Raw genomic sequence first — 57,103 nt, 5'->3', positions numbered from 1 at the left:
CGCGCATCGACCGGGTCCTCAAGAACAACGAGGTCCAGTCGATGATCACCGCCTTCGGCACCGGCATCCACGACGAGTTCGACCTGTCGAAGCTCCGCTACCACAAGATCGTGCTCATGGCCGACGCCGACGTCGACGGCCAGCACATCCGCACGCTGCTGCTGACCCTGCTGTTCCGCTTCATGCGGCCGCTGGTCGAGGCCGGGCACGTCTACCTGGCCCAGCCGCCGCTGTACAAGATCAAGTGGGGCGGCAAGACGGGGGACGAGTACGTCTACACCGACCGCGAGAAGGAAGCCGTCCTCAAGGCCGGCGCCGAGGCGGGCCGGAAGATCAAGGACGACGCGATCCAGCGCTTCAAGGGCCTCGGGGAGATGAACGCGACCGAGCTCTGGGAGACCACGATGAACCCCGAGACCCGGATCCTGCTCCAGGTCACCCTCGAGGACGCCGCCACCGCCGACGAGCTGTTCAGCGTCCTCATGGGCGAGGACGTCGAGGCCCGCCGGAGCTTCATCACCCGCAACGCCAAGGACGTCCGCTTCCTCGACGTGTGAGAGAGGACCCCTCGCCCCCCGTTGCTCGCAGGCTCGCAGCGGGCCCCTGCGAGGGGCCAGACGTGGCACGTGCCCGCACCTGTACCGACCTGGAGACCTGAACCGTGACCGAAACCCCGAGCCGCGACCGCGTCGAGCCGGTCGACCTCCAGCAGGAGATGCAGCGCAGCTACATCGACTACGCGATGAGCGTCATCGTCGGTCGCGCGCTGCCCGAGGTCCGCGACGGCCTCAAGCCGGTGCACCGCCGGGTGCTCTTCGCGATGTTCGACCAGGGCTTCCGTCCCGACCGCTCGTACGTCAAGTGCGCGCGCGTCGTCGGTGAGGTGATGGGCAACTACCACCCGCACGGCGACACGTCGATCTACGACGCCCTCGTGCGGTTGGCCCAGCCCTGGGCCATGCGGTACCCGCTGGTCGACGGGCAGGGCAACTTCGGGTCCCCGGGCAACGACCCCGCCGCGGCCATGCGGTACACCGAGGCCCGCCTCACCCCGCTGGCCATGGAGATGCTGGCCAACATCGACGAGGAGACCGTCGACTTCCAGCCCAACTACGACGGCAAGAACCAGGAACCGCTGGTCCTGCCGGGGCGCATCCCCAACCTGCTGATCAACGGCTCGGCCGGCATCGCCGTCGGCATGGCCACCAACATGCCGCCGCACAACCTGCGCGAGGTGGCCGCGGCCGTCTTCTGGGTCCTCGAGCACCCGGACGCCGAGCCGGAGGAAGCCCTCACCGCCTGCATGGAGCGGATCAAGGGCCCCGACTTCCCGACCCACGGGCTGATCGTCGGCCGGGAGGGCATCGAGGACGCCTACCGGACCGGTCGCGGCTCGGTGCGCATGCGCGCCGTCGTCACCGTCGAGGAGGACGCCCGCGGCCGGGTGCAGCTGGTCTGCACGGAGCTGCCCTATCAGGTCAACCCGGACAACCTGGCCGAGGCGATCGCCGACGCGGTCAAGGAAGGCCGCCTGCAGGGGATCAGCGAGATCGCCGACGAGTCCAGCGACCGGGTCGGCCGCCGGCTGGTCATCACGCTGCGCCGGGACGCCGTCGCCAAGGTCGTGCTGAACAACCTCTACAAGCACACCCAGCTGCAGACGACGTTCGGCTGCAACATGCTCTCGATCGTCGACGGCGTCCCGCGGACGCTCCGGCTCGACGAGCTGGTCAAGCTCTACGTGAACCACCAGATCGAGGTCATCCAGCGGCGCACCCGGTACCGGCTGCGCAAGGCCGAGGAGCGCGCGCACATCCTGCGCGGCTACGCGAAGGCGCTGGACCAGCTCGACGCCGTGATCACCCTCATCCGCAACAGCGAGTCGGCCGACGCCGCCCGCGGCGGGCTGATGGAGCTCCTGGACATCGACGAGATCCAGGCGACCGCGATCCTGGACATGCAGCTGCGCCGGCTCGCCGCCCTGGAGCGGCAGCGGATCCTCGACCAGCTGGCCGAGATCGAGCTGGAGATCGCCGAGCTCGAGGCGATCCTCGCCTCCCCGGAGCGGCAGCGGCAGATCATCCACGACGAGCTGGCCGAGGTCGTCGAGAAGTACGGCGACGACCGCCGCACGCAGTTCGTCGCCAACGACGGCGACGTCTCGATGGAGGACCTCATCGCGGAGGAGGAGGTCGTCGTCACCATCACCCGCACCGGGTACGCGAAGCGGACGAAGAGCGACCTCTACCGCTCGCAGCGCCGTGGCGGCAAGGGCGTGATGGGCGCGGCCCTCAAGCAGGACGACATCGTCGACCACTTCTTCGTGGGCTCCACCCACGACTGGATCCTGTTCTTCACGAACAAGGGCCGGGTCTACCGGGCGAAGGCCTACGAGCTGCCGGAGGCCAACCGCACGGCCCGGGGCCAGCACGTCGCGAACATCCTGGCCTTCCAGCCGGACGAGAAGATCGCCCAGGTCATGCAGATCAAGGACTACTCGGTCGCGCCCTACCTGGCGCTGGCCACCGCCCGGGGTCAGGTCAAGAAGACCCGCCTCACCGACTTCGACTCCCCGCGTCAGGGTGGCGTCATCGCCGTCAACCTGCGCGATGGCGACGAGCTGGTCGGGGCCGTCCTGATCGAGCAGGACCAGGACCTGCTGCTGGTGACCCGCAAGGCCATGTCGATCCGGTTCACCGCCGACGACGCCGCGCTGCGGCCGATGGGCCGGGCCACCGAGGGCGTCCGGGGCATCTCGCTGTCCGACGACGACCGGCTGCTGTCGATGATGGTCGTCGAGGACGGTGTCGACGTCCTCGTGGCCACGGAGCGCGGTTTCGCCAAGCGGACCGGCATCGAGAACTACCCGAACCAGGGCCGGGGCGGCAAGGGCGTGCTCACCGCCGACCCCAAGGCCCGGAAGGGATCGCTGGTCGGCGCGCTGTCGGTCCGGCTGGGCGACGAGCTGTACGCGATCACCTCCGGTGGCGGGGTGATCCGGACGCCGGTGAACGGCGTGCGGCACAACAAGGACCGGGCCACCATGGGTGTCAAGCTCATGAACTTGCCGGAAGACGTGTCGATCGTCGCCATCGCGCGGACGACGGACAACGACGAGCCCGCCGCCTAGTCTGATGCGGATGGCGAGGAGGCGCAGCGGACGTGCTCAACGGCACGGGCGTCGCGCCTCCTCCTGTGCAGCCACCACGGATCTGATCGGCGCCCGGGCGCTTCCGGCCGCGTGCAGGGACACTGGGGCGTGAGTCAGCGGCGAGGGCCGCTGGGGAGCGGGAGACTGGCATGAGCGACCGGACGCAGGGTTCGGTGCGCACCGGGTCCCGGCCCGGGGGTACCTCCCCGGCCCAGGACACGGCGTCCGGGAGCCAGGTCCCGAGCGGCGGGGCACCGCCCGTGTCGGCGACCCAGTCCATCCCCGGCACCGGGAGCCAGCGCGCGCAGGTCGCCGACGGCACCGCTCCGGTCGCCGACAGCCCCGTGTCGATGGCCAAGGGCTCGACCGCGAGTGCTGCCACCGCTGTCCCGGCGGCCGCCCCGGCCGCCGAGCCGGCCGGCCCGATCGCCACGGTCGCCCCGGCACCCACCGGCCCGGTGCGCGGCGCGCCCGCGCCCGCCGCCGGCTCGGCCAAGGAGTCCCCGGCGGGCAGGCAGAAGGGCGCCCGCGGTCCCCGGCGTGCCCGTCTGCAGCTGCGGCACATCGACACCTGGTCGGCGCTGAAGATCTCGCTGGTCCTGTCGATCGCGCTGTTCTTCATCTGGATGGTCGCCGTCGGCGTCCTCTACGGCGTGCTCTCCGGCCTGGGCGTCTTCGAGACCCTCAACGACCTGTTCGGCCAGCTCGGCACCGCCTCCGGGAGCGACGGGGCCACCGAGGTCATCACCCCGGGCATCGTGTTCGGTGGGGCGGCGGTCATCGGGGCGATCAACATCGTCCTCATGACCGCGCTGTGCACCGTGGCCGCGTTCATCTACAACATGTGCTCGGACCTGGTCGGCGGCCTCGAGGTCACCCTCTCCGAGCGCGACTGAGGAAGGACCCGTCGCCCCCACCACTCGCACGCTCGCGGCGGGCCCCTGCGACGGGGCCACCAGCCCTCGCGCGCCCGCGGCGTGACTGCGACCGAGCCACCCCGCTGCTGGCGCTCCTGCCGCGCCAGGTAAGCTTTCCGAGGTTCACGGGCCTGTAGCTCAGACGGTTAGAGCGCATCCCTGATAAGGATGAGGCCGGAGGTTCAAGTCCTCCCAGGCCCACCCGTGTCCCGGCGCCACCGGTCCGCTCCTCGGGGCGCGACCCGTTCCTCCCGCTCGGGAGGGGCAACTCGCCCGAGGAGGTATCCCGCGTGCTGAGGAAGCTCGCCCTGGCGGCCGCTGCAGCCAGTGCCGTCGCCCTCGTCCGGAAGCGGTCGGCCGGCAAGGCCGAGGCCGATCTCTGGCACGAGGCCACCCGCGGCCCACAGTCGGTCAGCCGGCCCACGACCCGCTGACCCGCCGGGGCCCCGCGCCCCGACCCGGGACAGCACCCGGGGACGTAGCTCAATTGGCAGAGCACCGCCTTTGCAAGGCGGGGGTTAGGGGTTCGATTCCCCTCGTCTCCACTCCTCCTCGCCAGGCGTCCGCGCGGCGGGGGTCAGGGGTTCGACCTTCCTCGTCCCCACTCCTCCGGTCCGGCGTCAGCCGCCGACCGGCCGGCCGAACCGCACCGCGTCGACCACCTGCGGCGGGAGTCCCTCGGCCAGCTGCCGGTCCGGGGCGGCACCCAGCGCGTCGTTCACCGAGGAGAAGGCCAGCCGGAGCGCCACGAAGGCGGTGAGCGCGACGATCCGGCCGTCGTCGAAGCCGGCGGCGCGCAGGTCGGCGACGTCCGCCGCCGTGGTGCCGTTCGGGTCGCCGACCACGCACCGCGCCCACCGGGCCAGCGCCCGCTCGGCGTCGTCCAGGCCGTCGTCCTCGCCGCGCAGCACGCCGGCCGCGACGTCCGCGCCGGCCGCCTGGGCCAGCCGCCCGCCCCACGCCAGCGCGCAGTAGGCGTCCCCGCGGGCCGCGGCGCAGGCGGCCACCAGCACGCCCCGCTGACGGGAGGTCAGTCCCGCGGCCGCGACGGTCTGCTGCAGCAGCGCGAACAGCCCGTCGTGCAGCGCCGGCTGGTGCGCCCACACCCGGGACGACTCCATGACGTAGCCGAGGTCGGTGACGTCCTCGGCGTAGAGGCGGTCGGCGCCCGGGGACGGTGCGGCCGGGGCGAGGAAGCCGGCGTCGGTCATGGCACCTCCTGGAGCGGCCGCGGGCGACGGTAGCGCCGCCGGACACCGGCGTCCACGCCCGGGGACCTCCGGCACTGGACAACGGTGCACGCCGGGACGACGGTCGGCCGCGCCACTGGCCCACCGGCCGGGTGGGCCGGGGCTCTGGTCACAGGAGGAGCCATGGCGCGCACCACCATGGACTGCCGGGCGATGCCCAGCGAGAAGAACTGCACCGTCCAGATCTCGGGCGAGGAGGACGAGGTCCTCGAGCTGGCCGCCCAGCACGCGGTCAGCGCGCACGGCCACACCGACGGGCCCGCGCTGCGGGACGGGCTGCGGGCGGCACTGCGCGAGGAGGGGGAGATGCCGGTCGAGCCCGGCGCCTTCCTGCAGCTGATCGAGTTCCACGCCCGGGACCTCGACGGCTTCCGCGCCCTCGCCGGGGAGTGGCGGGACCGGATGGGCCGGGAGACGACGGCCCGCTGGGGGATCGTCGCCGCCGACCGCGACCGCGCCGACACCTACGTCGAGATCGTGGCGTTCCCCGACCACGCCGCCGCGATGCGCAACTCCGAGCACCCGGTCACCGCGGACTTCGCCAAGCGCATGCACGAGGTCACCCAGGGCGAGGCGTCCTTCCGCAACCTCGACGTCGCCGAGATCCTGCGCATGTAGGAGGACCCCCGTGCCCCGCCGGTCGCAGGCGCGCGGCGGGACCCTGCACGGGGGCCGTGGTCCGCTCCCCGTTGCCTACGGGGAGCGGACCAGTGGGAGAGTGGGCGTCGTGACCGAATCGACGCCCGCACGCCGCGCCGTGCTGCACACCAACCACGGCGACATCACCGTGGACCTGTTCCCCGACCACGCGCCCAAGACGGTCGCGAACTTCGCCGACCTGGCCGAGGGCCGCCGCGAGTGGACCCACCCCGAGACCCGCGAGAAGACCACCGACCGCCTCTACGACGGCACCGTCTTCCACCGCATCATCGACGGCTTCATGATCCAGGGCGGCGACCCGCTCGGTCAGGGCATCGGCGGGCCCGGCTACCAGTTCGGCGACGAGATCCACCCCGAGCTCGCCTTCACCAAGCCCTACCTGCTGGCCATGGCCAACGCCGGCCCCGGCACCAACGGCTCCCAGTTCTTCATCACCGTCGCCGCCACCTCCTGGCTGACCGGCAAGCACACCATCTTCGGCGAGGTGGCCGACCAGGCCGGCCGTGACGTCGTCGACCGCATCGCCAAGGTGCCCACCGCCCGCGGTGACCGGCCGAAGGAGGACGTCGTCCTGCAGTCGGTCGAGGTGCAGCGCAGCTGACCACCAGCCCCGACGACGGGGGCGCCGGGCCGGGTCAGTCCCAGCCGGCGCCCCCGGCGACCTGCTACCGGCACGCCGACCAGCCCACCCGCATCTCCTGCGTGCGATGCGGGCGGTCGATCTGCCCGGAGTGCATGACACCCGCCTCGGTGGGCTTCCAGTGCCCGGAGTGCATCCGGGAGGGCCGGGCCACCGTCCGCCGGCCCCGCCAGGTGCCCCTGCTGCGCCGGGCCGGGCGCCGCTTCGGGGCGGTGACGGTCAGCCTGATCGTGCTCAACGTGGCCATGTTCGTCGCCACCGCCGTCTCGGCCGGCCTCGACGGGGTCAACCCGCTGCAGAACCAGGCGTCCGAGTTGTTCGCCCGGCTCGCGCAGGTCCCGGTCCTCGTGGAGCTCGGGCAGGACTGGCGGCTGCTGACCGCCGCCTTCCTGCACATCGGGCTCACGCACCTGGTGCTCAACATGCTCGCGCTGCTGGTCTTCGGCTCCGAGCTGGAGCGCCAGCTGGGCCGGTGGCGCTACCTGGCGGTCTACGTGGTGTCCCTGCTCGGCGGCGCGGTGGCGCTCCAGCTGTTCGGCGAGCCGGGCCGTCCGGTGGCCGGGGCCTCGGCGGCCATCTACGGGCTGCTCGGCGGCCTGGCGGTCGTGATGATCTCCCGCCGGGAGGACCTCCGCGGCCTGCTCACCCTGCTGGCGATCAACGTCGTCATCAGCTTCCTGCCCGGGGTCTCCCTGCTCGGCCACCTCGGCGGGCTGGTGGCCGGCTTCGCCGCCACCGGCGTGATCGTGCTCGCCCGGCGGCGCACGGAGCTCCAGGTGCTCGGCCTGATGCTGCTGACCGCGGCCCTGGTCCTCGTCGCGCTGACGATGGCCACGGTGGTGGTCCTGGGCTGACCGGCTGGGCGGGGGCGCCGGGCCGGTCACCCGGGCCGCAGGTCGCGCAGCACCCGTGCGACCTCCCCGGGGTCGGCTCCGAGATCGCGGCGGCCGAGCAGCACCAGGACGCCGGCGTCGTCCGGCCCCAGCGCGGTGTCGAGCTCCAGCAGCCGGGAGCGCAGCCCCCACCGCCGCGTCTCCCGTACGTGCACCCGCAGCCGGCTCCAGGGCGCGGTGACGCTGCCGGTCACGGTGCGGACGACGATCCCCGCCGGTCCGGCCGTCAGCCGTGGGCGCAGCAGCCGGTCGCGGGCGGCCAGGACCAGCAGCAGGACCGCGGCACCGCCGACGAGGATCCGGCCCAGCGGGTCCAGCAGGACGGCGGCCGCGCCGAGGAGCGCGCCGGCCGCCGCGAGGACCGCGGTGTCCGACGGGCGTGCCGACCACTCCACGCGCCCCACCCTGCCAGGAGCAGGACGCCGTCCCCCTCAGGGCCGCCCGCTCGGCGCGAGCTCCTGGAGGGCGCCCAGGAGGGATGCGTGGACGTCCTACCATGCGGCCAGGGCCGGTGGACCGTGCCGGCGACACACGAGGAGTGGTCATGCGAGATGCCGTCATCTGCGCCGCGGTGCGGACCCCCGTGGGCAAGCGGGGTGGAGGGCTGTCCGGCGTGCACGCCGTCGACCTGTCGGCGCACGTGCTGGAGTCCCTCGTCCAGCGGGCCGGTCTCGACCCGGCCCTCGTCGACGACGTCTTCTGGGGCTGTGTGAGCCAGGTCGGCGAGCAGACCTACAACGTCGGCCGGACCGCCGCGCTGGCCGCCGGCTGGCCCGAGAGCGTGCCCGGGACGACGATCGACCGGCAGTGCGGCTCCTCTCAGCAGGCCGTCGCCTTCGCCGCCGCCACCGTCATCAGCGGTCAGGCCGACGTCGTGGTGGCCGGGGGCGTCGAGTCGATGAGCCGGGTGCCGATGGGGTCCTCCAGCAACGAGGCCGCCGGAGCCGGGCGGCCGCTGGGTCCGCGGTTCATGGAGCGCTACGGCGTCGCCCCGAACCAGGGCGTCGGCGCGGAGATGATGGCCGAGCGCTGGGGCTTCTCCCGCGCCCAGCTCGACGAGTTCTCCCTGGCCTCGCACGAGAAGGCCGCCAAGGCCCGGGCCGACGGCGCGTTCGACGAGGAGATCGCCCCGGTGACCACCCCCGACGGCACGGTGGTCGGCGCGGACGAGGGCATCCGGCCGGGCGGGACGCTGGAGAAGCTCGGGTCCCTGAAGACGCCGTTCAAGGCCGACGGCGTGATCAGCGCCGGCAACGCCAGCCAGATCTCCGACGGCGCGGCCGCCCTGCTGGTCACCACGTCGGAGAAGGCCCGCGAGCTGGGTCTGCGGCCGCTGGTGCGCATCCACACCACGGTGATGGCCGGCGACGACCCGGTCATCATGCTCACCGCGCCGATCCCGGCCACGCACAAGGTGCTGGCCCGCTCGGGGCTGTCGGTCGGCGACATCGGCGTCTTCGAGGTCAACGAGGCGTTCGCGCCGGTGCCGCTGGCCTGGCAGGTGGAGACCGGCGCCGACCCCGACCGCCTCAACCCCCGCGGCGGGGCGATCGCCCTCGGCCACCCGCTGGGCGGCTCGGGCGCGCGGATCATGACCACGCTCGTGCACACCATGCTGGCGGGCGGCGTCCGCTACGGCCTGCAGACGATGTGCGAGGGCGGCGGGATGGCCAACGCGACCGTCCTCGAGCTGGTCGACGACTGACACCGCCGTGAGCACGGGGCGCCGGTGTGGGTGACAGCGGACCGTCGTCCACAGGCAGCCCCCGGCCCGCGCGGATCGGGGGCTGTCGCCGTCCTGGGGGACGTCGTCGCCGCCGCTGCATCCGCCGTGGTCGAGTCGCGTGTCGTCGGCGTGCCGCCGGGGTAGGTCACTGCCGGGCGCCTCCTCGCCATGTCGATTCGTCCACAGTCGTGTGCACAGCTGGGGACGGACTCACAGTCGTGTAGTTACCCGGCTGCCCTTCTCGTCACAGGCGTCCCACCCGTCATGAACCCGCAGGTCAAGCGCGAGTGGTCGAACATGCGTTCTCCACATCCGGTGGACAACTCTGTGGGTGTCGCGCTTTGTCGACCTGTGGACGGAGCGATTCCCTGTGCACAGCACCGCCTGTGGACAACACGGTGGGTATCCGGACGGTGACATGACAGCGGCCCCCGTCCCGGGCGGGACGAGGGCCGGTCGTCGTAGCTGGCCCCCTGCAGGGGGGTCGGGAGGGTCCTGCTTCAGCGCCAGCGCATCGACATGACCAGGCCGGCCACCATCAGGCCGAAGCCGATCAGGAAGTTCCACGCGCCGAGCGACACCATGAACGGGATCTGGTCGCCGGCCACGTAGTAGACGACGATCCACAGCAGGCCGAGCACCATGAGCCCGACCATCACGATGGCGTACCACCGCGGGCTGGGTGTCACGGCGCGCGCAGCGGACGTCCCCGGCTGCAGCGTCCCCTGGGGCGGCGTGTAGGCCGACTTCTTGCGCACCTTGGACTTGGGCACCGTTCGAACTCCCTCCGGGGCCGGTTCGTCGCTGCCGGCCGTGACTGCCTCCCAGCCTAAGCTGCGGAGGTGGCCGGAGCCCGCACCCTGACCCGAGCTCCCTCGGCGTGGGCCGCCCTGGTGCCCGTGGTGGCGCTGGCGGCCGGGCTGCTGTTCGCCACGTCCAGCCAGACGGCGCAGGGCACCGACCTGCGCGGCGGCGAGACGACGGAGCTGGCGGCACTGATCGGCGCCCGCAAGGACGTCCTGGCCGGGCAGGAGGAGCAGCTTGCGGCGCTGCAGGCGCAGGTGCAGGCCCTCACCGACCAGGAGGCGTCCCAGAACGGTGCCGTGGCCGCGGCCCAGGCGGCCGGCCAGAGCGGGTCCCTCTCCGCCGGTGCGGTGGCCCTCACCGGCCGCGGTGTGGAGATCGTGCTGGACGACGCCCCGCGCCGGCCGGACGGGTCACTGCCCACCGGCGCCCGACCCGACGACGTGGTCATCCACCAGTCCGACGTCCAGGCGGTCGTGAACGCCGTCTGGGCGGCCGGAGCCGACGCGGTGGCCATCATGGACCAGCGGCTGATCGCCACCAGCGCCGTCCGCTGCGTCGGCAACGTGCTGCTGCTGCAGGGGCGCACCTACTCGCCCCCGTTCGTGGTGACCGCGATCGGCGACTCCGCCGCCATCCGCGCCCAGCTGGCCGCCTCGCCCCAGGTGGCGGTGTTCCAGCAGGCGGTGGAGGACTACGGGCTGGGATTCGCCGTCCGTGACCGGCCGCTGGTCGAGCTGCCCGCCTACCGGGGGTCCTTCGACATGGAGTACGCGACAGCCGCTGACGGCTGAGGGCGGCGGGCGGTGTACACAAGGACCGTGAGCCGCCCCGTCCTCGTCGTCGACAACTTCGACAGCTTCGTCTACAACCTGGTCCAGTACCTGGGTCAGCTCGGGGTGCGCTGCGTCGTCCGGCGCAACGACGCGGTCACCGTCGACGAGCTGGCCGGCCTCGACGTGGCCGGCGTGCTGCTCTCCCCAGGCCCGGGGACGCCGTCGGGTGCCGGGGTCACCGTGCCGATGGTGCGTGCCGCGGCGGACGCCGGGACGCCGGTGCTCGGGGTCTGCCTGGGCCACCAGGCCATCGCCGAGGCGTTCGGCGCCGAGGTCGTGCGGGCGCCGGAACTGCTGCACGGCAAGACCAGCGAGGTGGTGCACTCGGGGGCCGGCGTCCTCGCCGGGTTGCCCTCCCCGTTCACCGCGACCCGCTACCACTCCCTCGCCGTCGACCTGGCCTCCGTGCCCGACGAGCTCGAGGTGACCGGCTCGACCCCGTCGGGCATCGTCATGGCGCTGCGGCACCGGGAGCTGCCGATCGAGGGCGTCCAGTTCCACCCGGAGTCCGTGCTCACCGAGGGTGGCCACCGGCTGCTGGCCACCTGGCTGGAGGGCTGCGGGCTCGCGCCGGACGCCGACGCCGTGGAGCGAGCCACGGCTGCCGCCCGCCGGCTGTCGGCCGCCGCCCCCGCCTGACGGCGGACCTCGCCGCTCACGAGCTCGCGGCGGGTCCCCGCAGTGGTGCCGACGGGGTCAGCGGGTCAGTCGTCGTCCGTCTCGGCGCCGGCGCCCGGGGCGGCGCCGCCGCCGCCCGTGGGCGCCACCCCGACCGTCAGCGTGATGGTGGCGCCCGGTGCCGCCTGGCCGGTCGGGTTCTGCGACAGCACCACCCCGACGTCGCCGGGGTCGCTGGCCGGCACCTCGGTGACCGTGACGGTGAACCCGGCTGCCCGGAGTTCCGCCTCGGCCGCCGCGCGCTGGTCGTCGACCACGTCGGGGACCGGCACCAGGGAGGGCTCGGCCGGACCGCTGGAGACCTGCAGGGTGATCGGGGCGTCGGCGGTCGCCTGGCTGCCGGCGGCCGGGTCCTGGGCGACGACCGTGCCCTGCGGCTGGTCGGACTCGACCGGCTCCGCCGTGACGTTGGTGAAGCCGTCGCCGCGCAGAGCCTGCGTCGCGGCGGCCTGCTCCTGACCGACGACGTCGCGGACCTCGGCGTCCCCGTCGGAGACCGAGAGCGTGATGGCGGTGGCCGGAGGCACCTGCGTGCCCTGCTCCGGGTCCACCGCGATGACGGTGCCCTCGGCTTCGAGCGAGTCCCCCTGCTCGGTGCTCGGCCTGCTGGTGAAGCCGGCGTTGGTCAGCGCGGTCCGGGCGTCGTCGACATCGAGGTTGACGACCGGGGGGACGGCGATCGTGTCGGGAGCCGCGCCGACGACCAGGTCGACCGCGGTGCCCTCGTCGACCTCCGCGCCGCCGGCCGGGGTGCTCGTCAGCACGGTGCCGACGGCCGCCTCGTCGTCGGTGATCTCGGTGGTCACGTCCCCGACGGTGAGGCGCGCGCCGGTGATCGCCGCCTCCGCCTCGGCCCGCGGCTGGCCGGTCAGCTGGGGGACCGTCACCTGCGCGGTCGGCGGCGGGTCGTCCTCGCCGGAGTTGAGCAGCAGCGCGATCGCGACGACGCCGCCGATCAGCACCAGCGCGGCGACGACGGCGGCGATGACCCGGTTCCGCCGGCGCCGGCGGTCGGCGTCGTCCTCGTCCCACTCGCCGCCGTAGCCGGGGGTCGCGCCCAGGACGGTGGTCTTGTCGGCGTCGTTCATGACCGGCGTCGCCTCGACCCGTTGGCCGGCCAGGGCCCGCAGCAGGTCGTTGCGCATGTCGGCGGCCGACTGGTACCGGTTCGCCGGGTTCTTGCTCATCGCCTTGAGCAGGATGGCGTCGAGGTCGGGCGGGATGGCCGGGTTGATCGACGACGGCAGGCGGGGGTCCTCCCGCACGTGCTGGTAGGCGACGGCGACGGGTGAGTCCCCGGTGAACGGGGGCGCGCCGGTGACCAGCTCGTAGAGCATGCACCCGAGGGAGTAGACGTCGGAGCGGGCGTCGACGCCCTCACCGCGGGCCTGCTCGGGGGAGAGGTACTGGGCGGTGCCGATGACCGCGGCGGTGGAGGTCATGGTCGCGGCGGAGTCCGAGACCGCACGGGCGATGCCGAAGTCCATCACCTTGACCGAGCCCTCCGGCGTGAGCATCACGTTCCCGGGCTTCACGTCCCGGTGCACGATGCCGTTGCGGTGGCTGAAGTCCAGGGCGCCGCAGATGTCCGCGGCCAGGCTCATCGCCCGCTGCGGGGGGAGCACGCCCTCGGTCCGCAGCACGTCGCGCAGGGTCTGCCCCTCCACGTACTCCATGACGATGTAGGGGGTGGCGCCGGACGTCGTCCGGTCCTCGCCGGTGTCGTACACCGCCACGATCGCCGGGTGGTTGAGCGACGCCGCCGCCTGGGCCTCGCGGCGGAACCGGACCTGGAACGAGGGGTCGCGGGCCAGGTCCTGACGCAGCACCTTGACCGCGACCTCGCGGCCCAGCCGCAGGTCCCGTCCCCGGTGCACCTCGGCCATGCCCCCGCGGCCGAGCACCCCGCCGATCTCGTAGCGCTCGCCGAGCACCTGGGGCGTGGTCATCGGGGGTCCTCTCGGGCGGGGCGGTCCTGCGTCCGGGGGGAGGGGAGGGACGGGTCGACGCGGCGGACGGATGGGCCGCCGGGGAGCGTAACCGCTGGGACCGCGGTGACCCGGGCGGCGCGGGGGAGCCCGCTCACCCGGCCTGGTCCGCGGGTGCCAGCGGGGCCTCCGCGTCGCCGCCGTCGCCGGCCGGCGGTCCGGGGACGCCCGACGACGACTCGCCAGCCGGGGGAGCGCCCGGCAGCGGTTCGCTCGACGAGCTGGACGACGTCGCGCTGGAGGAGGAGGACGAGGACGACGAGCTGGAGGAGGACGAGGACGACGACGAGCTCGAGCTGCCGCCCCCGGACGGGGTGGTCGTCGTCGGGGCGGCGGTGGTCGTGGGCGCCGGGGCCTCGGAGGTGGGTGCCGGCTCCTCCCCGCCGTCGTCGTCCTCGCCGCTGGCGGGGGCGTAGTCGTCGGGGGCGACGAACAGCGTGACCTCGCTGCCCTCGGGGACCGGCTGGTCGGCGGGGTCGGACCCGACGACCGCGCCGGCGGCGATGGCGATCCCCCACTGCGCCACCTCGGCGTCGGTGGCGTCCCGGGTGCTCACCACGAGCCCGCTGCCTTCGAGCAGCTCGGCGATCTCGTCGGCGTCCCGGCCGATGTAGGCCCGGGTGTCGACCGTGACCGAGCCGGCGGAGGCGGAGATGCTCGGTGCCGGCCCGCTGGAGCGGGCCGGGGCGTCGGCCTCCGGGTCCTCGCCGCCGCCCGCGAGCAGGAACCACGCGGCACCGGAGACGAGGGCCAGCAGGACCAGTCCGGCCACCAGCCAGACCCAGCGGGCGCGGCGGCCGTCGTCCGCGCGGTGCCGCCCGTCCCAGGCCTGGTCGTCGTCCTCGGGCGGACGGCGCAGCGGCGGCAGCGCGGCGCCGCGACCGGTGGCCGTCCCCGCGCCGGTCGCCGTCCCCCCGCCGGTCGCCGCGCCGGCGCCGGCGAGCGCTCCCGCGCCGGCGGCCGCCGCGACCCCCGCGGCGGAGGTCGCGCCCAGCACCTGCGTGCGGCTGTCGGCCAGGTCGCCGACCACCTCGGTGCGGGAGGTCGCGGGTGCGGCGGTGACCGGGCCCCGGCTGGCCGGCGGGGTGGTGCCCGGCCCGGCGACCATGGGTGCCGCGGACAGCCCGTTGCCGGCGGCCACGGAGCGGATCGCGGTGGCGAAGGCGCCGCCGTCGGCGAACCGGTCGTGCGGGTCCTTGGCCAGAGCGCGCTCGATGAGCAGCCGGACGGCGGGCGGGATGCTGGCCGGCAGCGGCGGCGGCGGCCGGTTGATGTGCGCGAGCGCCACGGCCACCTGGGAGGTGCCGTCGAACGGGCGGCCTCCGGTGAGGCACTCGTAGCCGACCACCCCGAGGGAGTAGACGTCGCTGGCGGCGGTCACCTCGAAGCCCTGCGCCTGCTCGGGCGACAGGTACTGGGCGGTGCCGACCACCATGCCGGTGCGGGTCAGCGGTGTGGCGTCGCGGGCGCGGGCGATGCCGAAGTCGGTCAGCTTGACCACGCCGTCGGGACGCACGATCAGGTTGCCGGGCTTGATGTCCCGGTGCACCACGTCGGCGCGGTGCGCCGCCGACAGCCCGTCGGCGGCCTGTCCCAGCACGTGCAGCGTCCAGTCGACCGGGAGCTTCCCCTCCTCGTGGAGGATCGTCACGAGCGGCTGGCCCTCGACCAGCTCCATCACCAGGAACGCCAGCCGCTGCCCGGGGAACCGCTCGTCCTCGGTGGTCTCGCCGTAGTCGTAGACCGAGGCGATGTTCGGGTGGCTGAGCATGGCGGTGTGCCGGGCCTCGTTGCGGAAGCGGGCCACGAAGCTGGGGTCGCCGGTGAACTCGCTGCGCAGGACCTTGGCGGCCACCTCGCGGTCGAGCACCCTGTCCCGCGCCCGCCACACCTCGCCCATCCCGCCGGTCGCGATCGGGGCGGTGATCTCGTAGCGGCCGGCGAGGATCGTGCCGGTGGACAGCGCCATCACTCACCCTGCCCGTCGAGGAAGGCCTGCATGACCTCGCGGGCGATCGGTGCGGACACGTCCCCACCCGTACCCCCGCCGTTGGCGACGAAGACCGCCACGGCGATCTGCGGGTCGTCGGCGGGGGCGAAGCCGATGAACCAGTTGTGGTCGGGACCGGCGTTCTCCGCCGTCCCGGTCTTCCCCGCCACCGTGACGCCCGGGATGCGGGCGGCCCGGCCGCTGCCCTCGGCCACGACGCTCTCCATCATCTCGGTCAGCTGGTCGGCGACCTCCGCGGAGACCGGCTCACCCAGCACCTCCGCGTCGGTCTCGTCGAGCACGCTCAGGTCGGGGGCGCGCAGCTGGTCGACCAGGTAGGGCGCCATCAGCGTGCCGTCGTTGCCGACCGCGGCGGCGATCATCGCGGCCTGCAGCGGGGTCATCTGCACGTCCTGCTGACCGATCGAGCTGACGCCCAGCTCGGCGTCGTTCTCAGGGTCGCCGATCGAGCTGCCGACGACGGTGAGCGGGATCTCCCGCTCCTCGCCGTCCATGCCGAAGGCCTCGGCCATCTCCCGCACGCGGTCCTCGCCGAGGTCGATGCCGAGCTGGGCGAAGGCGGTGTTGCAGGAGACGGTCAGCGCGTCGATGAGCGACTGCTCGCCGCTGCTGCTGCAGCTCGAGCCGCCGAAGTTCTCCAGCTCCGTCGTCGTCCCCGGCAGGGTGAGGGTGTCCGGCGCCGGGACGACGGTGTCCGGGGTGTACTCGCCGGTCGACAGCGCGGCGGCCGAGACGATGACCTTGAAGATCGAGCCGGGGGAGAACCGGTCGGAGACGGCGCGGTTGAGCCGCGGGTCGCGCTCGGCCGCGTTGAGCTCCTCCCAGTAGGCACGGATGGCCGCCGGGTCGTGGCTGGAGAGCAGGCCCGGGTCGTACGTCGGGGTGCTGGCCATCCCAAGGACCGCACCGGTCGACGGTTCGAGTGCCACGACGGCGCCGGTGACGCCCTCGAGGCCCGCCATGGCCGCCTCCTGCACCGCCGGGTCGAGGGTGAGGACGACGTCGCCGCCGGAGGGGTCGCGCCCGGTGAACAGGTCGGCCAGGCGGCGGGCGAACAGTCGCGGGTCGGTGCCGGCCAGGATCTCGTTGCTGGCCCGCTCGATCATGGCGTTGTCGTAGACCAGCGAGTAGTAGCCGGTGACCGGCGCGTACGTCGGCCCCTGCGGGTACTGGCGCAGGTAGGTCAGCCGGTCCTCGGTGGGCACCGACAGCGCCACCTCGGTGCCGGCGACGACGATCGAGCCGCGCTCGCGGTCGTACTCCTCGGCGAGCACCCGGGTGTTGCCCGCGTCGTCGCGCAGCTCCTCGGAGCGCACCACCTGGATGTAGTTGACGTTGATGATCAGCAGCGTGAACAGCACGAGCACGCTGATGGCGACGCGGCGCAGGGGCGCGTTCACTGCTTGACCACCTCGGTGGGCGCGTCCCCCAGCGCCGGCCTCGGCGGCCCGGCCGGCACCGCGGGACGGCGGGCGGCGTCGCTGATCCGGACGAGGACGGCGACCAGCACGAAGTTGGCCACCAGCGAGGACCCGCCGTAGGCGAGGAACGGTGTGGTCAGCCCGGTCAGCGGGAGCAGCCCGGTGACCCCGCCGAGGACGACGAACACCTGCCAGGCGATCGCGAACGCCAGGCCCGCGGCCAGCAGCTTGCCGAACGCGTCGCGGACGATCAGGGAGGTGCGCAGCCCGCGCTCGACCAGGATCAGGTAGACGATGATCACCGCGACCAGGCCGAAGAGGCCCAGCTCCTCACCGATGGCCGCCGCGATGAAGTCGCTCTTGGCCACCGGCACCTGGTCGGGGCGTCCACCGCCCAGCCCGGCGCCGAAGAGCCCCCCGGTGCCCAGGCCGAACAGGGACTGCACCAGCTGGTAGCCGGCGGCGTCCCGGTACTCGAACGGGCTCAGCCAGACGTCCACGCGGGCCTGCACGTGACCGAAGACCTGGTAGGCGATCAGCGCGGCCCCGGCGAAGAGCCCCAGACCGATGACCAGCCAGCTGGCCCGCTCGGTGGCGACGTAGAGCATCACCACGAAGATGCCGAACAGCAGCAGCGAGCTGCCCAGGTCGCGCTCGAAGACCAGCACCAGGATCGACAGCGCCCAGGCGACCAGCACCGGTCCGAGGTCGCGGGCCCGGGGGAGCTCGAGGCCGGCGACCCGGCGGCTGGCCAGCGCCAGCACGTCACGCTTGTCGACCAGGTAGGCGGCGAAGAAGACGATCAGGCAGATCTTGGCGAACTCGCCCGGCTGGATGCTGAAGCCGGCCAGCCGGATCCAGATCTTGGCGCCGTTGACCTCCGACAGCGACGCGGGCAGGACTGCGGGGATGGCGAGCAGCACGAGGCCGACCAGCGCCAGGGTGTAGGCGAAGCGGGAGAGCACCCGGTGGTCGCGCAGCACCACGAGGACGACGACGAACAGCGCCACTCCGAGGGTGGCCCACACCAGCTGCACCGGTGCGTCCTGCCGCGTGGCGGTGGCGTCGACCTGCTCGGCGGCGAGGTCCAGGCGGTGGATGACGGCCAGCCCGAGGCCGACCAGCAGCGCCACCGACGGCAGGAGCAGCGGGTCGGCGTAGGGCGCCCACTTCCGGACGACGAGGTGCGCGACCGCCCACAGGCCGGTGATCCAGCCGCCGAACAGCGCCATGTCCGGCCGCAGCGACCCGGTGATCGTGAGGTCGACGATGGCCTGGGCGACCAGCGTCACGAGCACCGCGAAGCCGAGCAGGGCGAGCTCGGTGCCGCGGCGCTTGGGCGGGGCCGCGCCGGGCTGGGCCGCGCGGGGGTCGGTGGAGGGGCCGGTGATCACTTGGCCTCCCGGCAGTCCACTCCCGGCTCGGGCGGCGTCGTCGTCCGCTCCGGCGTGGAGGTGGCGTCGCCCGGCACCACCGACCCGCTGGGGTCGAGCGGCTCCGGGAGCGGGGGGAGCCCGCCGTCCGGGGCCGGCGGCGAGGAGGAGGTGGGGGATGCCGACGCGGACGCCGACGTCGACGAGTCGCCCGCGTCGTCGTCGGCGGACGGGCAGACCGGCAGGCGCTGGTCGCGGAGCATCGTGATGATCCGGTCGGCGTGGTCGCCGTCGTCGGCCTCGATCCCCCGGCGCACCTTGCTGGCGTCGGCCGGGGTGAGGTCCTCGACGGCGAGGTCGGTCACCGTCGAGACCCGGTTGAGGTCCACGCCGAGCAGGGCGGTGTCCAGCCCGCGGAAGACGGTGACCCGGTCGCCGTCCGCGGTGTCCCGGACGCCGACGAACCAGTTCGACAGCAGCCACAGGTAGGCACCGGCCGTGGCGAGAGCGACCAGCAGCACCGCGCCCAGGGCCCACAGCAGCCGGCGACGACGGCGCCGGGGCGAGGGGGCGGAGGCGGTCGCGGTGGGCTGCGGCGCGGTGGTCGGGGGCGGGCCGGCCAGCGCCGCCCGGCCGGCGGCGGACCGGGGGTCGACCTCGCGCTGCCCGACGTTGTCCCCGGCCGCGCCGTCGACCACCGGCTCGAGCGGCGAGGTGCCGTGTCCCCCGTCCTCCACGACGTCGGCGACGATGACGGTGATGTTGTCCGGTCCGCCGCTGCGCAGCGCCAGCTCGATCAGCCGGTCGGCGGTCGCCTGGGGGTCGGGGTCGACCAGGGCGTCGGCCAGGGTCTCCTCGCTGACCACGCCGGAGAGCCCGTCGGAGCACAGCAGGTAGCGGTCCCCGGCCCGGGCCTCGCGCATCGACAGGTCGGGGTCGACCTCCTGGCCGTTGAGCGCGCGCAGCAGCAGCGAGCGCTGGGGGTGGTGGTTGGCCTCCTCGGCGGTGATCCGGCCGTCGTCGATCAGTGTCTGCACGAACGTGTCGTCGTGGGTGATCTGCGTCATGACGCCGTCGCGCAGCAGGTAGGCGCGGGAGTCGCCGATGTGGCACAGCGCCAGGCGGCCCCCGGCGAACAGGACGGCGGTCAGCGTGGTGCCCATGCCCTCCAGCTGCGGGGACTCCCGGATGACCTCGCGCAGGTGCTCGCTGCCGTCGAACACCGCGTCCCGCAGCGCCTGGAGCATGTCGCCCGAGGGTGCGTCGTCGTCCAGGTGCTCGAGGGCGGCGATGACCACCTTGCTCGCCACGTCGCCGGCGGCGTGACCACCCATGCCGTCGGCGACGGCGAGCAGCCGGGGCCCGGCGTACACGGAGTCCTGGTTGTTGCCGCGGACCAGGCCGCGGTCGGACCGGGCCGCGTAGCGCAGCGCGAGGCTCATCGCGGCCCCCTCCCCGGGTCCGGGGACGGCGTCGGGGTGGACGTGGTCATGAACGCAGCTCCAGGGCCGTCTGGCCGATGCGGATCGGCTGGCCCGGGGACACGAGCAGCGGACCCTGGACGCGCTGCTGGTCCAGGTAGGTGCCGTTGGTCGAGCCGAGGTCCTCCACGTACCAGGTGCCGCCGCGGTTGGTCAGCCGGGCGTGCCGGGAGCTGGCGAAGTCGTCGGTCAGCACGAGGGTGGAGTCGTCGGCCCGGCCGATGAGGATGGGCTGGTCGCTCAGGGTGATCTTGGTGCCGGCCAGCGGGCCGGCGGTGACCACGAGCGTCCGGGGCCCACGGGTCTTCTTCTTGCCCGCCGCGGCGGCGCGGGGTGGGACCGACGACACCCGCCCGGCGCGGCCGCCGAACAGGTCGGCCCGGACCACGCGGAACGCGGCGAAGATGAACAGCCACAGGAGCAGCAGGAAGCCGAAGCGGAAGATCTGCAGCACGATCTCGGCGGTCATGACCCCGCCTCGCTGGCGCTCGTCGTCATCATGCCCGGCGGTGCTGTGTACCTGCGTGACCTCGCGAGCTCGGTCATCGACAGACCCGCCTCACGTGCCGTCCTGCCGGTAGACCAGCACGGAGTGGCCGATCCGGATGACGTCGCCGTCGGCGAGGGGCTGCCGGGTGATCCGCCGGCCGTTGACGAGGGTGCCGTTGGTGGAGCCGAGATCCTCGGCGGTGGCGGTGCCCCCGTCCAGCACGACGTCCACGTGCTTGCGGCTGACGCCGGTGTCGGGCAGCCGGATGTCGGCGTCGGTGCCGCGGCCGATCACGTTGCGCCCGGTGCTCAGCTCGTGGCGGGTGCCGGGGCCGTCCACGAGCAGCACGTGCGTGATCCCCGGCTTCGAGCCGGCCCGCCCGACGACCGACGAGGGCGACTGCCGTCCGGTGTCGGTGGCGACCCGGCCCCGCAGCGGGGGGAGCGGCGGCATCCCGCCGGTGGCCGGGGGGACGGCGAGGTCGTCGGCGCGCGTGCCCGGGCGGGCCGGGTCGGCGACGTGCGAGCTCACCTCGAACACCCCGGTGGGCAGGGCGTCGTCCCGCTCGAGGCGGACCTGCACCGCGTCGAAGACCTGGTAGCCCTCGTTCTCGACGTGCTCGGAGACCATGTCGGCGAGCTGGGCGGCCAGCTGCTCGGACCACTCGGCGAGGTGGTCGTAGTCGGTCGGGCCCAGTCGGACGTCGTACACGTTCGGGGCCAGCACCCGCCCCTCACCCAGCACGGAGCGCTGCTCGTCGGCCTCGCGGGTCAGCGCCTTGGCGATCTCGGCGGGGTGCACCTTGCCCTTGAAGAGGCGGGCGAAGGCCAGCCCGACCATCCCCTCCAGCCGCCGCTCGAAGCGCTGCAGCACACCCACAGTCGCTCCCTCGCACTCGCCCGGACGTCCGATCTGCCACCGTTGATCGTAGCCGGGTGCGCAGCCGGGGACCGGCCAGCGACGCACCCGGGCCGGGCGCGGCGACCCCCCCGGCGCCGGGGCAGCACCCTCTCCAGGTGGCCGGCCGGGTGGCTGCTACTGTCGTGCCTCGCCAGGGCAAGTGGCGGAATGGCAGACGCGCACGGTTCAGGTCCGTGTGTCCGAAAGGACGTGGGGGTTCAACTCCCCCCTTGCCCACCCCAGCGCCGAGCCGGTCCCTCGCGGGACCGGCTCGGTGCGTCTCGCGGGACCTCGCCCGCTCTCAGGTCAGCCGGCGCTGCTGACCGTCGTCGTCCCTCCGCGTGAGCGACTGGGCAGCGAGCACCGCTCCCCACGGCCCGATCACCCAGACCGGCCAGGGGTAGAGCAGCTCGGCGGAGGCGATGCACGTCGTGATCCAGATCGCCAGGACGATCACCGCCGTGAACGCCCAGTTCCGCCAGGCCGCGGCGCGGGTCGGCCCACCGCTCCAGCCGCCGTGCCGGGCCGCCGCGGAGTGTGCGCCCGAGGCGGCGGCCTCGGCGGCCGGTCCGGGGCTCCGCGGCTGGAGAACTCCGGCCGGAGGCAGGTCGGCGGTGAGTTCGGCCAGCTCGCCGTAGGTACGGGCCGCGTAGGCACGGGCCAGCCGCTCGTCGTACTCCACGACGGTCAGCCGGCCGGCGGACATGTGCTCACCGAGTTGGGCGGCGACCGCCGCGCGGTCGGCGTCGGCGGCGCGCAGGTGCGGCTCGGGCATCGGGTGACCCTCCAGGTTCCGGGGGCCCCAGTCTCGTCCGCGACGGAGGGGGCGGTCCACTGACGGACGTCACGGGTTCCACGTGGAACCGCAGCCGCCGATCAGGTCCGTTCGGTCCGGGTGAGACCGCGGCCGGGGCGCCAGGAGGAGATCACCAGCGCCGTCTTGTCGTCGTTCAGCGCGACGAGGACGACCTGGTCGAGGTCCACCCGGAACAGGTCGAAGGCACCCAGTTCGTCGGGCACCCCCGCCGCCGCCTTGTAGCGCCTCCACTCCTCCCCGGTGGTGACCTCGATGGCCCGCCCGGAGAGTTTCGCGTCGGCGTCGAACGTGTCGGGATCGGCGCTGCCGCCGTGCAGCGCGAAGCGCGGGTCCCGCCGCAGGTCGGCGAACTTGACCGACTCCGGCATGCCGGCCAGCCACGGCTCGCCGGCCACGAACTGCATCTCGATGCCGCTCACCCGCGGTGAGCCGTCGGCCCGGAGGGTGGCCAGGACCTTGTGCCGGTGGGCGTCGAACGCCGCCCGCACCCGGGTGGCGAACTCCGGCTCGGCTGCTTCCACGTCGGCGAACGAGGCCATGCGGGGATGGTGCCCCCGGCCGCTGACGTTTCGGGGGGATCAGCCCGCGGCGGGTGCGGCCTCCTGGGCCAGGTGCCGGCCGATGACCATGCGCTGGATCTGGTTGGTCCCCTCGAAGATCTGCATGACCTTCGCCTCCCGCATGTATCGCTCGGCCGGGTGGTCACGGGTGTAGCCGGCTCCGCCCAGCACCTGGACGGCGTCGGTGGTGACCGCCATGGCGGCGTCGGTGGCGACCAGTTTGGCGATGCTGGCCTGGCGGGCGTAGGGCTTGCCGGCGTCCTTGCGGCGGGCGGCGACGAGGTACGTGGCCCGCGCGGACTCCACGGCGGCGGCCATGTCGGCGAGCAGGAACGCCACACCCTGGTGGTCGACGATGCGCTTGCCGAACGCCTCGCGCTCCAGGGCGTACGCGACGGCGACGTCGAGGGCCGACTGCGCCAGCCCGACCGCGACCGCGCTCACGCCCAGCCGACCGGAGTCCAGCGCCGCCAGTGCGATGCCCAGGCCCCGGCCGGGCTCGCCCACCAGCCGGTCGGCCGGCACGGGGACGTCGTCGAGCCGGATGGCGGCGGTCGTGGACCCGGTCATCCCCATCTTCTCCTCGGGGCGGGCGGCGGAGAAGCCGGGCAGGTCGGGGGTCAGGTGGAAGCAGGAGATGTCGTTCCTGCCCCCGTCCCCTGCCGCACCGGGGCCGGCCGGCGTCCGGAGGAACGTCGCGTAGAAGTCCGCCTGCCCTCCGTGGGTGACCCACGCCTTCTCACCGGCGGCGACCCAGCCGTCGTCGGCGGCCCTGGCGGTGGCCCGCATGGCACCCGGGTCGGAGCCGGCGTGCGCCTCCGACAGGCAGTAGGCGCCCAGCAGCCGCCCCCCGACCATCTCGGGCAGCAGGTCCCGGCGCTGCGCGTCGGACCCGAACCGGTCGACCGGGAAGCAGGAGAGGGTGTGCACGCTGACGCCCAGGGCGACGCTGGCCCAGCGGGCGGCCAGCTCTTCGACCACCTGCAGGTAGACCTCGTGGGGCTGGCCGCCGCCGCCGACGTCCTCGCCGAAGGGCAGCCCCAGCAGGCCGGCGTCCCCGAGGGTGCGGAACACCTCGCGGGGGAACCGCTCCTCGCGCTCGTAGCGCGCCGCCCGCGGTGCGAGCTCCGCGTCGGCGATCTCCCGGGTCAGGGCGAGGAGGTCGGCGGCCTCGGGGGTGGGCAGTTCGCGGTCGACCGGCACGGGGTCCCCTCCGTCGTGGACAGTACTGTGGACGGTACGCCAGTACCGTCTTGCGTCCAGTCCGGCCGGAGGTGGCATGACGACGACAGTTCCGCCCGCGGACGCCGGGGGCGCCGCGCTGACCCGGCGGCAGGCCGAGTTGCTCGACCAGCTGCAGGCGCTCTTCCTGTCCGAGGGCTTCGCCCGGTTCACCCTCGATGACCTCGCCGTCCGGCTGCACTGCTCCAAGAGCACCCTCTACGCGCTCGCCGGCAGCAAGGAACAGCTGGCCGCGCGGGTGATCCGGCACTTCTTCCGCACGGCGACCGCCGAGGTCGAGGCCGGGACGGCGACCGAGGACGACCCCGCCCTGCGGGTCACCGCCTACCTCACCGCCGTCGCCCGGGCGCTGGCGCCGGCCGGGTCCGCGTTCCACCGTGACCTGGACTCCTTCCCGCCCGGACGGGCGGTGTACGAGCGCAACACCGCGCTGGCCGCCGACCGGGTGCGCGAGCTGATCGCCGAGGGGGTGACACGGGGCCGCTTCCGGGTGGTGCACCCGGCGCTGGTGGCTGACACGGTGAGCACCCTGATGGCCCGCATCGGCCGGGGGGACACCGCGCGGGCCACCGGGCTCGACGACGCGACCGCCTACCGGGAGCTGGCCGGGCTCCTGCTGCACGGCATCACCCGCTGAGCCCCGCCGGGACCGCACGGCCGCCGGCCGGGTGTGGTGGGGTGGCGGCATGAGCGGTGCGTGGCCGGCCACCGAGCCGGGCGAGGTGGAGCTGAGCGCGGGGGAGGCGCGGCTCGCCGTCGACCTCCGGGGTGGTGGCCCGCGGGCGCTCACCGTGGGCAGTCGGCAGGTCCTGGACGGCTACCCGGCCGGCACGGTGCCGGCCGGCCGGCGTGGCGGGGTGCTGCTGCCCTGGCCCAACCGGCTGCGCGACGGGCGGTGGAGCTGGCACGGCCGCGACCTCCAGCTCGACGTCGCCTCGCCGGACTCGCCCACGGCGAACCACGGCCTGGTGTCCTGGCTGCGCTGGAGCGTCCTCGACGGCACCGACGCCGCCGCCACCGTCGGGGCCGTCGTCGAGCCGCGGCCCGGCTACCCGTTCCGGCTGGCCGCCGCGGTCGACTACGCGCTGCGGCCCGACCGGCTGTCGGTCACCGTGCGCGTCCGCAACGCGGGCGGGTCCCCGGCGCCGTTCGGGGCGGGGATGCACCCCTACCTGGCCGTCGGCGCACGGGAGGACGGCGGCATCGGCGAGGCGGAGCTCGACCTCCCGGCCCGCACCGAGCTCGACGTCGACGGCGGCCTGCCCACCGGGCAGCGGCGTCCCTTCGACGGTGCGGTGGGACGGATCGGCGACCGCGCCCTCGACGTCCCGCTCACCGACCTCGACCGCGACCCCGACGGCTGGGCGCGGGTGCGGCTGCGCGGCCCGGCGGGCGCCCTGGAGCTGGCGGTCGACCGCTCGTGGCCCTGGCTGCAGGCCTACAGCGGGGACACCCTGCCCACGGGGCAGCGGCGGCGGAGCCTCGCGGTCGAGCCGATGACCTGCCCGCCGAACGCGCTCGCCGACGGGGCGGACCTGGTCGTGCTCGAACCCGGCGCCGACTGGGCGGGCACCTGGACCCTGAGCTGGGAGGCGTGAGTGCGGATCGCCGAGCTGTGGCGGTACCCGGTGAAGTCGCTGCAGGGCGAGCAGGTCGGGGCGGTGGAGGTCGAGGCGCAGGGCCTGGTCGGTGACCGCCGGTGGGCGCTGTTCGACGTCGCCACCGGGTTCGGGCTGACCGCCCGCCGGGCGCCCGACCTGCTCTTCGGCGCCGGCCGGTTGCGACCCGACGGTCAGGTGGAGGTGGTGTTGCCGGACGGGTCCGTCACGGCCGACGACGCCGTCCTCTCCGCCTGGCTCGGCAGGCAGGTGGAGCTGCGCCGGGCGGCCGACGAGGCGCCGCGGTACGAGATCCACGAGGACGACGAGGAGGTCGCCGGGAGCTGGCGCAGCTTCCGGGGCGCCGGCGGGGCGTTCCACGACAGCGGCCGGGCCCGCGTCACCCTGGTGTCGACCGGCACCCTCGGCGACTGGGACCGGCGGCGGTTCCGCGCCAACGTCGTCCTCGCCGGGGCGGGGGAGGACGCGCTGGTCGGCTCCCGGGTCCAGCTCGGCGGCGTGCTCCTGGACGTCGGGATGCAGGTCTCCCGGTGCGTCATGGTGACCCGCCCCCAGCCCGGCGGCGTCGACCGGGACACCGGTGTGCTGCGGACCATCCACCGACAGCGCGAGGGCACGCTCGCGGTCGGCGCCCTGGTGGCCCGGCCGGGGACGATCGCGGTGGGCGACGAGCTGCTGGAGCTCTGAGCGGGGAGGATGCCAGCCGTGCGCACCGTCGAGATCCGCCCGGGCGAGGAGTCGATCCGGCTGGGGCAGCTGCTCAAGCTGGTCGACGCCGTGCCGACCGGCGCCCAGGTGAAGGACGTCCTGCTGTCCGGCGACGTCCGGGTCAACGGCGAGCCCGAGGAGCGGCGCGGCCGGCAGCTCCGCCGGGGGGACGTCGTCGCGATCGAGGGCCAGGAAGACGTGCGCATCCGGTGAGCTCTCCGTGGAACGCGGGTCGCCCCCGGTGAGTGGGTCGGAGCCCGCCCGTCCCCGGGTGCGGGTGCCGCGGTGGCCGGCACCGGCGCCGTCCGCGCCCGACTTCGCCGCCGTCCGTGCCGAGTTCCGGGTCCCCGACGAGTTCCCGGTCGCGGCGCTGGCCGAGGCCGACGCGCTGGCCGCCGCTCCCCCGCTGCCCGAGCTGGACGCCGCCGACGTCCCGCTGGTGACCGTCGACCCCGAGGGCAGCCGCGACCTCGACCAGGCCGTGCACCTCGCGGCCCGCGGCGCCGGGTTCCGGGTGACCTACGCGATCGCCGACGTCGCCGCCGTCGTCGCCCTCGGCAGCGCGCTCGACGCCGAGGCCCGCCGCCGCGGGCAGACGCTCTACACCCCCGACCGGCGGGTGCCGCTGCACCCGCCGGTGCTGAGCGAGGGTGCGGCCAGCCTGCTGCCGGGGCAGCTGCGCGCGGCCGCCGTCTGGACCATCGACCTCGACGCCGACGGCGAGGTGGCGGGGGTCGACGTCCGCCGGGCGCGGGTGCGCAGCCGGGCCCAGCTGGCCTACCCCGCCGTCCAGGAGCAGGTGGAGCGGGGCACGTTGCCCGAGCCGCTGGCCCTCCTGCCGCGGATCGGTGCGCTGCTGCGCGAGCGGGCCGCCGAGCGCGGCGCCATCGAGCTCGGCACACCCGACCAGCAGGTCGAGCGGGCCGCCGACGGCACCTGGACCCTCGTCAACCGCCAGGACCTGCCGGTCGAGACCTGGAACGCGGAGATCTCCCTGCTCACCGGCCGCTGCGCCGCCGCGCTCATGCTGGCGGGCGGCATCGGCGTGCTGCGCACCCTCCCCCCGGCCCGCACCGAGGACGTCGACCGGCTGCGCCGGCTGGCCCCGGCGCTGGGCGTCGACTGGCCCGAGGGAGCCGGTCCGGGCGCCGTGCTCGCCGGCCTGGACGTCGCGGACCCGCGGGCCGCCGCCTTCCTCGACGAGGCCGCCACCCTTCTGCGCGGCGCGGCCTACACGCCCTTCGACGGCGCCCTGCCGGAGCAGCCCGGCCACGGCGGGGTCGGGGCGCCCTACGCGCACGTGACCGCGCCGCTGCGCCGGCTGGTCGACCGCTTCGGCACCGAGGTCTGCCTGGCGCTGGCCGCCGGCCGCACCCCGGACGACGGCATCCGGGCCGCCCTCCCGCTGCTGCCGGGGCTGATGACCGAGTCCGACCGCCGCACCCGCGAGGTGGAGCGGGCCGTCGTCGACGTCACCGAGGCCTGGCTGCTCTCCGGGCGCGAGGACCAGGTGTTCTCCGCCGTCGTGGTCGACGCGGACGACGCGCGGGGGACCGTCGTCCTCGACGACCCGGCCGTCCGCGCCCGCTGCACCGGTGCGGGCCTGCGACCGGGCACCCGGGTGCGGGTCCGGCTCGAGGTCGCCGACGTGGCGTCCCGCACCGTCTCGTTCCGGCTGGAGGCACCGTGACCCGAGCGCCGTACCTGTCCTCCCGGCTGCAGGGCTTCGGGACGACCATCTTCGCCGAGATGAGCGCCCTGGCCGTCGCCACCGGGTCGATCAACCTCGGCCAGGGGTTCCCCGACTACCCCGGCCCGCCCGAGGTGCTCGAGGTCGCCCGGGCCGCCATCGGCACCGCGGCCGACCAGTACCCGCCCGGGCCCGGCATCCCGGAGCTGCGCGCGGCGGTGGCCGAGCACGTGCAGCGCTTCGGCGGCCACGCCTACGACCCCGACACCGAGGTCCTGGTCACGGCCGGGGCGACCGAGGCGCTGGCCGGCGCCCTCCTGGCCCTGCTCGAACCCGGGGACGAGGTGGTGCTCTTCGAGCCGATGTACGACAGCTACGCGGCGGGCATCGCGATGGCCGGCGGGGTGGCCCGGCCGGTGCCCCTGCGGCCCCCGGCGTCCGGCGCCGGACCCTGGACGTTCGATCCCGCCGAGCTGCGCGCCGCCGTCACCCCCCGCACCCGGATGCTGGTGCTCAACACCCCGCACAACCCCACCGGCAAGGTCTTCACCCGCGCCGAGCTCGGCGTCCTGGCGGCGCTGGTCATGGAGCACGAGCTGCTGGTGCTCGCCGACGAGGTGTACGAGCACCTGGTGTTCGGCGGGGCGCGGCACGCCTCCATCGCCACGGTGCCGGGCCTGCGGGAGCGCACCCTCGTGGTCAGCAGTGCCGGCAAGACGTTCAACGTGACCGGCTGGAAGGTCGGCTGGATCTGCGGTCCGGCGCCCCTGGTCTCCGCCGTCCGCACCGCCAAGCAGTTCCTCACCTACGTCAACGCCGGGCCCTTCCAGCCGGCGGTCGCCGCCGGGCTGCGGCTGCCCGACGAGTACTTCGCCGGGATCGCCCGCGACCTCGAGTACCGCCGCGACGTGCTGGTGCGGGGGCTGACCGACGCGGGGCTCCCGGTGGTCAGCCCGGAGGCCACCTACTTCGCCACGGTCGACGTCCGGCCGGTGCAGCCCGACGGGGACGGCGTCGCCTTCTGCCGCGCGCTGCCCGAGCGCGCGGGGGTGGTGGGGATCCCGACGGTGGTCTTCTACGACCCGGCGCACGCGCACCTGGGCCGGCACCTGGTCCGCTTCGCGTTCTGCAAGGGGGACGCGGTGCTCGGCGAGGCGGTGCAGAGGCTGGGGAGGATGACGGCGTGAGGATCGCAGCGGTGCAGCACGACATCGTCTGGGAGGACCGGGCGGCGAACTTCGACCGGCTCGCCCCCCAGGTGGCCCGGGCCGTCGGTGCCGGCGCCGACCTGGTGCTGCTGAGCGAGACGTTCTCGACCGGCTTCTCGATGACGCCGGGCATCGGCGAACCCGAGGGCGGCCCCTCCTCCCGGTTCCTGCAGGAGCAGGCCGGCCGGCACGGCGTGTGGGTGGCCGGCAGCTGCCCGGAGATCGCGCCGGACACCGGTGGGGCGGGCGGGGGAGCCGCGGACCTGCCCTACAACTGCCTGGTGCTGGCCGGGCCCGACGGCGAGGTGCACCGCTACCGGAAGCTGCACCCGTTCACCCACGGCGGCGAGCACGAGCGCTTCCGCGCGGGCGACGGGCCGGTGACCGTCGAGATCGGTGGCCTCCGGATCACGCCGTTCATCTGCTACGACCTGCGCTTCGCCGACGTCTTCTGGTCCGCCGCCCCGGACACCGACGTCTACCTCGTGACGGCGAACTGGCCGGCCGCGCGCCGCCTGCACTGGCAGACCCTGCTGCGCGCGCGGGCCATCGAGAACCAGGCCTACGTCGTCGGCTGCAACCGGGTGGGCGCCGCCGGCGACGGCACCGAGCACGCCGGGGACAGCGCCGTGGTCAGCCCGATGGGCGAGCTGCTGGCGACCGCGGCCGGGGGCGAGACGATCGTTCTGGCCGACGTCGACCCGGGCGAGGTGGCCGCGACCCGTGACCGGCTGCGGTTCCTCCCCGACCGGCGGAGGGGGCCGGGCCTGCCCGACCGCCGCTGACCCGTGCGGGCGGGTCAGTAGCTGAAGGTGACCGCGTTGTCGTCGCCGATCCACTGCCACATGGGGACGGTGCCGCCGAGCTCGGCGCCCGGGATGAGGTCACCCTTGTCCAGGCCCTTGGCGTCGAAGCAGATGGGGCAGACGAGGTAGCGGCCGCCGGCGGCCGCGTAGCGGTCCAGGAGCGAGGGCAGCGGCGGGCAGCCCTCGCACGCCGTGCCGACGGCCACGCCGTCGAGCGCGAGCCGGACCGCCTCCTTGGTCAGGAACACCAACGTCTCGCGGCCCTGCTCGGCGGCCCCGACGGCGACGAGGAAGGCCACGGTGACCTTCTCCGCGTCCTCGAGTCCGGTGGTCAGGCTGATGACGGCCTTGTTCGCCATGTCGCGCGTCCTCCGACGGTGCCGGCGGCGCGGCGGTTCGCGCCGCCGGAGGCAGTACGACCGATCCCGGCCGACTTCGGAACGGAGCCGGGAACGCGACCGCGCCGCCTCGGGCGCGCCGTACACCGGGACAGGGCGCGTGGACACGGTGCGCGATCGGCCACCGGTGGTGCGGCGCAGGCCGGGGCCCGACCCGGCCCGCGCCGGGGTCACCGCTGCCCGCGGCGGTCCTCGTCGACGACGATCTGCTCGCGCTGCACCTGTTCGGTGATCTGTTCCTGGCCGGTGACCACGTCGGTGCGCAGCCGCACGCGTTCCACCGGCACGACCTCGACGGAGACCACGGGCCGCTCGGCGTGCAGCACGATCTCCTCCGGCAGGCCGGCGCCGGCCACGCCTCCCACGGGGGTGCCGGTGCCCGGGGTGCCGGTGCCCGGGGTGCCGACCGGCGTGTCCGTGGCCGAGCCGGTCGTCGTGAGCGACTCACCGGGGCCGGCATCGGGGGCGTCGAGCGGCACCTCCTCCAGCCGGACCTCCTCGCGGCGGATCGGCACGGTGATCGTCACCTCCTCGGTGACCACGTACTTCACCAGCCGGGCGCGCGTGGTGGCCACCCGCTCGGTGCCCACGCGCAACTGCTCCTCGCTGCGCACCATCCCGCCGTCGGCGGGCCGCGCGGGCACGGCCGCAGCCGCGGCAGTGGTGCCCGGCGTCCCGGCCGCGCTCACCTCGACGGTGTCGGTGTCGCCGGCCGGCCGGGGGTCGCCGAACCGCGCGCCGTCGTCCCGGATCTCGGCGTCCGCCGTCCCCTGGGACGCGGCGGCGGCCGGGGCGGCAGGGCCCACACCGGTGTCCAGGCCGTAGTGCCGGCGCAGCGCCGCCTCGTCCTCGGGGTCGAGGTGCTCGTCGGAGACGGCCGGCGCGCTGCGCACGGCTTCCTTGGTCACCGGCAGCCGCAGCGCGCCGTCGGCGAACGTGGCCTCGCCGGCGGGGACCACGGAGTGGCGGGTGCCGAACAGGCCGGTGGACACCGCGGCCCAGGTCGGGGCACCGGTGCGGTCGTCGGTGAAGAAGTGCTCGACGGTGCCGATCTTCTCGCCATCGGGCCCGTAGGCGGTGCTGCCGATCGCGGCGGACAGTTCTCGTTGATCCAGCATGAGGTGGGCTCCCTCCTCCGGGAGCCCCTGACGGGACTCCGCTCCTGGTGGGCGTGCCCAGCGGAGCACCCCGGCGAACATCGGCGACGCCCACCGAGCGTGACCGGCCACCGCCGCCCTACCGTGACGCGGGTGACCACCGAGCACCTGGAGATCGAGCGGAAGTTCGAGGCCGAGGACTCCTTCGCCCTCCCCGACCTCGGTGCGGCCGACGGTGTCGCGGCGGTCGACGCGCCCGAGGAGCAGACGCTCGAGGCCACCTACTACGACACCCCCGACCTGCGCCTGCTGCGCTCGCGGGTCACCCTGCGTCGCCGGACCGGCGGCACCGACGCCGGCTGGCACGTGAAGCTCCCGGCCTCGGCCGGCGCCCGCCGCGAGCTGCACCAGCCACCCGGTCGCGCCACCCGAGCGGTGCCGAAGGCCGTGACGGCCCCCGTGCTCGGCCTCCTGGGCACCGCCGTCCCCGAGCCGGTCGCCACGCTCCGCACCCGCCGCGTCGTGCACCGTCTGCGCGGTGCGGACGGCCGGGTGCTGGCGGAGGTGGCCGACGACGTCGTCCTCGGCACGGCGCTGGCGCAGAGCCCGGGGGAGCCCGCCACGGTGACCAGCTGGCGCGAGGTGGAGGTCGAGCTGGTCGACGGGGACGAGGCGCTGCTCGAGGCCGTCGCCGGCCGGCTGGTCGCCGCCGGTGCACGGGTGTCGGCGTCGCCGTCGAAGGTCGGCCGGGTGCTCGACAGGCGGCTGGCCGCGGTGCCCGCCCCGGCCACCGCGCCGGGGGCGGGTGGTGGGGAGGAGAAGACGAAGAAGAAGAAGGGCAGGAAGGCCGCGGCCCGGACGGCGACGGCCGGGGACGTCGTCCTCGGGGCCCTGGCCGGGCAGGTGACCGCGCTGCGGGACGCCGACGTCGCCGTCCGTACCGAGCAGGCCGAGGGTGTGCACGACCTGCGGGTGGCCTGCCGCCGGATCCGCAGCATCCTCGCCGCCTTCCGCCCGGTGCTCGACCGCGAGCGGACCGACCCGCTGCGCGACGAGCTGCGCTGGGTGGGGGCCGAGCTCTCCGGCGCCCGGGACGGCGAGGTCGCGCTGGAGCACCTCCGCGCGCTCGTCGCCGCCCAGCCGGTGGAGCTCGTCCTCGGGCCGGTGGCCGCCCGGCTGCAGCAGGCGGAGGTGGTGGACCACCGGGACGGCGCCCGCCGGGTGACGCGCACCCTGACCAGCCCTCGCTACCTCGCGCTGCTCGACGCCCTGGCGGCGCTGCTGGCCGAGCCCCCGCTCGCCGAGTCCGCCGCCGCGCCGGCGCCCGCCGTGCTCGCCGCCGCAGTCAGGCACGGCGGGAAGCGGCTGCGCCGCACGATCGAGGCGGCCCGCGAGGCCGAGGGCGAGGCCCGGCACGCGAGGCTGCACGACGTCCGCAAGGCCGCCAAGCGGGTGCGTTACACCGCGGAGGTCGCCGAGGCCGCCGTCGGCTCCGCGGCGACGGCCCTCGTGGCGTGCACCAAGGACGTCCAGGAGGCGCTCGGCGCCGCCCAGGACACCGTGGTGACCCGCCAGTACGCCACCCGGCTCGGCCTCGCCGCCTTCGCCGCGGGGGAGAACGCCTGGACCTTCGGCCGCCTGCACGGCCTGGAGGAGGGCCGCGCCGAGCGGTCGGAGGCGGAGTTCTGGGCGCTGGAACCGGCGCTGCGGCGCGCGGTCGGGAAGGTGGCCCGGCTAGCCTGACGGAGGGCCTGCTCCAGCCGGCCTCCTTGCAGGGGCCCGCCGCGAGCCTGCGGGTGGTGGGGGCGGGGAGGTCCTTCCGCTGTCCGTCATCGCCCTGCTGGGGTTCGGCACCGTCGTCCTGCTGGCCACGCTGATCCTGCACGGCTACCTGTGGTGGCGGCTGGTCCGCAACACCACCGACCGCGGCCGGACGCGCCGCCGGCTGACCCTCCTGATGGTGCCCCTGACGCTGCTGCCGGCGGCGGCGGTGGTCCTCCGCCGGGAGGTCTCCCCGGCCACCACCGCCCTCAGCTGGGTCGGGTTCACCTGGCTGGGCATCGCGTTCTACCTGTTCCTCGCCCTGCTCGCGCTCGAGCCGGTCCGCCTGCTGATCCGGCTCGCCGGCAGGCGCGGCACCCGGGAGCGCGGCGGCACCGGCGAGGACGGCGACACCCGGGAGGTCGCCGGCACCCGGGCGGACGGCTCCGTCCGGGTCGCCGCCGCGCCCGAGCGCGTCGAGGACCCCTCCCGGCGGCTGCTGCTGGCCCGCGGCCTCGCGGTCACGGCCGGCGCGGTCGCGCTGAGCACGGCCGGCACCGGGGCCTACCTCGCGAACGCCGCGCCCGTCGTCCGCCGGGTGCCCGTCACCCTGCCCGGGCTCGACCCCGCCCTGGCCGGCCTGCGCATCGTCACCTTCTCCGACGGTCACCTGTCCTCGATGTACGGCGGACGGCGGTTCGAACGGCTCGTGGAGACGGTCAACGCCCAGCGGCCGGACGTCGTGGCCATCGTCGGCGACCTGGTCGACGGCGACGTCGCCGAGCTGCGCGACGAGGCGGCACCCCTGGCCGACCTGGTGAGCGACCAGGGCGTCTTCTTCGTCACCGGCAACCACGAGTACTTCGTGGACACCGACGCCTGGCTGCGGCACCTGCCGACCCTGGGCGTGCAGGTGCTGCGCAACGAGCGGGTGCCGATCAGCCGCGGCGGTGCCTCCTTCGACCTGGCGGGCATCGACGACCGGACGGCGGAGCGCTCGGGCCTGCCCGGCCACGGCGCCGACCTCGACGCGGCGCTGGACGGCCGGGACGACGCCGTCCCGGTGGTGCTCATGGCCCACCAGCCGGTGCAGGTCGAGCAGGCCCGCGCCGCGGGCGTGCAGCTGCAGCTCTCCGGCCACACCCACGGCGGGCAGCTGTGGCCCTTCGACTACGCCATCCGCCTCGACCAGCCGGCCGTGGAGGGGCTGTCCCGCTTCGGCGACACCCAGCTCTACGTCACCAGCGGCGCCGGCTTCTGGGGGCCGCCGATGCGCGTCGGTGCCCGGCCCGAGGTCACCGTGGTGGAGCTGCGGGCGCCGTGAGCCCGGCGGCGCTCGGACCTACAGCCCGCGCAGCACCGCGAGGATCTCGTCGGTGACCTCCGCGAGGGACTCGTCCCCGCCGGACTCGACCCACCGCAGCAGGGCCTCGGTGTAGGCGGAGAAGGTGGCGGTCACCACCACCCGCGCGGCGGACGGGGCGCCGCCCCCGGACTCCGCGCCCAGTGCGGTCAGCACCATCTCCGCGGTCATCCGTTCGAACTCCGCGGCACGCCGGCGCAGGTGCGGGGTGCCGGCCACGATCCGCCAGCGGGTGAGGACGTCCGCGCGCGCTCCGGGCCCCAGGTCGGCCAGGAAGGCGAGGATCATGCCGCGCATCCGGTCGGCGAGCGGGAGGTCGACCGGCTGGGCGCGCAGCAGTTCGGCGAGCTGCTCCTGCGGGGGGACCGCCATGATCAGGTGGTCCTTGCTGGGGAAGTGGTCGTAGAACGTCGGCACCGACACCCGGGAGGCGGCCGCGATGTGGGCCACGGTGACCGACTCGTACCCCTGCTCCTGGAACAGCCGCATGGCCGCGAGGTAGATGCGCCGGTGGGTGTCCGCACGCCGGCGGGCCCGGTGGTCCTGCGGCTCGCTCACGGGTCCCCATCCTGCGATGGCCGGGCCCGCGCAGCTGCGGGGGCCCGACGGTGGTGTTGCTCTCAACGATCGCACCCAGTGATCGGCGTCACCACACGGGGTCCCGGCCGGACGAGACAGACGTCTCAGATGACCAGACGTCTGCACAGCCAGTACCTTTGGGCCGTGACCAGTGCCGTGGCGGGGCCGAAGTACCTGTCGGTCCGGGAGCACCTGCGCCGCCGGGTGTCCGCGCTGCCCGAGCACACCCTCCTGCCGCCCGAGCCGGTGCTGTGCGCCGAGTACGGGGTCAGCCGGATCACCCTGCGGCGGGCGGTCGACGGCCTGGTCGCCGACGGCCACCTGGTCCGCGAGCAGGGCCGGGGCACCTTCGTCACCCGTCCGGCCATCCGGCACGAGTACCGCGAGAGCTTCGTGCACCGCATCGCCGGCTTCAACTCGGTGATGACCGAGCAGGGCGCCCAGGTCGGCACCTCCGTGCTCACCCAGCGGGTCGTCCCGGTGCAGCCGCCCGTCGCCGCCGAGCTGGGGCTCGAACCCGCCGACGACGTGGTGGAACTGGTGCGATTGCGCAGCGTGGACGGCACCCCGAACCACGTGGCGCACAGCTTCCTGCCGGCCGCCACCTACCCCGGGGCGGCCGAGGAGGACTTCACCCACGGGTCGCTCTACGACTACCTCCGGCGGGAGTACTCCGCCGACCTCGCGCACGCCCGGATCGTCGTCGACGTCGGGACGGCGGCGCCCGAGGAGGCCGACCTGCTGGGGGTGGTCGCGGGCTCGCCGCTGCTCGTCGTCCGGACGACGGTCCACGACAGCGACGGGCGGCCGCAGGTGCACAGCTTCTCGCGGCTGCGTCCCGACGTCAGCCAGGTCGAGTTCGAGGTGTCGGTCGGCGGTCGCTGAGCGCGCCGTCGTCCCGCAGGGTCGCCGCGGGCCCCGGGGGCGTGGCCGGCGCCGACTACCGTCGGGGCTCCGTCGTCCCACCCCCGGAGGTCCCGTGCCCCAGCCGGTCACCGTCAGCGGCGCCCGCGAGGTGCCCTACGACCGGGCCCGGGTGTGGCGCGCGCTCGCTGTCCTGGCGCCGTACTGCGCCGTCTGCGACGTGTCCTACGTCGTGGAGGGGTCCGGTTCCCCGCGCCGTGGCACGCGGTTCCGGTGCGTTCCCGGCCGGCTCGACGACGGCGCCCAGCCGCCGGCCGGTGCACCGCAGGGGGAGATCGTCGAGTGGGAGCCCCGCCGCCGGGTCACCACCCGCCTGGAGCTCACCCCCGAGGTCTGGACGACGACGATCGAGCTCGCCGATGCCGGACCGGCCGGCACCCGGGTGGAGATCACCGTCACCCACGAGGCCCGCAGCGGCGGCAGGTTGCTCCAGCGGGTGATGCGCAACAGCGTCCGGCAGATGGTCGCCCGGACCGTCGACGGGGAGCTGGCGAAGCTGACCCAGCACGTCGAGCAGGTACCCGCGGGCGGAGTGTGACGTCACCCGATCCGGGGACCCCGAGGTGTGTCCTGGTGATCTTGGGGTATCCCCTCACCGATCGAACGCGCCGAACAGAGGCGCGTTCTCGGATGCAACAAGGAGAGCAACCATGGTGATGGACATCCTGGGTCTCATCGTCGTCGGCCTGATCATCGGTGCCCTCGCCCGCCTCATCAAGCCGGGCAAGCAGCGGATGAGCATCCTGGTCACGCTGATCCTCGGCGTCGTCGGCGCCCTGATCGGTGGCTTCATCGCCAGCCTGTTCGGCACCGGCGACATCTTCGAGCTCAACATCCTGGGCTTCATCCTCGCCGTCGTCGCCGCCGTGCTCCTGGTCGGCGTCGCCGAGGGCCTGGGCGGCCGGAACCGCGGCGCCGTCCGCTGACCCCACCCCCCGGGGGCCTCGGCCGACCTCAGAGGTCGACCGAGTCCCCCGGGGACAGCCGGCTGAAGGGGGTCGGCGTGCCCGGCCCCTTCTCCCCCAGCAGGCCGCTCACGATGCCGAGACCGGCGTCGCTGAGCAGCCCGTCGTGGACGGCGTACGCCTGGTCGGCGTCCACGGCCCGCACGTAGTCGATCAACTCTGCGGTCTTCGACCACGGGGCGTGCATCGGCAGCAGCAGGGTGGCCACCGGCTCGCCCGGCACCGTCAGCGCGTCGCCGGGGTGGAACACCTGGCCGCCGACGAGGAAGCCGACGTTGGGCACGCGGGGGATGTCCGGGTGGATGACGGCGTGCAGCTCCCCGTGCACGTGCACGTCGAAGCCCGCCACGTCGACCGCGTCCCCGTCGCCCACCACGTGCACCCGCGCGCCCAGGCCCTCGAGCCGCGCGGCCACCGAGCCGTTGGTCCACACCTCGAGCGCCGGGTCGGCGTCCAGCGCCGCGCGCACCACGTCCTGGGCGAAGTGGTCCGGGTGCTCGTGGGTGATCAGCACCGCACTGGTGCCGGCCAGCGCCGCCGGGTCGGTGAAGATGCCCGGGTCGATGGCCAGTCGCCGGTCCCCGTCGCTGAGGACGACGCAGGCGTGGCCGTGCTTGGTCAGCTCCATGACCGCATCCTGCCGTTCCACCGCCCGGCCCGCTCGGCCCGGTCCGCTCGGCCCGGCGGGATCGTTCGCCTCACCCTTCGGGGGGAGGCCGGCTCACCGGCCGGTGTCCCTCCCCGGCCGGCGTGCCGACCCAGATGTCATGAGCACCCCGACCCTCACCACGCACGCCGCCGCCCGCAGCCGGGCCCACGGACCGACCGCCGCCCTCTGGCACGCGGTGGAGCTGCACCGTCCGGTGGCCGAGGTGGACGGGGCCTGCGAGCTGACCCTCTGCGGGTCGCTGGCGCGCATCGACGTCGAGCAGGTGTGGCCGGTCCCCGCGCGCGACGTGTGCCCCGCCTGCGTCGTCCTCGCCCGCTGAGACGCCCGCTCCCGCCTGACCCCGCGCCGGGCGCCCTCAGGCGCCCTCGGCGAGCTCCGCGCGCAGCCGGGCCAGCAGGTCCGACCTCGTGCTCGCACCCAGCCGCTGTCGCATGCGTGACACGTGGTGCTCCACGGTCTTGGCCGAGATGAAGAGCCGGCCACCGATCTCCCGGTAGGTCTGCCCCTCCACCACGAGCCGGGCGACCTCGCGTTCCCGGTCGCTGAGCGCACCGGTCGCCGCCACCGGCGCGTCCTCCGCCGCGGGGGCCGTCGGTGCCGCTGGTGCGGCGTCGCGCCCGGCGCTGTCAGCCAGCGAGCGCGCGCACCCGAGCAGCAGGGAGCGGGCCCGCGGGTCCGTGACGCGCGCCGCCGCCTGCCCGGCCAGCCGCGACCCGTCCCAGCCCAGCCCGACCGCGGTGAGCTCCTCGGCCGCGGTGACCACCGCGGTGGCGTCGATGTCGCCACCCAGCACCCGCGTCCACGACCGCCCGGCCCGGGCCAGCGTGGCGGCGTAGGGGCTGGTCCGCGAGGCGGCCACCAGGGCGGCCGCGTGCGGCCGCAGCCCGGCCGGGTCGTCGGTGATGATGGCCGCCTGCGCGCCGCTCCAGTGCAGCGACGTCGCCCACAGCTGGGGGTCCCCCAGCCGCGCGAGCAACGCCTGCGCCTCCGCCAGGTGCGGGCGCAGCCGGTCGCCGTCCTGGAGCCGGGCCGCGGCGATCACCAGCTCCCCCAGCGGCAGCAGCGTGAACAGGTCCACCGGGTACCGGACCACCGCCTCCCGGGCCCGCACCCACGCCCGCACCAGTGCCGGCACGTCGCTGCTGCGCCGGGCGAGCCCGACCTCCAGGGCCTGCAGGAAGACCTCGTCCCGCGGCTCGAGCCGGCCCGCGCCCTCCTGGGCCGCGGCCATGTGCTCGCGGGCGAGCGACATCCGCCCGGCGAGCATCGCGATCCAGGCCAGCAGCAGCCGGTACCGCGGGCGGCAGGGCGCTCCGCCCAGATCGGCCTGCACCGCGCGCTGGAGCACCGACTCGGCCACCCCCAGTTCACCCGAGTGCAGCGCGACGAGGGCGGCCAGCGACGCCGGGCTGTCCACCAGCAGCGCGGTCCGGCCCACCGGTTCCAGGACGGCGGCGGCCCGGGTGAGCGTCGACAGCGCCGCCGCGATGTCGTCGGCCGCGTTCTCGCCGGTCCGCAGCGACTGCGCCAGCCCCTGCGCGGTCAGCTCCTCGCTCACCGACAGCACGCTCGGCAGCACCCCGGCGGTGCGGGCACCGTCCAGGACGGCGGCGGCCTCCTCCGGCGCCCCCGTCGCCAGCAGGGCCAGCGCCTCGGACCCGGCCCGCTCCGGCCCGGCCAGCCGGCACAGCTGCGCGGCCTGCCCCAGGAGGCCGCGCTGGGCCAGCACCGCTGCCGCCACGCCCGCCGCGCGCGCCCGGTCGGGCGCCGCGGGGTCGGTCAGCGCGGCGTCGGCCCACTGCAGCGCGCCGTCCAGGTCACCGGCCAGCGCTGCGGCCTGCGCGCGCCGCGCGGCCAGGCCCGCCACCGGCGCCCCGGTCCTCGCAGCCGCACCGAACAGCTCTCCGGCCAGCGCGGGGTCGGCGGTCAGCGCCGCCTCGCCGTGCCGCTCGAGGAGCCGGGCCGCCCGGGGGTCGCGCACGTGCTCGGCCGCCAGCCGGCGGGCCAGCTCCACCGGCTCCTCGCCTCGTTCGACGAGCACGGCCAGCAGCTGCCGGCGGACCCGCCGCGTGACGTCGGGCGGTGTGGTGGTGAGCAGCACGTGTGCCACCAGCGGCACGACCGAGCCGCTGCCCAGCAGGAGGCCGGTGGCCCGGCTCGCGGTGACCAGTTCGGCCACGCCCGCCTCCGCCACGCCGAGCAGCTCGGCGAGGACGTCGTCCTCCAGCGGCGCGCCGGCGGCCACGGCGTGCAGCAGGGCACGCACCGGCTCGTCGGCGGCGGCGAGATCGGCCTCCACCCGGCCGGTCACCTCCGCCGGCACGACCAGCCGGGCGCCCGGCCGGCTCCCCCGACGCGCCAGGGAGCGCAGCAGCGGGTGGACGAGGGAGGGCAGCCCCCCGGTCTGGGCGAGCACGGCGTCGACGACGTCGGGGGTCGCGGAGTCGCCCATCAGCTCGCCCGCCCAGCCCCGCACCAGCGCGCGGTCGGCGTGGGTCAGCACGGCCGACCGCCGGTCGGGGCCCAGCTCGGTCAGCAGGCCGGTGAGCGGTGCGGGCCGCGGCCACGGGCGGGCGGCCAGCAGCAGCCGCACCCCGGGACGGGACAGGAGGTCGCGGATCCGGGCGGCGCTGTCCTCGCTGAGCAGGTGCGCGTCGTCGACGACGAGCAGCGCGTCGGCCGCCGGGTCCGGGGTCGCGGGGTCGGCGGCCGCCGGGTCCCGGACGGCGAGGCCGGCCCGCCCCGCGGCGTCGGCCAGCTCACGGAGCAGCGTGGTCTTCCCGGTGCCGCCGGGGCCGAGGACCGTCACGGCGGTCCGGGACCGGCCGGCGGTGAGCTCGCGGACGAGCTCGCCCGTCCCCGCGGGGAGACCCGTCCGGACGCCCGCGGTCACAGCTCCGCCACCGGAGGGGCGGCCTCCTCCGAGGTGGGCGCGGGGTCCGCGGGTGGCGTCTCCGCGGGCGGCGGGTCGGCCGGTGGCGTCTCGACCGGCGGCGGGTCGCTCGGCGGCGTCTCCACGGGCGGCGGGTCGCTCGGTGGCGTCTCCACGGGCGGCGGGTCGGCCGGTGGCGTCTCCACGGGCGGCGGGTCGGCCGGTGGCGTCTCCACGGGCGGCGGGTCGGCCGACGGGGACACCGGTGGCGGGGTCTGGGCCGGCGGCCGGTCGGGGGACGACGTGCCACCGGAGGACGAGGGGGCGGTGGTGCCCGGCGCCGTCGCGGGCGGCGGGGTGCTGCGGGGAGCCGGGGTGCCGGCCACGTCCGAGCCCGGTGTCCTGGCCGCCGAACTGGTCCGCGCGGCGGTCGTGATCGCCGCGGCCAGGCTGGTGACCGGTGAGCCGCCCGGGGCGACCGCGGCCACCTGCCCCCCTCCCGATCCCGCGCCGCGGCGCTGCGCGGGCTGCGGGCCGACCGTGGTCGGGCTCGGCTCGGAGCCGATCGCGGCGCTGCCCGACGCGATGACGCCGTCGCGCGGGGTGTCGGTCGCGCCCTGGCCCGAGGAGGTCGCGGTCACGTCCCCACCGAGGACGTCGGCCAGCGTCGGGGGCAGCACCACCAGGCCCAGGAGGGCGCCGGTGACCACGGCACCGCGACGCAGGCGGGCAGTCCGGTCGGTCGGCCGGCCGGCCGGCGTCCGGGCCGGCGGGGCGGTGCGCACGCGCCGGCGCAACAGCCGCTGGGGTGGGGCGACCTCCGGCGGGCCGTCCACCGCGAGCGCCGCCGTGGCGGGTACGCCGTCCGCGGGGACCGGCTCCCCTGGTCCCGGGACGGCAGGCACGGGCTGCTCGAGCCGCATGGCCTCGACCGTCAGGGCCTCGGCGGCGAGGGCCGCCGCGCCGAGAGCGGCGGTCAGCGCGGGATCAGCAGCGACCAGCAGTGGCCGGCCGAGCTCGCCGGACAGCGTCTCCGCCACCAGCGGTACCCGCACCCCGCCACCGGCGAGCACGATGCCGTCGAGCTCCCCGAGATCGAGGCCGCTCCCGGCGATCGCTCCCGCCAGCACCTCCACCGAGGTCAGGATGGGCGCGGTGAGGACCTCGTCCAGCTCCTCCCGGGTGAGGCGGACCGGGCCCTCCGCGCCGTCCACGTCGACGTCGACGACGGTGCTGGCCGACAGTGCCTCCTTGGCCGCGACGCAGGCCGCCCGCACGGTCCGCGCGCGGCTCCGGCTGGTCCGGTCGCCCTCCGGCGTACCCGAGCAGCGGCGCACGTGGGCGAGGACGGCGTCGTCGACGTCGCGTCCGCCCCAGCGCTGCGGCGCAGGCGGGTGGGCCAGGTGGGCCAGCGCCTCGTCGGCCGTCGGGCCGACCACGGCGGTGTCCAGCGTCGTCGCGCCGAGGTCGTAGACGGCGACGGTGGGCTCGGCCGGCAGGTCGCCGGTGGTGACGTGGTGGTGGGTGGCGGCGACCGCGGAGGAGACCAGGGAGAACCGCGGCACGCCGGCGGCCGCCAGCGCACGGGCGAGCTCCGCCCGGCGGTGCCCGGCCCAGGACGGGGGCACGGTCACCACGGTCCACGCGTCGGGGCCGCCCTCGCGTTCGGCCGCCAGCTCCCGGACCCACTGCACCGCGCCCGCGGCGACGTCGGCCGCCGCGACCGGACGGTCCCCGGCGTAGAGCGGTGCCGGGACGCCGATCCGCTCCATGACGCGGGTGACCGAGCCCGCGTCGTCCGCCGCAGCCGGTGCCACCCGACCGTCGAGCCCGACGGTCAGCCGGGTGGGGATCGATGCCGCGTGCTCCCCCAGGGGGAGGACCTCGGCAACCGACGCACCGCCCCCGTCGTTCCTGCACACCGCCGCGGAGAGGTCCCCGCCGCCGATGTCGATCCCCACCCCGTACTCGCCGTTGCGCACAGGTGCCCGCCCCCTGGTCTGCCCCCATCCCGGTGTCCTGCCTCGGACCTGCCGGTTCACCCGACCGTAGATCGCGGCAACCCCGTCTGTCCCCTCCGCCCCCTGTGTCGGACCGGTACGCACCGTGAGTGGGGGGCGACACCCCCCGTGCCCCTAACGGTGCGTCGCCGTCATCCCCCAATGCCGTCACCGGAGGAGGGGGCGTCCACCCGATGCCGGGAGAGGACGCCCACGGCTGGACTGCGGTCGACAGCCGGCCGACGGGAGCCGGCTCGAGAACCCAGGAGCACCCAGTCATGTCGACTCTGGCCAGCACGCTGCTCGACTTCATCCTCGACCTGTTCCGCGACCCGGCGAAGGCGGCGGCCTACGAGAACGACCCCCAGGGCGCCCTCGACGCGGCTGGTCTCGGCGACTCCTCGCCCAGCGACGTCGAGGCGCTGAAGCCGATCGTCACCGACCACGCGACGGTGGGCGGCTGGGGTGGCCGGGACGACTCGTGCGGGGACGACGACAAGGGCTCGCACGGCTACCGGCCGGCCGCCCGCGACGAGCACGACGAGGACAGGGACTCCGGCGTCTCGCCGGCCTCCCGCGACCACGACCACGACCACGACCACGACGACCACGACCACGACCACGACCACGGGCACGGGCACGGCGGCGTCTCGCCGGCCACTCCCGCCCCGGCCGGGTCGGAGACGGTCGTCATCACGCACCTGCAGAACATCCAGTACACGAACACCGAGACCCACGTCTCGATCGACGCCTCGCACAGCATCTGGGTGAGCGGGGACGCACAGGCGATCTTCGGCGACGTCCGGGGCGACGTGACCCAGATCGACAACGAGGGCGGCATCGTCGCCGGCGACGACGTGTCGCACAGCGGCGTCGACAACAGCGACAATTCGGTCAACGACTCCGGCAACACGAACGTCGAGGTCGACATCGAGGACAGCCCGATCAACCTGGGCGGCAACCAGGCCGTCGACAGCCTCAACGGCAACGACATCGGCAGCCACAACCAGGACAACGACGTCATCGCCGACCGCGGCGGCCAGGTCGGCGACAACACCGCGGTGGTCGTGGACGACGTGACCGTCGTGAACGACTCGTACAACGGCAACGACCTGTCGACGGACAACAGCGTCAACGGCAGCCTCAACGGCAACGACCTGTCCTCGACCGACAACAGCGTCAACGGCAGCTTCAACGGCAACGACCTGTCCGACGACGACGGCGTCGACGACTCGTTCAACGGCAACGACCTGTCGCAGGACAACGTCGGCAACGACTACTCGGAGGTCGACGCCTCCATCAACGACTCGTTCCAGGACAACTCCGACGACGACGGTCTCGACCTGGACGACGTCGGCAACGGCTCCGGGAACGACTACTCGGAGACGAACACCACCATCGAGGACAACGACGACTACACGTCCATCTCCTCGGACGACGACTTCAACAACAACGACGACAACGCGTTCGCCCTGGGTGGAGCCGCCAACACCGGTTCCGTCGAGGTCGACTGACCCACTCCCCCCGGTGGCGGCGGCCCGACCCGCCGCCACCGGGTGACAGCTGCCCGGTCCGGGCGTCCCACGGGGCGCGCCTGGACCGGGCAGCACTCTGTCCAGCAGCAGCCCGGTGGTGGAATGGCCGGGTCTCGAGGAGGTGCCCGTGGCCACAGCGGCACAGCTGATCGACCGCGCGATCGCCCTGGCGCAGGCGTGCGAACGGCCGGACCTGCACCGCCGGCTCCGGCAGGTGAAGGCGCGCACCGCCAGCCCCGGTGTCCGGGTGCTCGTCGTCGGCGAGCCCAAGCAGGGCAAGAGCTCGCTGGTCAACGCCCTGGTCGGTGCGCCGGTCTGCCCGGTGGCCGACGACGTCGCCACCGTCGTCCCCACCGTCGTCCGGGCCGGGGAGACACCGCGGGCCACCCTGGTCGTGGCCACCGGGACGGGCGACCCGGCCGCCGGGGCCGACGTCGACGAGCTGCCCACCGAGCGGGTCCCCGTCCCCATCGAGCAGGTCGCCGCCCGGGTCACCGGCGCCGGCACCGAGCGGCTGGTGCAGGCCGAGGTCGAGCTGCCCCGGCGACTGCTCGACGGCGGGCTGGAGCTGGTGGACACCGCCGGGGTCGGCGGGGTGGGGATGGCCCGGGCACTGCGCACGGTGGACCTGCTGCCCAGCGCCGACGCCGTCGTCCTGGTGTCCGACGCCAGCCAGGAGTTCACCGCACCCGAGATGGCCTTCCTGGAGCAGGCGGCCGCGCTGTGCCCGACGGTCGTCTGCGTGCTCACCAAGACCGACGCCTGCCCGCAGTGGCGCACGGTCGCCGACCTCGACCGCGCGCACCTGGCCGCCCGCGGCCTCGCCGCTCCCCTGCTGCCGGTGTCGGCCGCCCTGGCGCAGCTGGCGGTGCAGCACCGGGACCGCGAGCTGCACGACGAGTCCGGGATCGCCGCGCTGGTCTCGCACCTGCGCCAGGAGGTGGTCGAGCGGGCGGAGACGCTGGCCCGGCGCTCGCTGGTGCACGACCTCTCGGCGGTCACCGAGCACCTCGCGCTGGCCCTCCGGTCGGAGCTGGCCATCCTCGAGGACCCGGCGGGCCGTGACGAGCTGCTGCGCGGGCTGGAGGAGGCCAAGGCCGCCGCCGACGACCTGCGCCGGCGCTCCTCGCGGTGGCAGCAGGTGCTCGGCGACGGGGTCACCGACCTGATGGGCGACATCGAGTTCGACCTGCGCGACCGCTCGCGGGTGGTCACCCGGGAGGCCGAGGAGGCCATCGACGCGCAGGACCCCGGCCCGGCCTGGCCGGAGATCGCCGAGTGGCTCGACCGCCGGATCGCCGCCGCGGTCGCCGACAGCTACGTCTGGGCCGAGCAGCGCTCGGAGTGGCTGGCCGAGCGGGTGATCGAGCAGTTCGCCCGGGACGGCGGCGCCGCCGTCCCGGCGCTGTCGGTGGGGGCCGCGGGAGACGCGCTGGAGGGGCTGGTCGACCTCCCGCTCATCGACGACGGCGCCATGACTCTGCGGGAGCGGACGCTGATCGGGCTGCGCGGCTCGTACACCGGCGTGCTCATGACCGGGCTGGTCACCAGCCTGGCCGGCATGGCGATCATCAACCCGGTGTCGCTGGCCGCCGGCGTGCTGCTGGGTCGCAAGGCCTACAACGACGACAAGTCCCAGCGGCGGCAGCGGCGTCAGTCGGAGGCCAAGACCGTCGTCCGCCGGCACCTCGACGAGGTCGTCTTCCAGGTGGGCAAGCACCTCAAGGACCGGCTGCGCACCGTGCAGCGGACGCTGCGCGACCTGATCACCGACACCGCCGAGGAGATGTCCCGGACGCTGGCCGACGCCGTGACCGCCGCCCAGCGGTCGACGAAGGAGGCCACCGCCGAACGCGACGCCCGGATCCGTGCCCTGCGCACGCGGCTCGAGCAGCTGGACCGGCTCGCCGCCGACGTCCGGGCGCTGGACCGGGTCGCGATCGGCGCCCGGTGACGGTGCCGGCCGGCGACGGGCTCGCGACCACAGCCACCGACGACGTCCGGGCGCTGCTGGACCGCGCCCTGGAGCTCTACGGCGACGATCCCGCCGTCGTCGCCCGCCTGCGCGCCCAGCGGGAGCGGCTGGACGGCCCGCTGCGGCTGGCCCTCGTCGGGCGGGTGAAGTCGGGCAAGTCCACGCTGCTCAACGCCCTCGTCGGCGCCCGGATCGCCCCCACGGACGCCGGCGAGTGCACGCGCGTGGTCACCCTCTACCGGCACGGCCCCACCCCACGCGTGGAGCTGCACGGCGTCGACGGCGGGCTGCGGACCCTGCCGGTGCGCCGTGCCGACGGGGGCCTGGCACTGGAGCTCGGGGGTGTGCCGCCCGACGAGGTCGCGCACCTGGTCGTGGAGTGGCCGGCGACCGACCTGCTGCCCGCCACGGTGGTCGACACCCCGGGGATCGCCTCGCTCTCGGCCGGCACCAGCGCCCGCACCCGCACCTTCCTGGCGGCCGACGAGGGCCCGTCCGGCGCCGATGCCGTCGTCTTCCTCACCCGCCAGCCGCAGCCGGAGGACGTCGCCGTGCTGTCGGCCTTCCAGGCCGGCACGGGTGCACCCGGGGCGCACACGACGACGATCACCGTGCTCTCCCGCGCCGACGAGGTGGGGTCGGGCCGGCTGGACGCCCTGCTCGCCGCGGGAGCGGTGGCCCGGCGGATGTCGGAGGACCCGGACGTGCAGGCGGTGAGCTCGGCGGTGGTGCCGGTCGCCGGGCTGCTCGCACTGGCCGGGCGCACCCTGCGGCACGGGGACTTCGTCGCGCTGCGGACCCTCGCCACGGCCGACGCCGGGCAGGTCGCCGGCATGCTGCTGACCGCCGACCGGTTCTGCCGGTCCGAGGCGCCGGTCCCGCTGTCGCCGGACGTACGGGTGTCCCTGCTGGACCGGCTGGGTCTCTTCGGGATCCGGCTGTCACTCACGCTGATCCGCGCCGGGATCACGGACGCCTCCGCACTGGCCGACGAGCTGCTGCGGCGCAGCGGGCTCACCGAGCTCCAGCGGCTGCTGCACGTGCACTTCACCGCGCGGGGCGACCAGCTCAAGGCGGCGACGGCGCTGCAGCAGCTCGGGGTGGTGCTCCGCGACCACCCCGTCGCCGGCGCCGACGAGCTGCTGGCCGGCCTCGAGCAGCTGCGGCTGGCCGCCTCCGACAGCGCCGAGCTGGAGCTGCTGGCCCGCTCGCGGGCGCCGCGGGGTCCCCTCCCCCCTGCCCTGCGGACCGAGGGGGAGCAGCTGCTGGGCGCCGAGGGCACCGGTCCGGCCGCCCGGCTGGGACTGCCGGAGGGCACGCCGGACGCCGCGCTCCGGACGGCGGCACGGGCCGCGCTGGACCGCTGGCGGGACGTCGCGGAGGACCCGCTGGCCGACCGCGCGACCGCGGACGCCGCGGAGGTCGTCGTCCGCTCCTGCGCGCTGCTGCTCGCCGGCCTGGACGGCTGGCCGGGCCGCTCAGCGGCGGGCGCCGCCGCGCGCGAAGTGCCGGGCGGAGCGGGCGAGCAACGGGAGCAGGGCGACGACGAACGCGCCGGCGCCGGCGACCAGCGCCCAGCGGTCGACGTCTGACCCACCCGCCACCACGCTCTGCGCGATGTCCAGCGCCAGCACCGTGGGCAGGACGGCGACCAGCAGGGCCCAGCGCGCCCACGAGCGCCCCCGCACGACCAGCAGCAGGAACACCGTCGACACCAGCACGAGGACCGTCACGCTGCCGGCGACGACGGCCATCGTCGCGCGCACGCCGTCGGCGACCAGCTCGGCCGAGGCGGTCGGGTCGTCCGCGGTGGCCGTCGCGGACAGCCGGGCCTCGAGGGCGGCGCGGTCGAGGAACGCGGCGACGATGCCCACGACCACCGCGGCGCACCCGGTCCACCAGAGCCCGGCCGCCGCCCGCACCGAGGCCGGCGCGACCCTGGGCGTCCGGCCGATCGGGAGCGCGATGTCACTGGTCACCGCCGGGCGCGGCGGCGGGAGCTGCGCGGCGACGTTGCCGGTCATGACGGTGCGCCGTGGCAGCGGGCGGTGCCCCTCCGGCACCTCGGCCGGCGACGGCGCCCGGGCGTCGGCCCTGCCCCGCACTGCTCGTGATCCAGCGAACTCCGTCACGTGACCCCCATCAGACGACGTGGCCGGAGCCTGTCATCGCCCGGGCCGCCGCCGGCAGCGGGCGGCGGGACGACCGTCCGGAAGCGGCCGGACACCGCGGGTGTCGGTACGGGCAGCACTGTCGGGGTCGCCCTCAGTGACCGGTGAAGCGGGGCGGGCGCTTCTCCAGGAACGCCTCGACGGCCTCCCGGTGGTCGGCCGTCCGGCCCAGTTCGGTCTGCAGGCGAGCCTCCAGCGCCAGGGTGTCCTCGAGCGCGTCGGTGGCCGCGGTGGCCAGCACCGTCTTGAGCGCCCGGTAGGCGGCCGTCGGGCCGGCCGCGAGGCGGGCGGCGAGCGCCTGGGCCTCGGGCAGGACCTGCTCGGGCTCGACCACCCGGTGGACGAGGCCCCACATGGCGGCGGTCTCGGCGGGGAAGGCGTCGGGCAGCAGCAGGATCTCCGCCGCGCGGGAGCCGCCGACGCAGTGCACGAGCCGGGAGGCCAGCGCGGAGTCGCTGGACAGGCCGATGCCGGCGAAGGCGGTGGTGAACTTGGCCCCGGCGGCGGCGATCCGCAGGTCACCGGCGAGCGCGAGGCCCATGCCGGCCCCGGCGCAGGCGCCGTTGACCGCCACCACGACCGGGATCCGGAGCGCGGCCAGCGCCAGGACCAGCGGGTTGTACTCGTCCTCGACGACCGACAGCGACGTCGCGGCGTCCCCCCGCAGCGCCTCGACGTGCTGGGCGAGGTCCTGGCCCACGCAGAAGGCACGCCCGGTGCCGGTGAGCACGACCGCCCGCACCGCGCCGTCCGAGGCCACCTCCCGGACGACGTCGAGCAGCTCGCGGCGGGACTGGTGGGTGAGCCCCGCGCGCAGCATGGTGATCGTGGCGACCCCGCCGGCGTCCTCGCGGGTCACGGTCTCGGGCACCGTCGTCCCACCTCGTCTCTCGTCCTCCATGAGCACCCCGGCGGGATCGGCGATCCCCGTCGCTCCGCAGGTCGGAAGCGTAGGAGACCGCCGGTCCCGCCGCGGCCGGGGTCACCCGCCGGACGGCCGGTCCCGCAGCTCCCGCCGGAGGATCTTGCCGGTGACCGTCTTGGGCAGCTCGTCGATGACCTCGACCTGTCGCGGGTACTTGTACGCGGCCATGCGTTCCCTGCAGTGCGCGATCAGCTCCTCGACCGTCACCTCGGCACCGGCCCGGAGGCTGACGAACGCCTTGACGGTCTCCCCGCGCCTCTCGTCCGGGACGCCGACGACCGCGGACTCGCGCACGGCCGGGTGCTCGGCCAGCACGTCCTCGACCTCGCGTGGCCAGACCTTGTAGCCCGAGGCGTTGATCATGTCCTTCTTGCGGTCGACGATGAACACCCAGCCGTCAGGGCTCATGAAGCCGACGTCGCCGCTCTTGAGCGCCCCGCCGGGCAGGTTGGCCGCCGTCTCCTCCGGTTTGCCCCAGTAGCCGGCGACGACCTGGGGCCCGTGGGCGACGATCTCCCCCACCTCGCCCAGGGGCAGGTCCGCCCCGTCGTCGTCCTGGATGCGGACGACGGTGTTCGGCGCGGGCACCCCCACCGACAGCGCCCCCGATGTGGGGTCCACCGGCGAGGAGGAGCCGAACGGGGTGACCGTCATCGGCGACGTGGTCTCGGTCAGGCCGTAGGCGTTGTGCAGCGGGGTCCCCGTGGCCGCGAGGAACGCCTTCTCGGCCGTCGGCGAGATCGCCGCGCCCCCGGAGTAGACGGAGGTGAACGAGGAGAAGTGGCCCCTGGTGAACCCGGGCGCGTTGAGCAGGGCGTTCAGCGCGGTGATGGCACCGATGGTGAACGCCGGCCGGTGCTCGAGGAGGGCGTCGAGGACCACCTGCGGCTCGAACCGGTAGGCCAGGACCAGCGGCGCCGGGACGAGCATGCTCACCGCGATGTGCCCGATCAGCCCGGTGATGTGGAACAGCGGGGCGATCCCGAAGATGGCGCCGTCCCGCCCCGCCCGGGCCCAGTCCCGGTAGACCTGCGCGGTGAAGACCACGTTCCGGTGGGTGTTCATCGCACCCTTGGGCACGCCGGTGGTCCCCGAGGTGTAGGTGAGGAACGCGACGTCCTCGGGCGCCAGCTGCACCGGCGGCGGCGCCTGCCCCCGGTGCTCCTCGACGAACTCCCGGAGGTCACGGGTGCCCTCGTGCCGCTGACGGCTCATCCCGGCGAAGAGCCGGTCGTCGTCGCGGGTCTGGAACTCCAGCTCGCTGGTGGTGAGGACGAGTCGCACGTCGCTGTCGGGCACGACGTCGCGCGCGACCTCGTCGTAGAGGGCCTCGAGCGAGACGAGCACCGTCGCGCCCGAGTCCTCCAGCAGGTACGCCAGCTCCCGTCTCCGGCTCATCGGGTTGATCGAGACCATGACGCCGCCGGCCTTCCAGGTCGCCACCATGGCGATGACGAACTGGGGCACGTTCTGCAGGTACACCGCCAGGCGGTCGCCGGCGGAGAACCCGTTGGCGAGGAGCCCGGCGGCGAGGGCGTCGCTGAGCTCGTCCAGCTCCTGCCGGTAGATGGTGCCGTCGAAGTAGTGCAGGGCGGCGCCGGCCGGGTCCTGCGCGACCCCGGCGCGGAACATGTCGAGCGCGCTGGCGTACTCGATCTCGTAGTCGGCCGGCTGGCCCACCTCGTAGAGGGCCAGCCACGGCCGGTCGGTGTACGTGGTCATGGCTACTTGATCGCCAGCGGGTTGACCGGCGACCCGGTGGCGCGGTGCACCTTCAGCGGCGCGGCGGCGTAGAGGAACGTGTACTGGCCGTCCGCGGCGCAGCTCTCGGCCAGCTGCTCCAGGTCGCAGATCTCGGTGAGGGCGACGCCGAGGTTGCGCATCAGGGCGCAGTGCAACGGCAGCGCGGTGCCGTTGTTCGGGTCGTAGGTGACCTCGTTGGCGATGGTGTCGGTGACCAGGTTCGGGATCTCCATGTCCTGGAACCAGCGCACCAGCTCGGGGCTGTAGACCAGGCCGGGTTCGTTGAACCCGTCGTAGAAGGCGTCGCCCTGGTCGTGGAACAGCTGCAGGAAGTTGGTGCGGATGACCACGATGTCGCGCTCCTCGATGTGGGTGCCCTGGGCCTCGGCGCACGCCACGAGGTCCTCGTGGCTGAACGTCTCGCCCTTGTCGAGGGTCGGCTTCCCGCGGAAGCGGGCCATGTCGAGCAGGATCCCGCGGCCGACGACGCCGCGCTGGGCGATGGGCTCGACGCTGGCGCGGCCCATGCCACCGACCGTGGTGCGGGCGTCGTAGCCGTTCCAGATCTGCCCGCCGTACCAGACGTGGCCGAGCGCGTCGTACTGCGTGGAGCCCTGCAGGAAGGCGTTGATCTTGTCGTCGGCGTAGTGCAGGCCGCCGGGGAACTGCGGTGCGTCGGGGGAGTCCCAGCTGGACTCGTCCAGGATCTGGGTGCGCTCGGCAGGCGTGCGCCCGGGCCACACCGGATCGCCCTTCGGGTCGCCGATCAGTCGCTGCAGGGTGAAGACCCGGCCCTGCCTGATGTGCTGCACGCCGCGCATGACCTCCTCGGCGGTCAGGTAGTTCAGCGAGCCCACCTCGTCGTCGGGCCCCCACTTGCCCCAGTTGGTGGGGGCGTCGGCCAGGACCTCGGTCATGTCCGGGACAGCGCGGGGCTCCACCGGCGCCTGCTCCTCGGCCTTCTCAGCGGCGTTGGCCATGGCTGACCGTCCTCTCGTCGTCGAGTGGTGCGGGCGGGCCCGATCGGTCCGCCGGGTGACCACCGTCACAGTCGACCGTTGCGGCTGGCAAGCGTCGGGGGCGTCGGCCGGCGGTCGGCTGCAACGTCGGCGCAACCGTCCCGAGCCGGCCGGCCGTCCAGCAGTGACCGAGCTGTGACGAACGGCCCCGTCCGGAGGTCCTCCGACCTGGGAGGATGGCGGTGCACGGTCCCGGCGGTCGCCACGGACCCGTCGCCCGCCCGGACAGCGACACGCCCGGGATGCGGTCGTCGGGCCTGGCATGTGTAGTTGCCGGGGCCGCGGGACATCCAGACCCGGGGGCACCGGCGTCCCCAGGCCGAGGAGCGACGGCCGGGAGCAGGGCGGGGAGTGAGCCACCGTGGTGGAGCCGGGTCGGCGTGAGCTGGGGCAGCGGTACCAGCTCGCCCAGCTGATCGCCTCCGGTGGGATGGGCCAGGTGTGGCGCGGCACCGACGGGCTGCTCGGGCGCCCGGTCGCGGTCAAGGTGCTGCGCAGCGAGTACACCGGGGACCCCACCTTCCGGGCCCGCTTCCGCGCCGAGGCGCAGCACGCCGCCGCGCTGAGCCACCCGCACATCGCCGGCGTCTACGACTACGGCGAGACCGAGGCCACCGACGGCAGCGGCGAGACACTGGCCTACCTGGTGATGGAGCTGGTCGAGGGCGAGCCGCTGTCGGCCGTGCTGCAGCGCGAGGGGCGGCTGGACTCGACCGTCGCCCTGTCGGTGCTCGAGCAGACGGCGTCCGCGCTGGCCGAGGCGCACCGCGTCGGCCTGGTGCACCGCGACGTCAAGCCGGGGAACATCCTGGTCCGCGGCGACGGCAGCGTGAAGATCACCGACTTCGGCATCGCCTGGTCGGCGGGCAGCGTGCCGCTCACCCGCACCGGCCAGGTCATCGGCACCCCGCAGTACCTCTCGCCCGAGCAGGCGGAGGGCCACCTGGCCACCCCGGCCAGCGACGTCTACGCCCTCGGCCTGGTCGGCTACGAGTGCCTGACCGGCCACCCCGCCTTCGACGGCGACAACGCCGTCACGATCGCGCTCAAGCAGGTCCGCGAGGAGCCCGAGCCGCTGCCCGACGACCTGCCCGGCGAGATCCGGACGTTGATCCGGCGGGCGCTGTGCAAGGACCCGGCGGCGCGGATGCCCGACGGGGCGGCGTTCGTCGCCGCGATCGGCGACGTCCGCGCCGGCCGGCCGCAGCCCGAGCCCCCGCCGACGCGCGCCCTGGCCGCCGTCCCCGCGGTCGCCGCGACGGGCGAGCACCCCGCCCCCGAGCGCCCTCCGGTGGCCGGGAGCAGCACTCCACCGGTCCGCCGGCGGCGGGGCGCCGCACTGCTGGTGCCGGCGCTGGCGCTGCTGCTGGGTGCGGGAACGGCCGCCGCGGTGTTCGTGGCGGTCGCCGGCGACGACGGCGGCAGGCAGCCGGTGGTCGCCGCACAGACCGACGACACGGCGGTCGTGCTCGACGCCGCGGACTTCATCGGCCGCCCGGTCGACGAGGTCGCCCTCGCCCTCTCCGCGCTCGGGCTGCTCGTGCAGCGGCAGGAGCAGGTCACCGAGGACGCCGTCCCGGGCATGGTGACCGGCGTCGAGCCGGAGGGCAGCGCCCTGCGGGCCGGCGAGGAGGTGCTCGTCGTCTACGCCGTGGCACCGCCGGCACCGGCGCCGGGGACGACGACCGGCCGCACGTCCGCGCCGGTGACCGGCGCCGCGGGCGAGGGCGAGCCCGCACCCGTCGTCCCGAGCACCCAGGCGCAGGACGTGCCCTCGGCGGAGCCGACGACACCCGTTCCGGAGCCGACGACGCCCTCGGAGCTGCCGGCGAGCGGGGCGACGACGACGGTCCCGTCCCGGCCCGCGGCCGGCACCTCCGCCGGGCCGGCACCGACGACGACCGCGCCGCCGGCGTCCTCCGCTCCTGCGACGGCTTCCTCCACCGCGACCTCGACGTCAGTCAGCCCCCCGGACGGGAACGGCAACGCCAACGGGAACAACGGCGGGAACGGGAACGGCGGGAACGGGAACGGCGGGAGCGGGGACGGCGGGAACGGGAACGGCGGGAACGGGAACGGGCAGGGCTGACCCGGCCCGTCCCCGGAGGCGTCAGCCCCGGCGGGCGGAAGCGACCCAGAGCGCGGCGCCCAGGGCCGCCAGCGCAGCGGTGAGCACGAAGCCACGGTCGCTGTCGACCCGGGGCAGCACGACCAGCACCCAGAAGACCGCCAGGCCGGTCAGCCCGCCGGCGGCCACCTTCCAGGCGCCGTCGGCCCGCAACCGGGCGCCGGGCAGGAGGCGGGCGGCCGACGGCAGCAGCCCGAGCAGGGTCGCCACGGTCGCGAACGCCGACCACAGCGGCACCGCCGACCAGAGGGGGTCGGTGCCGAAGCCGAGGGTGAGCCCGAGCTCCAGCAGTACGAGGCTCAGCACGGTGAGCCCGGTCCCGATGAGCGCGGCGCGGTCCTGCGGCGAGCGGGGCGCACGCGGGGGCCGGGGGGTCTTGGCCGCCTGGGGTGCGTGCGGCTCCGCCGCTGCGGCGGCGCTCGGCGGGGTGCCGGCTTCGGGCAGGCCGGGCACGAAGTCGACCGGCCCGGTGGGCTGGACCTCGTCGGGGGCGGCCGCGGGGGTCTGTGCCGACGCGGTCAGCTCCACCCGTGGCAGCTGGGCGGTCGCGGTGGACCCGGCGGCGACGGCGATGTCCTGGGTGGCCGGGGTCTCGGCGTCCTGGCTCTGGACGGGCTGGGGGGTGGTGGTCGTCTGGCTCACGGTTCCTCCTCGCCGTCCGGGGCGGCACTCGCTCCCCGGGCACCGTAACGGCGGCGCGGCCCCGGCCCGGGGACGTCGCCCGGCGGGTCACTAGGGTCGCCGGGGTGGTCGCGCGCGCAGGGATCGTCGTCACCGGCACCGAGGTGCTCACCGGCCGGGTGACCGACCGCAACGGGCCCTGGCTGGCCGAGCAGCTCCGGGTGGGCGGCGTCGACGTGGGCACCGTGCTCGTCGTCGGCGACCGGCCCGAGGACCTGCGCGCGGCGCTCGGCTTCCTCGGCTCCCTCGGCATGGACCTGGTGATCACGACCGGCGGTCTCGGTCCCACCGCCGACGACCTCACGGCCGAGGTCGTCGGGGACGTGCAGGGCCGGCCGTCGGCCGTGGACCCGGAGCTGGAGCGGCAGATCGGCGCGATCGTCGAGCGGCTCATGACCCGCCGCGGCTGGCGCGCCGACCCCGAGGCCACCGCCGCGGGCACCCGCAAGCAGGCCATGGTGCCCGCCGGTGCCACGGTGCTGCCCCCGGTCGGGACGGCCCCCGGCCTCGTCGTCCCCCCGGTGGACGGGCGCGACGGACCGGTGGTCGTGGTGCTGCCGGGGCCGCCGCCGGAGCTGCAGGGGATGTGGCCCGCCGCGCTGGCCGACCCGGCGGTCCGGGCGGCCCTGGCCGGACGGAGCGAGCTGCGCCAGGAGACGGTTCGGTTGTGGGGGACGCTGGAGTCGCAGCTCGCCGCCACCCTGCGCGACCACGACGCCGAGCTGACGGGGCTGGAGATCACCACGTGTCTCCGTGACGGCGAGCTGGAGATCGTCACCCGCTACGGGCCCGACGGGCAGCCGGCCTACGACCGACTGGTCGGCGTCCTGCGGGAGGAGCACGGGGAGCAGCTGTTCTCGACCGGGCCCACCGTGGACGACCTCGTGGCCGGTGCCCTCGCCGAGCGGGGGCTGACGGTGGCCACCGGGGAGTCGTGCACGAGCGGGCTGCTGGTGGCGCGGCTGACCGAGCGGGCCGGGTCGTCGGCGTGGGTGCTCGGCGGGATCGCCTCGTACGCCAACTCCGCCAAGGAGGCCCTGGTGGGCGTCCCGGCGGGGATGCTCGCCGAACACGGCGCGGTCAGCACCCAGGTGGCCGCGGCACTGGCCGAGGGCGCCCGTGCGCGGTTCGGTGCCGACGTCGGGGTCGGCATCACCGGTGTCGCCGGTCCGGGCGGCGGGTCGCCGTCCAAGCCGGTCGGCACGGTGCACCTGTGTGCGGTCGGTCCCGAGGGGCGGCAGGCACGCTCGGTGGTGCTCCCCGGCTCGCGGTCGGCGGTCCGGCAGCGCTCGGTCACGCTGGCCATGCAGATGCTGCGTCAGCTGCTGCTCGGGGGCCCGCCGGCCTGAGCCGCGCAGAGCGGAGGGGACGGCGCGTGTCGCGGTGCGCCGTCCCCTCCGTCTGGTGATGGGCGGGAGGCCGGAAGTCCCGGGTGGGGGCAGATCGTGCCCCGCGCGCCCGGTACTCCCTCCCCCGTTACCTCCCGCCCGGTGGCCTCGGCCCGCCGGTCCTGACTGGTCGTGGCCACCCGACCGGCCTCAGCCGGTCCGCTCCATCGCGGGTTCCCCGTGTCCCGGTCCGGGCGCGTCAGCGACCCATCCGTCGGACATGAGGAGCGGTTCCCGCCGGTCCCGAGCCGATGGGCGTCAGGGAGCGGGTGGAGCCGCGGAGGAACCCGTCAGTCGGGCGAGAAGGAGGGCTCGGCGTCCGAGCCGTCCTCGAGGGTCGCGACCGCGGTGGTCGAGACCCGATCCACCGATGCCTGGTCCAGCGACAGGGGCGGGAACGAGGCGAGCAGCGACAGCGGTGTGGAGCTGCCGAAGACGGAACCGGACGGGGCCGTCGGACCTGCGGGCGCCGCCGGGGCGGCCGGCACGCCGGTCGGCACGGACGGCGCCGGCGGCAGCTGTGCAGGCGCGGACTGCACGTCGGTGGCCTGGGTGCCGGCAGTCAGGGGCGGCTGCGCAGCGGCCAGCCCCACCGGCGCCACGGAGATCCCGGGGTGGGCTCCGGCGACCGGGCCGGCGACCGGGCCGGCGACCACCGTGGCCGGCGTGATGGCCGCGGTGACCGGCTGGTCGGACTGCACGACGGCGGCCTCCGGCACGGCGGCCTCGACCACCGCCCCGGTCGCCTCGGCGACGGGCTCGAGGGCCTCCACCGTCGGCTCGACGGCCTCGGTGACCGGCTCGAGGGCGCCGGCACCGGGCTCCACGACTCCGAGGACCGGCGCGACCACGTCGATCGCGGGCTCGATGACCTCGACCACCGGCTCGACCACGGTGACCGGCGGGACCACCACCGTGACCGGCTCGATCACCGGTGGCAGCGCGTCGACCACCGGCTGGATGACGTCGATGACCGGCGCGGTCACCGGTGGGAGGGCGTCGAGCACGGGCGGGATGGCGTCGATGACCGGCCGGATGAC

General features: G+C 75.1%; 52 protein-coding genes, 3 tRNA genes and 1 pseudogene (1 of these 56 cut by a window edge). 31 read left to right on the top strand and 25 right to left on the bottom strand.

Annotated features, from left to right (window positions below; genetic code table 11):
• The 6 genes from gyrB to GCU56_RS20105 all read left to right on the top strand — a co-directional run.
• On the top strand, positions 1–557 hold the end of the coding sequence (gene gyrB, locus GCU56_RS20125; RefSeq protein WP_163483622.1) for a DNA topoisomerase (ATP-hydrolyzing) subunit B. 1,477 nt of this gene lie to the left of the window's left edge; only the last 557 of its 2,034 coding nucleotides appear in the window; its start codon lies beyond the left edge, outside the window; the stop codon is at positions 555–557.
• 104 nt (positions 558–661) lie between these two features.
• Entirely contained in the window at positions 662–3,130 is a 2,469-nt protein-coding gene (gene gyrA / locus GCU56_RS20120; RefSeq protein WP_163483621.1) for a DNA gyrase subunit A, read from the top strand.
• Between the two features lie 170 nt (positions 3,131–3,300).
• Positions 3,301–4,047 (top strand): DUF3566 domain-containing protein, encoded by a 747-nt coding sequence (locus GCU56_RS20115; RefSeq protein ID WP_163483619.1) that lies wholly within the window; start codon positions 3,301–3,303, stop codon positions 4,045–4,047.
• Between the two features lie 148 nt (positions 4,048–4,195).
• A tRNA-Ile gene (locus tag GCU56_RS20110) sits at positions 4,196–4,269 on the top strand.
• Between the two features lie 89 nt (positions 4,270–4,358).
• On the top strand, positions 4,359–4,502 hold the full coding sequence (locus tag GCU56_RS23570) for a DLW-39 family protein (protein ID WP_204332531.1): 144 nt from the start codon (positions 4,359–4,361) through the stop codon (positions 4,500–4,502).
• A gap of 38 nt (positions 4,503–4,540) precedes the next feature.
• Positions 4,541–4,613 (top strand) — tRNA-Ala (locus tag GCU56_RS20105).
• 75 nt (positions 4,614–4,688) lie between these two features.
• Here the strand turns inward: GCU56_RS20105 and GCU56_RS20100 are convergent.
• On the bottom strand, positions 4,689–5,279 hold the full coding sequence (locus GCU56_RS20100) for a carboxymuconolactone decarboxylase family protein (RefSeq protein WP_204332509.1): 591 nt from the start codon (positions 5,277–5,279) through the stop codon (positions 4,689–4,691).
• Between the two features lie 162 nt (positions 5,280–5,441).
• Between GCU56_RS20100 and GCU56_RS20095 the strand changes: the two genes are divergently transcribed.
• The 3 genes from GCU56_RS20095 to GCU56_RS20085 all read left to right on the top strand — a co-directional run bounded on the left by GCU56_RS20095 (position 5,442) and on the right by GCU56_RS20085 (position 7,472).
• On the top strand, positions 5,442–5,936 hold the full coding sequence (locus tag GCU56_RS20095) for a DUF1059 domain-containing protein (protein ID WP_163483617.1): 495 nt from the start codon (positions 5,442–5,444) through the stop codon (positions 5,934–5,936).
• Between the two features lie 109 nt (positions 5,937–6,045).
• Positions 6,046–6,579, top strand: a complete 534-nt coding sequence (locus GCU56_RS20090) for a peptidylprolyl isomerase (protein WP_163483615.1) — start codon at positions 6,046–6,048, stop codon at positions 6,577–6,579.
• Between the two features lie 134 nt (positions 6,580–6,713).
• Complete coding sequence (locus tag GCU56_RS20085) at positions 6,714–7,472, top strand: rhomboid family intramembrane serine protease (protein WP_163483613.1); 759 nt, start codon at positions 6,714–6,716, stop codon at positions 7,470–7,472.
• A gap of 26 nt (positions 7,473–7,498) precedes the next feature.
• Here the strand turns inward: GCU56_RS20085 and GCU56_RS25380 are convergent, their stop codons facing one another.
• Positions 7,499–7,906, bottom strand: coding sequence for a PH domain-containing protein (locus GCU56_RS25380; protein WP_163483612.1), 408 nt, complete (start codon positions 7,904–7,906; stop codon positions 7,499–7,501).
• Between the two features lie 149 nt (positions 7,907–8,055).
• Here GCU56_RS25380 and GCU56_RS20075 point away from each other — a divergent pair, with 149 nt between their 5' ends.
• Positions 8,056–9,216, top strand: a complete 1,161-nt coding sequence (locus GCU56_RS20075; protein ID WP_163483610.1) for a thiolase family protein — start codon at positions 8,056–8,058, stop codon at positions 9,214–9,216.
• 521 nt (positions 9,217–9,737) lie between these two features.
• Here GCU56_RS20075 and crgA read toward each other — a convergent pair.
• Positions 9,738–10,010: a cell division protein CrgA gene (gene crgA / locus GCU56_RS25375; RefSeq protein ID WP_163483608.1), complete on the bottom strand. Its 273-nt coding sequence runs from the start codon at positions 10,008–10,010 to the stop codon at positions 9,738–9,740.
• 69 nt (positions 10,011–10,079) lie between these two features.
• On the opposite strand from crgA, the gene GCU56_RS20065 reads away from it, so the two are divergent.
• On the top strand, positions 10,080–10,835 hold the full coding sequence (locus GCU56_RS20065; RefSeq protein WP_163483606.1) for a DUF881 domain-containing protein: 756 nt from the start codon (positions 10,080–10,082) through the stop codon (positions 10,833–10,835).
• 27 nt (positions 10,836–10,862) lie between these two features.
• Positions 10,863–11,516, top strand: coding sequence for an aminodeoxychorismate/anthranilate synthase component II (locus tag GCU56_RS20060; protein WP_345771965.1), 654 nt, complete (start codon positions 10,863–10,865; stop codon positions 11,514–11,516).
• Between the two features lie 65 nt (positions 11,517–11,581).
• Here the strand turns inward: GCU56_RS20060 and pknB are convergent, their stop codons facing one another.
• From pknB to GCU56_RS20025, 7 genes are all read right to left on the bottom strand, one after another.
• The gene (gene pknB, locus GCU56_RS20055; RefSeq protein WP_163483603.1) at positions 11,582–13,504 is read right to left on the bottom strand and encodes a Stk1 family PASTA domain-containing Ser/Thr kinase; all 1,923 of its coding nucleotides are present in this window, start codon (positions 13,502–13,504) and stop codon (positions 11,582–11,584) included.
• Positions 13,505–13,637: 133 nt separating this feature from the next.
• Complete coding sequence (locus tag GCU56_RS20050) at positions 13,638–15,512, bottom strand: protein kinase domain-containing protein (RefSeq protein ID WP_163483601.1); 1,875 nt, start codon at positions 15,510–15,512, stop codon at positions 13,638–13,640.
• Positions 15,512–16,954, bottom strand: coding sequence for a penicillin-binding transpeptidase domain-containing protein (locus GCU56_RS20045; protein WP_163483599.1), 1,443 nt, complete (start codon positions 16,952–16,954; stop codon positions 15,512–15,514). Before GCU56_RS20045 ends, GCU56_RS20050 begins: the two co-directional genes overlap by 1 nt.
• Positions 16,951–18,369 carry an FtsW/RodA/SpoVE family cell cycle protein gene (locus GCU56_RS20040; RefSeq protein ID WP_345771964.1) on the bottom strand — a complete coding sequence of 473 codons (1,419 nt, stop codon included), beginning with the start codon at positions 18,367–18,369 and terminating at the stop codon, positions 16,951–16,953. The genes GCU56_RS20045 and GCU56_RS20040 overlap by 4 nt, the downstream gene beginning before the upstream one ends.
• Positions 18,366–19,790: a PP2C family protein-serine/threonine phosphatase gene (locus tag GCU56_RS20035; RefSeq protein ID WP_163483597.1), complete on the bottom strand. Its 1,425-nt coding sequence runs from the start codon at positions 19,788–19,790 to the stop codon at positions 18,366–18,368. The genes GCU56_RS20040 and GCU56_RS20035 overlap by 4 nt, the downstream gene beginning before the upstream one ends.
• 46 nt (positions 19,791–19,836) lie before the next feature.
• Complete coding sequence (locus GCU56_RS20030; protein ID WP_163483595.1) at positions 19,837–20,298, bottom strand: FHA domain-containing protein FhaB/FipA; 462 nt, start codon at positions 20,296–20,298, stop codon at positions 19,837–19,839.
• A 90-nt stretch (positions 20,299–20,388) separates the two neighbouring features.
• A complete protein-coding gene (locus GCU56_RS20025; protein WP_163483593.1) occupies positions 20,389–21,198 on the bottom strand; it encodes an FhaA domain-containing protein in 810 nt (269 codons plus the stop codon).
• A gap of 175 nt (positions 21,199–21,373) precedes the next feature.
• Here GCU56_RS20025 and GCU56_RS20020 point away from each other — a divergent pair.
• A tRNA-Leu gene (locus GCU56_RS20020) sits at positions 21,374–21,456 on the top strand.
• 64 nt (positions 21,457–21,520) lie between these two features.
• Here GCU56_RS20020 and GCU56_RS20015 read toward each other — a convergent pair.
• From GCU56_RS20015 to GCU56_RS20005, 3 genes are all read right to left on the bottom strand, one after another.
• Positions 21,521–21,994 carry a DUF1707 SHOCT-like domain-containing protein gene (locus GCU56_RS20015; RefSeq protein WP_163483591.1) on the bottom strand — a complete coding sequence of 158 codons (474 nt, stop codon included), beginning with the start codon at positions 21,992–21,994 and terminating at the stop codon, positions 21,521–21,523.
• 101 nt (positions 21,995–22,095) lie between these two features.
• A complete protein-coding gene (locus GCU56_RS20010) occupies positions 22,096–22,575 on the bottom strand; it encodes a pyridoxamine 5'-phosphate oxidase family protein (RefSeq protein ID WP_163483589.1) in 480 nt (159 codons plus the stop codon).
• A gap of 39 nt (positions 22,576–22,614) precedes the next feature.
• Positions 22,615–23,799, bottom strand: a complete 1,185-nt coding sequence (locus GCU56_RS20005) for an acyl-CoA dehydrogenase family protein (RefSeq protein ID WP_163483587.1) — start codon at positions 23,797–23,799, stop codon at positions 22,615–22,617.
• 76 nt (positions 23,800–23,875) lie between these two features.
• Here GCU56_RS20005 and GCU56_RS20000 point away from each other — a divergent pair, with 76 nt between their 5' ends.
• Genes GCU56_RS20000 through GCU56_RS19970 form a run of 7 tightly spaced genes read left to right on the top strand, consistent with a single transcriptional unit; the run spans position 23,876 to position 29,848 of the window.
• Positions 23,876–24,475 (top strand): TetR/AcrR family transcriptional regulator, encoded by a 600-nt coding sequence (locus tag GCU56_RS20000; RefSeq protein WP_163483585.1) that lies wholly within the window; start codon positions 23,876–23,878, stop codon positions 24,473–24,475.
• A gap of 49 nt (positions 24,476–24,524) precedes the next feature.
• Positions 24,525–25,436, top strand: coding sequence for an aldose 1-epimerase family protein (locus tag GCU56_RS19995; protein ID WP_163483584.1), 912 nt, complete (start codon positions 24,525–24,527; stop codon positions 25,434–25,436).
• Positions 25,437–26,144, top strand: a complete 708-nt coding sequence (locus GCU56_RS19990) for an MOSC N-terminal beta barrel domain-containing protein (RefSeq protein WP_163483582.1) — start codon at positions 25,437–25,439, stop codon at positions 26,142–26,144.
• A 9-nt stretch (positions 26,145–26,153) separates the two neighbouring features.
• Positions 26,154–26,378, top strand: a complete 225-nt coding sequence (locus tag GCU56_RS19985) for an RNA-binding S4 domain-containing protein (protein ID WP_163483580.1) — start codon at positions 26,154–26,156, stop codon at positions 26,376–26,378.
• A gap of 28 nt (positions 26,379–26,406) precedes the next feature.
• Positions 26,407–27,855, top strand: coding sequence for an RNB domain-containing ribonuclease (locus GCU56_RS19980; RefSeq protein ID WP_345771963.1), 1,449 nt, complete (start codon positions 26,407–26,409; stop codon positions 27,853–27,855).
• The gene (locus tag GCU56_RS19975) at positions 27,852–29,042 is read left to right on the top strand and encodes a pyridoxal phosphate-dependent aminotransferase (RefSeq protein WP_163483577.1); all 1,191 of its coding nucleotides are present in this window, start codon (positions 27,852–27,854) and stop codon (positions 29,040–29,042) included. The genes GCU56_RS19980 and GCU56_RS19975 overlap by 4 nt, the downstream gene beginning before the upstream one ends.
• Positions 29,039–29,848 carry a nitrilase-related carbon-nitrogen hydrolase gene (locus tag GCU56_RS19970; protein ID WP_163483575.1) on the top strand — a complete coding sequence of 270 codons (810 nt, stop codon included), beginning with the start codon at positions 29,039–29,041 and terminating at the stop codon, positions 29,846–29,848. The genes GCU56_RS19975 and GCU56_RS19970 overlap by 4 nt, the downstream gene beginning before the upstream one ends.
• A gap of 14 nt (positions 29,849–29,862) precedes the next feature.
• Here the strand turns inward: GCU56_RS19970 and GCU56_RS19965 are convergent, their stop codons facing one another.
• Positions 29,863–30,228: a DsrE family protein gene (locus GCU56_RS19965; protein WP_163483573.1), complete on the bottom strand. Its 366-nt coding sequence runs from the start codon at positions 30,226–30,228 to the stop codon at positions 29,863–29,865.
• 209 nt (positions 30,229–30,437) lie between these two features.
• Positions 30,438–31,385, bottom strand: coding sequence for a PRC and DUF2382 domain-containing protein (locus GCU56_RS19960; protein WP_163483571.1), 948 nt, complete (start codon positions 31,383–31,385; stop codon positions 30,438–30,440).
• Between the two features lie 132 nt (positions 31,386–31,517).
• Here GCU56_RS19960 and GCU56_RS19955 point away from each other — a divergent pair, with 132 nt between their 5' ends.
• A complete protein-coding gene (locus GCU56_RS19955) occupies positions 31,518–33,107 on the top strand; it encodes a CHAD domain-containing protein (protein ID WP_163483569.1) in 1,590 nt (529 codons plus the stop codon).
• 214 nt (positions 33,108–33,321) lie between these two features.
• On the top strand, positions 33,322–34,449 hold the full coding sequence (locus GCU56_RS19950; RefSeq protein WP_239522611.1) for a metallophosphoesterase: 1,128 nt from the start codon (positions 33,322–33,324) through the stop codon (positions 34,447–34,449).
• An 18-nt stretch (positions 34,450–34,467) separates the two neighbouring features.
• Here GCU56_RS19950 and GCU56_RS19945 read toward each other — a convergent pair whose 3' ends face one another.
• Positions 34,468–35,046: a TetR family transcriptional regulator gene (locus GCU56_RS19945; RefSeq protein ID WP_163483567.1), complete on the bottom strand. Its 579-nt coding sequence runs from the start codon at positions 35,044–35,046 to the stop codon at positions 34,468–34,470.
• A gap of 165 nt (positions 35,047–35,211) precedes the next feature.
• On the opposite strand from GCU56_RS19945, the gene GCU56_RS19940 reads away from it, so the two are divergent.
• From GCU56_RS19940 to GCU56_RS19930, 3 genes are all read left to right on the top strand, one after another.
• Positions 35,212–35,952, top strand: coding sequence for a GntR family transcriptional regulator (locus GCU56_RS19940; RefSeq protein ID WP_345771962.1), 741 nt, complete (start codon positions 35,212–35,214; stop codon positions 35,950–35,952).
• Between the two features lie 94 nt (positions 35,953–36,046).
• Complete coding sequence (locus tag GCU56_RS19935) at positions 36,047–36,529, top strand: SRPBCC family protein (protein WP_163483564.1); 483 nt, start codon at positions 36,047–36,049, stop codon at positions 36,527–36,529.
• A gap of 112 nt (positions 36,530–36,641) precedes the next feature.
• Positions 36,642–36,917, top strand: a complete 276-nt coding sequence (locus GCU56_RS19930; protein WP_239522610.1) for a GlsB/YeaQ/YmgE family stress response membrane protein — start codon at positions 36,642–36,644, stop codon at positions 36,915–36,917.
• A 28-nt stretch (positions 36,918–36,945) separates the two neighbouring features.
• On the opposite strand, the gene GCU56_RS19925 is transcribed toward GCU56_RS19930, so the two are convergent.
• On the bottom strand, positions 36,946–37,584 hold the full coding sequence (locus tag GCU56_RS19925; protein WP_163483562.1) for an MBL fold metallo-hydrolase: 639 nt from the start codon (positions 37,582–37,584) through the stop codon (positions 36,946–36,948).
• 139 nt (positions 37,585–37,723) lie between these two features.
• Here GCU56_RS19925 and GCU56_RS19920 point away from each other — a divergent pair, with 139 nt between their 5' ends.
• Positions 37,724–37,945, top strand: a complete 222-nt coding sequence (locus GCU56_RS19920) for a hypothetical protein (protein WP_163483560.1) — start codon at positions 37,724–37,726, stop codon at positions 37,943–37,945.
• A gap of 36 nt (positions 37,946–37,981) precedes the next feature.
• Here the strand turns inward: GCU56_RS19920 and GCU56_RS25370 are convergent, their stop codons facing one another.
• The gene (locus tag GCU56_RS25370) at positions 37,982–40,519 is read right to left on the bottom strand and encodes a LuxR C-terminal-related transcriptional regulator (RefSeq protein WP_163483559.1); all 2,538 of its coding nucleotides are present in this window, start codon (positions 40,517–40,519) and stop codon (positions 37,982–37,984) included.
• A complete protein-coding gene (locus GCU56_RS19910; protein ID WP_163483557.1) occupies positions 40,516–42,480 on the bottom strand; it encodes an Hsp70 family protein in 1,965 nt (654 codons plus the stop codon). The genes GCU56_RS25370 and GCU56_RS19910 overlap by 4 nt, the downstream gene beginning before the upstream one ends.
• Positions 42,481–42,776: 296 nt before the next feature.
• Between GCU56_RS19910 and GCU56_RS24850 the strand changes: the two genes are divergently transcribed.
• The 3 genes from GCU56_RS24850 to GCU56_RS19895 all read left to right on the top strand — a co-directional run bounded on the left by GCU56_RS24850 (position 42,777) and on the right by GCU56_RS19895 (position 47,600).
• Complete coding sequence (locus GCU56_RS24850) at positions 42,777–44,012, top strand: IniB N-terminal domain-containing protein (RefSeq protein ID WP_163483555.1); 1,236 nt, start codon at positions 42,777–42,779, stop codon at positions 44,010–44,012.
• Positions 44,013–44,160: 148 nt separating this feature from the next.
• Positions 44,161–45,987: a dynamin family protein gene (locus tag GCU56_RS19900; protein ID WP_163483553.1), complete on the top strand. Its 1,827-nt coding sequence runs from the start codon at positions 44,161–44,163 to the stop codon at positions 45,985–45,987.
• Positions 45,984–47,600: a dynamin family protein gene (locus GCU56_RS19895; protein WP_345771961.1), complete on the top strand. Its 1,617-nt coding sequence runs from the start codon at positions 45,984–45,986 to the stop codon at positions 47,598–47,600. The genes GCU56_RS19900 and GCU56_RS19895 overlap by 4 nt, the downstream gene beginning before the upstream one ends.
• Here GCU56_RS19895 and GCU56_RS19890 read toward each other — a convergent pair.
• From GCU56_RS19890 to GCU56_RS19875, 4 genes are all read right to left on the bottom strand, one after another.
• Positions 47,487–48,113: a hypothetical protein gene (locus GCU56_RS19890; RefSeq protein ID WP_163483550.1), complete on the bottom strand. Its 627-nt coding sequence runs from the start codon at positions 48,111–48,113 to the stop codon at positions 47,487–47,489. The two genes, GCU56_RS19895 and GCU56_RS19890, sit on opposite strands and share 114 nt — an antisense overlap.
• A gap of 160 nt (positions 48,114–48,273) precedes the next feature.
• Complete coding sequence (locus tag GCU56_RS19885; protein WP_163483549.1) at positions 48,274–49,050, bottom strand: enoyl-CoA hydratase-related protein; 777 nt, start codon at positions 49,048–49,050, stop codon at positions 48,274–48,276.
• 111 nt (positions 49,051–49,161) lie between these two features.
• Complete coding sequence (locus GCU56_RS19880; RefSeq protein WP_163483547.1) at positions 49,162–50,826, bottom strand: AMP-binding protein; 1,665 nt, start codon at positions 50,824–50,826, stop codon at positions 49,162–49,164.
• A 2-nt stretch (positions 50,827–50,828) separates the two neighbouring features.
• The gene (locus tag GCU56_RS19875) at positions 50,829–51,827 is read right to left on the bottom strand and encodes a cyclase family protein (RefSeq protein ID WP_163483545.1); all 999 of its coding nucleotides are present in this window, start codon (positions 51,825–51,827) and stop codon (positions 50,829–50,831) included.
• Between the two features lie 400 nt (positions 51,828–52,227).
• On the opposite strand from GCU56_RS19875, the gene GCU56_RS19870 reads away from it, so the two are divergent.
• Entirely contained in the window at positions 52,228–53,955 is a 1,728-nt protein-coding gene (locus GCU56_RS19870; protein ID WP_163483543.1) for a protein kinase domain-containing protein, read from the top strand.
• 21 nt (positions 53,956–53,976) lie between these two features.
• Here GCU56_RS19870 and GCU56_RS25365 read toward each other — a convergent pair whose 3' ends face one another.
• Entirely contained in the window at positions 53,977–54,636 is a 660-nt protein-coding gene (locus tag GCU56_RS25365) for a hypothetical protein (RefSeq protein WP_163483542.1), read from the bottom strand.
• A 104-nt stretch (positions 54,637–54,740) separates the two neighbouring features.
• Here GCU56_RS25365 and GCU56_RS19860 point away from each other — a divergent pair, with 104 nt between their 5' ends.
• Positions 54,741–56,024 (top strand): competence/damage-inducible protein A, encoded by a 1,284-nt coding sequence (locus tag GCU56_RS19860; RefSeq protein ID WP_163483540.1) that lies wholly within the window; start codon positions 54,741–54,743, stop codon positions 56,022–56,024.
• A 329-nt stretch (positions 56,025–56,353) separates the two neighbouring features.
• Here GCU56_RS19860 and GCU56_RS19855 read toward each other — a convergent pair.
• Positions 56,354–57,103: pseudogene (locus GCU56_RS19855) on the bottom strand (hypothetical protein); the annotation flags it as partial.

The organism is Geodermatophilus sabuli (assembly GCF_010686765.1).
GTDB classification, from domain to species: Bacteria; Actinomycetota; Actinomycetes; order Mycobacteriales; family Geodermatophilaceae; genus Geodermatophilus; species Geodermatophilus sabuli_A.
This window is presented reverse-complemented; position numbering and strand designations above follow the sequence as displayed.

Bases quoted from the DNA above. Each gene is read 5' to 3' on its own strand.
- GCU56_RS20115 (WP_163483619.1), top strand. From the start codon at position 3,301: ATGAGCGACCGGACGCAGGGTTCGGTGCGCACCGGGTCCCGGCCCGGG.
- GCU56_RS20100 (WP_204332509.1), bottom strand. From the start codon at position 5,279: ATGACCGACGCCGGCTTCCTCGCCCCGGCCGCACCGTCCCCGGGCGCC.
- GCU56_RS20095 (WP_163483617.1), top strand. From the start codon at position 5,442: ATGGCGCGCACCACCATGGACTGCCGGGCGATGCCCAGCGAGAAGAAC.
- GCU56_RS20085 (WP_163483613.1), top strand. From the start codon at position 6,714: ATGACACCCGCCTCGGTGGGCTTCCAGTGCCCGGAGTGCATCCGGGAG.
- GCU56_RS20075 (WP_163483610.1), top strand. From the start codon at position 8,056: ATGCGAGATGCCGTCATCTGCGCCGCGGTGCGGACCCCCGTGGGCAAG.
- pknB (WP_163483603.1), bottom strand. From the start codon at position 13,504: ATGACCACGCCCCAGGTGCTCGGCGAGCGCTACGAGATCGGCGGGGTG.
- GCU56_RS20050 (WP_163483601.1), bottom strand. From the start codon at position 15,512: ATGGCGCTGTCCACCGGCACGATCCTCGCCGGCCGCTACGAGATCACC.
- GCU56_RS20035 (WP_163483597.1), bottom strand. From the start codon at position 19,790: ATGAGCCTCGCGCTGCGCTACGCGGCCCGGTCCGACCGCGGCCTGGTC.
- GCU56_RS20030 (WP_163483595.1), bottom strand. From the start codon at position 20,298: ATGACCGCCGAGATCGTGCTGCAGATCTTCCGCTTCGGCTTCCTGCTG.
- GCU56_RS20015 (WP_163483591.1), bottom strand. From the start codon at position 21,994: ATGCCCGAGCCGCACCTGCGCGCCGCCGACGCCGACCGCGCGGCGGTC.
- GCU56_RS20010 (WP_163483589.1), bottom strand. From the start codon at position 22,575: ATGGCCTCGTTCGCCGACGTGGAAGCAGCCGAGCCGGAGTTCGCCACC.
- GCU56_RS20000 (WP_163483585.1), top strand. From the start codon at position 23,876: ATGACGACGACAGTTCCGCCCGCGGACGCCGGGGGCGCCGCGCTGACC.
- GCU56_RS19995 (WP_163483584.1), top strand. From the start codon at position 24,525: ATGAGCGGTGCGTGGCCGGCCACCGAGCCGGGCGAGGTGGAGCTGAGC.
- GCU56_RS19985 (WP_163483580.1), top strand. From the start codon at position 26,154: ATGCCAGCCGTGCGCACCGTCGAGATCCGCCCGGGCGAGGAGTCGATC.
- GCU56_RS19965 (WP_163483573.1), bottom strand. From the start codon at position 30,228: ATGGCGAACAAGGCCGTCATCAGCCTGACCACCGGACTCGAGGACGCG.
- GCU56_RS19960 (WP_163483571.1), bottom strand. From the start codon at position 31,385: ATGCTGGATCAACGAGAACTGTCCGCCGCGATCGGCAGCACCGCCTAC.
- GCU56_RS19950 (WP_239522611.1), top strand. From the start codon at position 33,322: ATGGTGCCCCTGACGCTGCTGCCGGCGGCGGCGGTGGTCCTCCGCCGG.
- GCU56_RS19930 (WP_239522610.1), top strand. From the start codon at position 36,642: ATGGTGATGGACATCCTGGGTCTCATCGTCGTCGGCCTGATCATCGGT.
- GCU56_RS19925 (WP_163483562.1), bottom strand. From the start codon at position 37,584: ATGGAGCTGACCAAGCACGGCCACGCCTGCGTCGTCCTCAGCGACGGG.
- GCU56_RS19920 (WP_163483560.1), top strand. From the start codon at position 37,724: ATGAGCACCCCGACCCTCACCACGCACGCCGCCGCCCGCAGCCGGGCC.
- GCU56_RS24850 (WP_163483555.1), top strand. From the start codon at position 42,777: ATGTCGACTCTGGCCAGCACGCTGCTCGACTTCATCCTCGACCTGTTC.
- GCU56_RS19880 (WP_163483547.1), bottom strand. From the start codon at position 50,826: ATGACCACGTACACCGACCGGCCGTGGCTGGCCCTCTACGAGGTGGGC.
- GCU56_RS19875 (WP_163483545.1), bottom strand. From the start codon at position 51,827: ATGGCCAACGCCGCTGAGAAGGCCGAGGAGCAGGCGCCGGTGGAGCCC.